Source organism: Natronorubrum sediminis (genome assembly GCF_900108095.1).
Classification (GTDB): Archaea; Halobacteriota; Halobacteria; order Halobacteriales; family Natrialbaceae; genus Natronorubrum; species Natronorubrum sediminis.
In genome coordinates this window covers 1017209-1073360 of record NZ_FNWL01000002.1, presented here as the reverse complement: position 1 = coordinate 1073360, position 56152 = coordinate 1017209, and the positions used below count along the sequence as shown (strand labels likewise).

The 56152-nt window shown below is 62.0% G+C and carries 54 protein-coding genes and 2 tRNA genes (2 of these 56 cut by a window edge); 40 read left to right on the top strand and 16 right to left on the bottom strand.

Annotated features, from left to right (window positions below; genetic code table 11):
* The 8 genes from BLW62_RS12505 to BLW62_RS12470 all read left to right on the top strand — a co-directional run.
* On the top strand, positions 1-442 hold the 3' portion of the coding sequence (locus BLW62_RS12505; RefSeq protein ID WP_090507345.1) for an LVIVD repeat-containing protein. Its footprint begins 974 nt before the window's first position; 442 of the gene's 1416 nt are visible here — the last part of the coding sequence; the start codon falls outside the window, past its left edge; it ends in the stop codon at positions 440-442.
* A 75-nt stretch (positions 443-517) separates the two neighbouring features.
* Complete coding sequence (locus tag BLW62_RS12500) at positions 518-922, top strand: NifU family protein (RefSeq protein WP_090507344.1); 405 nt, start codon at positions 518-520, stop codon at positions 920-922.
* A 132-nt stretch (positions 923-1054) separates the two neighbouring features.
* Entirely contained in the window at positions 1055-1645 is a 591-nt protein-coding gene (locus BLW62_RS12495; RefSeq protein ID WP_090507343.1) for an amino acid-binding protein, read from the top strand.
* Positions 1642-2589 (top strand): homoserine dehydrogenase, encoded by a 948-nt coding sequence (locus tag BLW62_RS12490; RefSeq protein WP_090507342.1) that lies wholly within the window; start codon positions 1642-1644, stop codon positions 2587-2589. Before BLW62_RS12495 ends, BLW62_RS12490 begins: the two co-directional genes overlap by 4 nt.
* Positions 2590-2883: 294 nt before the next feature.
* Positions 2884-4146, top strand: a complete 1263-nt coding sequence (tuf, locus tag BLW62_RS12485) for a translation elongation factor EF-1 subunit alpha (RefSeq protein WP_076581154.1) — start codon at positions 2884-2886, stop codon at positions 4144-4146.
* Entirely contained in the window at positions 4147-4455 is a 309-nt protein-coding gene (gene rpsJ / locus BLW62_RS12480; RefSeq protein ID WP_076581152.1) for a 30S ribosomal protein S10, read from the top strand.
* Between the two features lie 262 nt (positions 4456-4717).
* On the top strand, positions 4718-5416 hold the full coding sequence (locus BLW62_RS12475; protein ID WP_090507341.1) for a rhomboid family intramembrane serine protease: 699 nt from the start codon (positions 4718-4720) through the stop codon (positions 5414-5416).
* Positions 5417-5529: 113 nt separating this feature from the next.
* Positions 5530-5601: transfer RNA gene (locus tag BLW62_RS12470), tRNA-Ala, on the top strand.
* A gap of 782 nt (positions 5602-6383) precedes the next feature.
* Here the strand turns inward: BLW62_RS12470 and BLW62_RS12465 are convergent.
* On the bottom strand, positions 6384-6695 hold the full coding sequence (locus BLW62_RS12465) for a hypothetical protein (RefSeq protein WP_090507340.1): 312 nt from the start codon (positions 6693-6695) through the stop codon (positions 6384-6386).
* Between the two features lie 232 nt (positions 6696-6927).
* On the opposite strand from BLW62_RS12465, the gene BLW62_RS12460 reads away from it, so the two are divergent.
* The 5 genes from BLW62_RS12460 to BLW62_RS12440 all read left to right on the top strand — a co-directional run bounded on the left by BLW62_RS12460 (position 6928) and on the right by BLW62_RS12440 (position 11073).
* Positions 6928-7656, top strand: coding sequence for a helix-turn-helix domain-containing protein (locus BLW62_RS12460; RefSeq protein ID WP_090507339.1), 729 nt, complete (start codon positions 6928-6930; stop codon positions 7654-7656).
* A 47-nt stretch (positions 7657-7703) separates the two neighbouring features.
* The gene (locus BLW62_RS12455) at positions 7704-8723 is read left to right on the top strand and encodes a WD40/YVTN/BNR-like repeat-containing protein (RefSeq protein ID WP_090507338.1); all 1020 of its coding nucleotides are present in this window, start codon (positions 7704-7706) and stop codon (positions 8721-8723) included.
* 149 nt (positions 8724-8872) lie between these two features.
* Positions 8873-9208, top strand: a complete 336-nt coding sequence (locus tag BLW62_RS12450; RefSeq protein ID WP_090507337.1) for a 30S ribosomal protein S24e — start codon at positions 8873-8875, stop codon at positions 9206-9208.
* A gap of 1 nt (position 9209) precedes the next feature.
* Positions 9210-9344, top strand: a complete 135-nt coding sequence (locus BLW62_RS12445) for a 30S ribosomal protein S27ae (protein WP_090507336.1) — start codon at positions 9210-9212, stop codon at positions 9342-9344.
* Positions 9345-9399: 55 nt separating this feature from the next.
* Positions 9400-11073 carry a bifunctional N(6)-L-threonylcarbamoyladenine synthase/serine/threonine protein kinase gene (locus BLW62_RS12440; protein WP_090507335.1) on the top strand — a complete coding sequence of 558 codons (1674 nt, stop codon included), beginning with the start codon at positions 9400-9402 and terminating at the stop codon, positions 11071-11073.
* A gap of 3 nt (positions 11074-11076) precedes the next feature.
* Here the strand turns inward: BLW62_RS12440 and BLW62_RS12435 are convergent, their stop codons facing one another.
* The gene (locus tag BLW62_RS12435; protein ID WP_090507334.1) at positions 11077-11289 is read right to left on the bottom strand and encodes a YgaP family membrane protein; all 213 of its coding nucleotides are present in this window, start codon (positions 11287-11289) and stop codon (positions 11077-11079) included.
* Positions 11290-11452: 163 nt separating this feature from the next.
* Between BLW62_RS12435 and BLW62_RS12430 the strand changes: the two genes are divergently transcribed.
* Entirely contained in the window at positions 11453-11737 is a 285-nt protein-coding gene (locus tag BLW62_RS12430; RefSeq protein WP_090507333.1) for a DUF5808 domain-containing protein, read from the top strand.
* A 139-nt stretch (positions 11738-11876) separates the two neighbouring features.
* Positions 11877-12428: an XTP/dITP diphosphatase gene (locus tag BLW62_RS12425; protein WP_090507332.1), complete on the top strand. Its 552-nt coding sequence runs from the start codon at positions 11877-11879 to the stop codon at positions 12426-12428.
* A 43-nt stretch (positions 12429-12471) separates the two neighbouring features.
* Here BLW62_RS12425 and BLW62_RS12420 read toward each other — a convergent pair whose 3' ends face one another.
* The 3 genes from BLW62_RS12420 to BLW62_RS12415 all read right to left on the bottom strand — a co-directional run bounded on the left by BLW62_RS12420 (position 12472) and on the right by BLW62_RS12415 (position 14558).
* Positions 12472-12945, bottom strand: coding sequence for a DUF7384 family protein (locus tag BLW62_RS12420; protein ID WP_090507331.1), 474 nt, complete (start codon positions 12943-12945; stop codon positions 12472-12474).
* Positions 12938-13060 carry a hypothetical protein gene (locus BLW62_RS19120; RefSeq protein ID WP_281246652.1) on the bottom strand — a complete coding sequence of 41 codons (123 nt, stop codon included), beginning with the start codon at positions 13058-13060 and terminating at the stop codon, positions 12938-12940. Before BLW62_RS19120 ends, BLW62_RS12420 begins: the two co-directional genes overlap by 8 nt.
* A 397-nt stretch (positions 13061-13457) precedes the next feature.
* Entirely contained in the window at positions 13458-14558 is a 1101-nt protein-coding gene (locus BLW62_RS12415) for a putative sulfate/molybdate transporter (protein ID WP_090507330.1), read from the bottom strand.
* Positions 14559-14953: 395 nt separating this feature from the next.
* Here BLW62_RS12415 and BLW62_RS12410 point away from each other — a divergent pair, with 395 nt between their 5' ends.
* The 5 genes from BLW62_RS12410 (at position 14954) to mutS (ending at position 22484) form a co-directional block, all read left to right on the top strand.
* Entirely contained in the window at positions 14954-16006 is a 1053-nt protein-coding gene (locus tag BLW62_RS12410; RefSeq protein ID WP_090507329.1) for a HypE family hydrogenase expression/formation protein, read from the top strand.
* An 844-nt stretch (positions 16007-16850) separates the two neighbouring features.
* The gene (thiD, locus tag BLW62_RS12405) at positions 16851-18215 is read left to right on the top strand and encodes a bifunctional hydroxymethylpyrimidine kinase/phosphomethylpyrimidine kinase (RefSeq protein ID WP_090507328.1); all 1365 of its coding nucleotides are present in this window, start codon (positions 16851-16853) and stop codon (positions 18213-18215) included.
* Positions 18212-19183, top strand: coding sequence for a TIGR03560 family F420-dependent LLM class oxidoreductase (locus tag BLW62_RS12400; RefSeq protein ID WP_090507327.1), 972 nt, complete (start codon positions 18212-18214; stop codon positions 19181-19183). The genes thiD and BLW62_RS12400 overlap by 4 nt, the downstream gene beginning before the upstream one ends.
* 118 nt (positions 19184-19301) lie before the next feature.
* Positions 19302-19637: a tRNA-binding protein gene (locus BLW62_RS12395; RefSeq protein ID WP_090507326.1), complete on the top strand. Its 336-nt coding sequence runs from the start codon at positions 19302-19304 to the stop codon at positions 19635-19637.
* Between the two features lie 123 nt (positions 19638-19760).
* Positions 19761-22484 carry a DNA mismatch repair protein MutS gene (mutS, locus tag BLW62_RS12390; protein ID WP_090507325.1) on the top strand — a complete coding sequence of 908 codons (2724 nt, stop codon included), beginning with the start codon at positions 19761-19763 and terminating at the stop codon, positions 22482-22484.
* A gap of 73 nt (positions 22485-22557) precedes the next feature.
* Here mutS and BLW62_RS12385 read toward each other — a convergent pair whose 3' ends face one another.
* Complete coding sequence (locus BLW62_RS12385; protein WP_090507324.1) at positions 22558-23046, bottom strand: MOSC domain-containing protein; 489 nt, start codon at positions 23044-23046, stop codon at positions 22558-22560.
* Positions 23047-23170: 124 nt separating this feature from the next.
* Between BLW62_RS12385 and BLW62_RS12380 the strand changes: the two genes are divergently transcribed.
* The 4 genes from BLW62_RS12380 (at position 23171) to BLW62_RS12365 (ending at position 27783) form a co-directional block, all read left to right on the top strand.
* Positions 23171-23968: an SDR family NAD(P)-dependent oxidoreductase gene (locus BLW62_RS12380; RefSeq protein WP_090507323.1), complete on the top strand. Its 798-nt coding sequence runs from the start codon at positions 23171-23173 to the stop codon at positions 23966-23968.
* Between the two features lie 202 nt (positions 23969-24170).
* Complete coding sequence (locus BLW62_RS12375) at positions 24171-25067, top strand: dihydrodipicolinate synthase family protein (RefSeq protein ID WP_090507322.1); 897 nt, start codon at positions 24171-24173, stop codon at positions 25065-25067.
* Positions 25068-25266: 199 nt separating this feature from the next.
* A complete protein-coding gene (mutL, locus tag BLW62_RS12370; RefSeq protein WP_090507321.1) occupies positions 25267-27477 on the top strand; it encodes a DNA mismatch repair endonuclease MutL in 2211 nt (736 codons plus the stop codon).
* A gap of 96 nt (positions 27478-27573) precedes the next feature.
* Positions 27574-27783 carry a hypothetical protein gene (locus BLW62_RS12365; RefSeq protein ID WP_090507320.1) on the top strand — a complete coding sequence of 70 codons (210 nt, stop codon included), beginning with the start codon at positions 27574-27576 and terminating at the stop codon, positions 27781-27783.
* A gap of 20 nt (positions 27784-27803) precedes the next feature.
* Here BLW62_RS12365 and BLW62_RS12360 read toward each other — a convergent pair whose 3' ends face one another.
* On the bottom strand, positions 27804-29120 hold the full coding sequence (locus tag BLW62_RS12360; RefSeq protein ID WP_090507319.1) for an MFS transporter: 1317 nt from the start codon (positions 29118-29120) through the stop codon (positions 27804-27806).
* Between the two features lie 123 nt (positions 29121-29243).
* Here BLW62_RS12360 and rtcA point away from each other — a divergent pair, with 123 nt between their 5' ends.
* The 3 genes from rtcA (at position 29244) to BLW62_RS12345 (ending at position 32273) form a co-directional block, all read left to right on the top strand.
* Positions 29244-30419, top strand: a complete 1176-nt coding sequence (gene rtcA, locus BLW62_RS12355) for an RNA 3'-terminal phosphate cyclase (protein WP_090507318.1) — start codon at positions 29244-29246, stop codon at positions 30417-30419.
* 231 nt (positions 30420-30650) lie between these two features.
* Positions 30651-31604: a bifunctional 2-dehydro-3-deoxygluconokinase/2-dehydro-3-deoxygalactonokinase gene (gene kdgK1, locus BLW62_RS12350; protein WP_090507317.1), complete on the top strand. Its 954-nt coding sequence runs from the start codon at positions 30651-30653 to the stop codon at positions 31602-31604.
* Positions 31605-31721: 117 nt separating this feature from the next.
* A complete protein-coding gene (locus tag BLW62_RS12345) occupies positions 31722-32273 on the top strand; it encodes a GNAT family N-acetyltransferase (protein WP_090507316.1) in 552 nt (183 codons plus the stop codon).
* 19 nt (positions 32274-32292) lie between these two features.
* Here BLW62_RS12345 and BLW62_RS12340 read toward each other — a convergent pair whose 3' ends face one another.
* Both BLW62_RS12340 and BLW62_RS12335 read right to left on the bottom strand, forming a co-directional pair.
* Complete coding sequence (locus BLW62_RS12340) at positions 32293-33591, bottom strand: ribonuclease catalytic domain-containing protein (RefSeq protein WP_090507315.1); 1299 nt, start codon at positions 33589-33591, stop codon at positions 32293-32295.
* A gap of 167 nt (positions 33592-33758) precedes the next feature.
* A complete protein-coding gene (locus BLW62_RS12335; RefSeq protein WP_090507314.1) occupies positions 33759-34052 on the bottom strand; it encodes a DUF7562 family protein in 294 nt (97 codons plus the stop codon).
* Positions 34053-34223: 171 nt separating this feature from the next.
* On the opposite strand from BLW62_RS12335, the gene BLW62_RS12330 reads away from it, so the two are divergent.
* Positions 34224-34703 (top strand): RNA-binding protein, encoded by a 480-nt coding sequence (locus tag BLW62_RS12330; protein ID WP_090507596.1) that lies wholly within the window; start codon positions 34224-34226, stop codon positions 34701-34703.
* A 30-nt stretch (positions 34704-34733) separates the two neighbouring features.
* On the opposite strand, the gene BLW62_RS12325 is transcribed toward BLW62_RS12330, so the two are convergent.
* Complete coding sequence (locus tag BLW62_RS12325; protein WP_090507313.1) at positions 34734-35498, bottom strand: DUF1028 domain-containing protein; 765 nt, start codon at positions 35496-35498, stop codon at positions 34734-34736.
* A 240-nt stretch (positions 35499-35738) separates the two neighbouring features.
* Here BLW62_RS12325 and BLW62_RS12320 point away from each other — a divergent pair, with 240 nt between their 5' ends.
* Together BLW62_RS12320 and citZ are read left to right on the top strand one after the other, a co-directional pair.
* The gene (locus BLW62_RS12320) at positions 35739-36101 is read left to right on the top strand and encodes a cell division protein SepF (RefSeq protein WP_076581093.1); all 363 of its coding nucleotides are present in this window, start codon (positions 35739-35741) and stop codon (positions 36099-36101) included.
* Positions 36102-36415: 314 nt separating this feature from the next.
* The gene (gene citZ / locus BLW62_RS12315; RefSeq protein WP_090507312.1) at positions 36416-37564 is read left to right on the top strand and encodes a citrate synthase; all 1149 of its coding nucleotides are present in this window, start codon (positions 36416-36418) and stop codon (positions 37562-37564) included.
* A gap of 126 nt (positions 37565-37690) precedes the next feature.
* Here the strand turns inward: citZ and BLW62_RS12310 are convergent, their stop codons facing one another.
* Together BLW62_RS12310 and BLW62_RS12305 are read right to left on the bottom strand one after the other, a co-directional pair.
* Positions 37691-39193, bottom strand: coding sequence for a sodium:solute symporter family protein (locus BLW62_RS12310; RefSeq protein ID WP_090507311.1), 1503 nt, complete (start codon positions 39191-39193; stop codon positions 37691-37693).
* Positions 39190-39477: a hypothetical protein gene (locus BLW62_RS12305; protein WP_139305412.1), complete on the bottom strand. Its 288-nt coding sequence runs from the start codon at positions 39475-39477 to the stop codon at positions 39190-39192. The genes BLW62_RS12310 and BLW62_RS12305 overlap by 4 nt, the downstream gene beginning before the upstream one ends.
* Before the next feature lie 428 nt (positions 39478-39905).
* Between BLW62_RS12305 and ilvA the strand changes: the two genes are divergently transcribed.
* Positions 39906-41117, top strand: coding sequence for a threonine ammonia-lyase (gene ilvA / locus BLW62_RS12300; RefSeq protein WP_090507309.1), 1212 nt, complete (start codon positions 39906-39908; stop codon positions 41115-41117).
* Between the two features lie 123 nt (positions 41118-41240).
* On the opposite strand, the gene BLW62_RS12295 is transcribed toward ilvA, so the two are convergent.
* Complete coding sequence (locus BLW62_RS12295) at positions 41241-44279, bottom strand: PAS domain-containing sensor histidine kinase (protein ID WP_090507308.1); 3039 nt, start codon at positions 44277-44279, stop codon at positions 41241-41243.
* Between the two features lie 232 nt (positions 44280-44511).
* Here BLW62_RS12295 and BLW62_RS12290 point away from each other — a divergent pair, with 232 nt between their 5' ends.
* The 6 genes from BLW62_RS12290 (at position 44512) to BLW62_RS18720 (ending at position 49076) form a co-directional block, all read left to right on the top strand.
* Complete coding sequence (locus tag BLW62_RS12290) at positions 44512-44892, top strand: Rid family detoxifying hydrolase (protein WP_090507307.1); 381 nt, start codon at positions 44512-44514, stop codon at positions 44890-44892.
* Between the two features lie 49 nt (positions 44893-44941).
* Positions 44942-45148 (top strand): DUF7981 family protein, encoded by a 207-nt coding sequence (locus BLW62_RS12285; protein ID WP_090507595.1) that lies wholly within the window; start codon positions 44942-44944, stop codon positions 45146-45148.
* A gap of 60 nt (positions 45149-45208) precedes the next feature.
* Positions 45209-45289: transfer RNA gene (locus BLW62_RS12280), tRNA-Ser, on the top strand.
* A gap of 592 nt (positions 45290-45881) precedes the next feature.
* Positions 45882-46646, top strand: a complete 765-nt coding sequence (locus BLW62_RS12275; protein WP_090507306.1) for an SOS response-associated peptidase — start codon at positions 45882-45884, stop codon at positions 46644-46646.
* A gap of 246 nt (positions 46647-46892) precedes the next feature.
* The gene (gene thsB / locus BLW62_RS12270) at positions 46893-48554 is read left to right on the top strand and encodes a thermosome subunit beta (protein WP_090507594.1); all 1662 of its coding nucleotides are present in this window, start codon (positions 46893-46895) and stop codon (positions 48552-48554) included.
* 381 nt (positions 48555-48935) lie between these two features.
* A complete protein-coding gene (locus BLW62_RS18720) occupies positions 48936-49076 on the top strand; it encodes a hypothetical protein (RefSeq protein ID WP_175459735.1) in 141 nt (46 codons plus the stop codon).
* Positions 49077-49222: 146 nt separating this feature from the next.
* Here the strand turns inward: BLW62_RS18720 and lrp are convergent, their stop codons facing one another.
* A complete protein-coding gene (lrp, locus tag BLW62_RS12265; RefSeq protein ID WP_076581086.1) occupies positions 49223-49684 on the bottom strand; it encodes an HTH-type transcriptional regulator Lrp in 462 nt (153 codons plus the stop codon).
* A gap of 125 nt (positions 49685-49809) precedes the next feature.
* Here lrp and glnA point away from each other — a divergent pair, with 125 nt between their 5' ends.
* Positions 49810-51165 (top strand): type I glutamate--ammonia ligase, encoded by a 1356-nt coding sequence (glnA, locus tag BLW62_RS12260; protein ID WP_090507305.1) that lies wholly within the window; start codon positions 49810-49812, stop codon positions 51163-51165.
* 401 nt (positions 51166-51566) lie between these two features.
* Complete coding sequence (locus BLW62_RS12255) at positions 51567-52532, top strand: TIGR03885 family FMN-dependent LLM class oxidoreductase (RefSeq protein WP_090507304.1); 966 nt, start codon at positions 51567-51569, stop codon at positions 52530-52532.
* A 130-nt stretch (positions 52533-52662) separates the two neighbouring features.
* Here the strand turns inward: BLW62_RS12255 and BLW62_RS12250 are convergent, their stop codons facing one another.
* Entirely contained in the window at positions 52663-54306 is a 1644-nt protein-coding gene (locus BLW62_RS12250; RefSeq protein WP_090507303.1) for a long-chain fatty acid--CoA ligase, read from the bottom strand.
* 385 nt (positions 54307-54691) lie between these two features.
* Here BLW62_RS12250 and BLW62_RS12245 point away from each other — a divergent pair, with 385 nt between their 5' ends.
* Positions 54692-55453, top strand: a complete 762-nt coding sequence (locus tag BLW62_RS12245) for a DUF6517 family protein (protein WP_342706863.1) — start codon at positions 54692-54694, stop codon at positions 55451-55453.
* 42 nt (positions 55454-55495) lie between these two features.
* On the opposite strand, the gene BLW62_RS12240 is transcribed toward BLW62_RS12245, so the two are convergent.
* Positions 55496-56152, bottom strand: the 3' portion of a protein-coding gene (locus BLW62_RS12240) for a ferritin family protein (protein WP_090507302.1). It continues 279 nt past the right edge of the window; 657 of the gene's 936 nt are visible here — the last part of the coding sequence; its start codon lies beyond the right edge, outside the window — the gene reads right to left on this strand; its stop codon occupies positions 55496-55498.

Here is a 56152-nt window from a genome sequence, read left to right as displayed (position 1 = left end):
CGACGCGACCTATTACGGCGGAGAGTGGACGACCGCACACAATTTCGAACTCCGAGATGGCCGCCTCTACTCTTCGTGGTACCAGGGTGGTGTCAAGATACACGATGTGAGCGACCCCGCCGACCCCGAGGAACTCGCCCACTGGCGTGACACCGATACGGCTGGATTCTGGACCGCTCGAGTGGCCGACCCCGGCGAGACGTTCGTCGCGAGCAGCACGCAACTGATCCTGAACGCGGACACCGAGGGCGCACTTTACACCTTCTCGATCGACATCGATGCGGGCACCTCCGAAAGCCTGCTCGAGTCGGTTCCGGGTGGTGGTGTCACTGCCGGCGCTGCTGGCCTTACCGGTGGGATCGTCGCCCTCGAGTGGCTGCGCCGACGTAACTGGCGCAACGAGGGCGAGTCCGCTGGCGACCCCGTCGGCGAGAGCGAGTAAACCATCAGGATCGATCCTGATGGATGGTAGCGAGTGTCAAAACCTTATTCATCACTCGAGCGCGTACGTCGAACCATGACACCTCCCGACGCCGCATCCGACGCGTCTGGCGACACCGACGCCGCAGACGGCGAGCGGTCGCTCAAAGAGCGCGTCGAAGCCTGGCTCAGTCGCGAGATGCCGATCATCCAGATGCACGGCGGGACGAGCGCCGTCCGCGAGGCCGACCCCGAAACAGGCGAAGTCATCGTCGAACTCGGCGGCGGCTGTAAGGGCTGTTCAGTCAGCGGTATCACGACGAACAATATCGAAGCCGAACTCATCACGTGGCCCGAAATCGACGAGGTTACCGTCCGCGTTCCCGACGCTCGAGAGAGCCTCGGCGGCCCCGATCAGGCCGAATCGATCATGGGCGTCGACCGGACGGAAGGTGGTCGCGGCGACTGGGGTTCGTCGAACCCGGGAAAAGATCACCTCTGACGACGGGACCTCGAACGGTACTGCCGGCCGCTGCTCGCCTCGAGTGTGGTTCACGGTAACAGGGGCGGAGAGTTTTGGGAAGTCCTATATCCTTTTACGCGCCCATTACGGACTCGTACACCATGACGACGTGTGGACGCTTGCGACACGGAGGTGACGGCAGTGAGTAACGACCCCGCTGACGACGAGAAAGCGGAGACAGACGGCGGCGTTCGTGCCTACACCGTCCGCCTCGAACTCGTCGACGAACCCGGCGAGTTACTTCGCGCGCTCGCACCGATCGCCGATAACGGTGGGAACTTGTTGAGCATTCACCACGAACGCGGAAGTATCACCCCACGGGGACACATTCCCGTCGAGGTCGACCTGGAAAGTCCGCCGGACAGATTCGACGGCATCGTCGACGCGCTTCGCGACGCCGGTGTCAACGTTATTCAAGCCGGTGCCGAACACTACGGCGAGGAGATCAGCGTCGTGTTGGTCGGCAATATCGTCGAAACCGACCTCTCGGATACGCTCTCGAACATCGAATCCAACGCGAACGCCGTCGTTCGCGACCTCTCGCTGACGGCCCCCGATGGAACGGAAGCCGTCTCGAGCGCTCGCATTCGACTAGCGATCGACTCCGGCCAATCCGACGCCGCGCTGTCGGCGATTCGATCGATCGGTTCGGACAAAGAGCTCACTGTCGTCGAACCGCTTCTCGGAGGTGATGGCGCATGAAACTCGCAATCCTCGGTGCCGGTGACGTCGGCCGCTCGGTCGCCGACCTCGCCGGTGACTACGGCCACGACGTCGTCGCGCTCGCCGATTCGACCACCGCAACGGTCGACGACGCTGGAATCGACATCGACGGCGCACTCGAGCGCAAACTCGCCGGAGACGCCCTCGGCTCCAGCGACCTCGAGACAGTCTTCGAGACCGACTACGACGTCCTCGTCGAGGCGACGCCGACGACCCTCGGTGACGCCCAGCCCGGCTTCTCGCACACCAAACGCGCACTCGAAGACGACCGCCACGTCGTGTTAGCGAATAAAGGTCCCGTCGCAGAACGCTACGAAGAACTCCGCGCACTCGAGGCAGCTAGCGCCGGATCGATCCGATTCGAAGCGACCGTCGGCGGTGCAATACCGATCCTTTCGACGGTCGAAGACTCCACGCCACAGGCCGTGACGGCCGTCCGCGGCGTGCTCAACGGTACCGCGAACTTCATCCTCACCCGAATGGCTGCCGAGGGACTCGACTACGAACACGTTCTCGCCGAAGCGCAGGACCTCGGCGTCGCCGAGGCCGATCCGACGTTCGACGTCGACGGCACCGACGCCGCGCTCAAGTTCGTCATCCTCGCGAACGTTCTCGCGGACGGCGGCTTCGCTCTCGATGACGCGACCGTCGACGGCATTCAGAACATCCCCGGCAGCGCACTCGACCTCGCCGCCGAGGACGGCCGAACGATTCGCCTCATCGGTGAAGCGACTCGCGACGGTGTCCGCGTCGGACCACGACTCGTCCCCGAAAACGGCCCGCTCGCCGTCACTGGCACACGAAACATCGTTCAGATCGAAACCCGAAACGCCGGGTCGTTACACTCGAGCGGTCGTGGTGCAGGTGGCCCGGAGACGGCGACGGCCGTACTCTCCGATGTCGGCAGGCTCCCACCGCTGTAGGCTCGCGATGTCGGTCTGGAAACTGCATCGGTCGTAACTGCTCGAGTGCTGTTCGTGTCGACGAATCGTGAGTACGTCGACACGGGTGACTTTCGGTCTCTTCTCACGATTGAAATCGTAACGAAGGTCCCTCCGTCGGCCAAACAAACCAGTTGTAGTGCGCCACGTCCATCGTGTGAATGCTAGTCAAACCGCACGAAAGCGTCGGGTTCGGGAGAATTCGCTTTCGAAATGGTTTTAACCGCAACGGGCAAACTACACCGATATAAGCGCCTCTGCGCGTGAGCTACAACAATGAGCGAACAACATCAAAACTTGGCCATCATCGGCCACGTCGACCACGGGAAAAGTACGCTCGTGGGACGCCTCCTCTACGAGACGGGGAGCGTACCAGAGCACGTCATCGAACAGCACCGCGAAGAAGCAGAAGAGAAGGGCAAAGGCGGCTTCGAGTTCGCCTACGTCATGGACAACCTCGCCGAAGAGCGAGAGCGTGGTGTCACCATCGACATCGCCCACCAGGAGTTCTCGACGGACGCCTACGATTTCACCATCGTCGACTGTCCTGGTCACCGCGACTTCGTCAAGAACATGATCACGGGCGCATCCCAGGCGGACAACGCCGTCCTCGTCGTTGCCGCTGACGACGGTGTCGCGCCCCAGACCCAGGAGCACGTCTTCCTGGCTCGGACCCTCGGTATCGACGAACTCATCATCGGCGTCAACAAGATGGACGTCGTCGACTACAAGGAGGACACCTTCGACGAGGTCGTCGAGGAAGTCAACCAGCTGCTCAAGCAGGTTCAGTTCCAGACCGACGGTGCCTCGTTCATCCCAATCTCGGCATTCGAAGGCGACAACATCGCCGACGAATCCGGCGAGACGCCGTGGTACGACGGACGTACCCTCCTCGAGGCACTCAACGACCTGCCAGCACCGGAGCCACCAACGGACGCGCCACTTCGGCTCCCAATTCAGGACGTGTACACGATTTCGGGTATCGGGACCGTCCCAGTCGGCCGAATCGAGACCGGTATCATGAACATCGGCGACAATGTCTCCTTCCAGCCCAGCGACGTCGGTGGCGAAGTGAAGACGATCGAGATGCACCACGAAGAGGTGCCAAAAGCAGAGCCCGGTGACAACGTTGGATTCAACGTTCGTGGCATCGGCAAGGACGACATCCGCCGCGGTGACGTCTGTGGCCCAGCCGACGAGCCACCAAGCGTCGCCGAGACGTTCCAGGCCCAGGTCGTCGTCATGCAACACCCATCCGTGATCACGGCTGGCTACACCCCGGTCTTCCACGCCCACACGGCACAGGTCGCGTGTACGATCGAATCCATCGACAAGAAGATGGACCCAGCAAGCGGTGAAGTCGCCGAGGAGAACCCCGACTTCATCCAGTCTGGTGACGCTGCTGTGGTCACCATCCGACCACAAAAGCCACTCAGCATCGAGCCATCGAGCGAGATCCCAGAACTCGGGAGCTTCGCCATCCGTGACATGGGTCAGACCATCGCGGCCGGCAAGGTCCTCGACGTCGACGGCAAATAAATGCAGCAGGCACGCGTTCGACTCGCAGGCACGAGTCCAGACGACCTCGACGATATCTGTGACGACGTCCGCGAGATTGCGAACAACACCGGCGTCAACCTCAGCGGTCCGATCCCACTGCCGACGAAGACCCTCGAGGTGCCGGCCCGAAAGTCGCCTGACGGCGAAGGCACTGCAACGTGGGAGCACTGGGAGATGCGCGTCCACAAGCGCCTGATCGATCTGGACGCCGACGAACGCGCACTCCGCCAGCTCATGCGCATTCAGGTGCCAAACGACGTCTCGATCGAGATCGTCCTCGAAGACTAACGGCCGATCGCGGTCAGATTCGTTTTCACCTTTCGTACCCAACCCAGCGGTAGCGCTATCATTGCAACTTTGCCCATCTGAAGCAACCGATCCGACGATACTGAATCGCTCCTTGGTCCTCCACTCTTAGTGACCCACTCACCCCGTACTGAACCGCTCACTCGAGGATCTCGAGGAGTAGATTTCCGACGCTTACCGGACGACACCCGAAAAACAGCGACTATTGCAGAGACTTTTGGTTCGTGGCGTTGCACGTACGAGTATGGCTGGTCGCTCGCACTCACGAGTGAAACCCTCTCCAGACCCGTTCCCAGAGTCGAGTCCCGACGATGGATCCACAGCTACCGGCTCGAGTGGCGCTATCGTCGATCTCTTGGTCGTGTTCGCCGTCGTCTTCTTCGTTTACCACCTCGCGTTAATCGTCGGGCTTGGACTCGTGGCCGGACTGTTCATCCTGTCGCCGCCCGTGACCGATAACCTCCTGTCGGTCGTCGCGAGCGTCTACGCTCATCAGGGGCTCGGACATCTGCTGTCGAACAGTATCGCGCTCGTCGTCTTCGGATGGCCCGTCGCTCGAGCGACCACTCGAGTTCGATTTCACGTATTCTTCCTCCTAACGGGGGCGATTGCCGGCCTCTCACAGATCGTTTTAACGAACGCCGCAGCGGCGGCACCGATCCTTGGCGTCCCCGGAACCGGAGGCGTCATCGGCGCCAGCGGCGGCGTCTTCGCGTTGTTCGGCTACCTGATCGCGTCGAACCGACTGTCGGCCGGACTCGCGTCGTTCGTCGAGGTCCCACAGTGGCTGACGGCCGTCGTCTTCGTCGGTCTCGCAGCCGCCATAACGCTGGCGACTGCTGGCCCCGGAATCGCACTTCTCGCCCACTTCACCGGCTTCTTAGTCGGGATGCTCGCCGGGCGCGCTCGCATCTTGCACGTTGGAGCTTCCTCGAGCCGGTGAGCACCGACTCGAGTCACGACGGCCGGTTGGATCGCTTTGCGTCTGAACTTGACGGCCGTCGTCCAATCTCGAAGCACAAGCTACAAATAGACCTCGCGGGTAGAAACGGTCGCGGGCTCGTAGATCAGTGGTAGATCGCTTCCTTCGCAAGGAAGAGGCCTCGGGTTCAAATCCCGACGAGTCCACTTCTTTACGTCGCTTCGCTCGTTTAGTCGTGGACTCGTCGAACATCGCAACGAGTTCATCGGAACGGGTTCTACGAACGAGAAGGGTCGAGGCCGGAATTCAAAGCCCTGGACGTCGCAGTGCTAGCGTCTCGAGCACTCGTCTTTCCTCGAGGTCACATCCCGGCGTCTGTGAGGGGGACCGAGCAACTGCTCGGAAAACTGTCTCTTCTCGAGTCTACTCTTTCGCGTCGCTTCGCTCGTTTAGTCGTGGACTCGTCGAAGCGTCATACTCGAGACACGATATCTGTTGAAAACACGCTTCAGAACGGATAATACAACCGAATTCCGGTTTTTCTGCCAGTAAGTATATTTTGCCTTGCTCGAATTCCCTTATTGGCGGGGATTGGGATACTGTCGTCGATGACAGGTTCCGTCCGATATGAGACAATTACAACGTCCCCGTCACCGATCACCCACAACCCAACGTCACCACCCCATCGCACCTACCGATAACGATTCCGTGCGGCTGAAACGCTCGGAAAGGGGGAAGGGGAGGCAGTGACGTCGGCTCACCACCGACGTCTATCGTAGATTTTTGTCCCGAAACGTGAGTGTGTCTCGCCACACGACCAGCGTCGTCTATGCTGTCGTTTCACTCGCTACTCACTGATCCACGGACGGAGATGTTCGGTTTGTCGTGGGGTGCGTCTACGACTCACGGTTCGATCGACATCACTTACGACGACTCTGTCGCTATTCTTCGGCGTCTCTGTTCTCGAGACAACCGTCGTCACGGGTCCTCAGTCCGTTCCCTCGAGCCAATCGACGACCCAGTCGACGACACGAGTCGCGATGGTCGTCGCAATTCGGTCGGCCGAATTGGTTAAATCCCAGACGTACTCTCCGTCGCGGCTGAGTCGCACCCATTCGACGTAGCCACTCCGATCTAATTCGAGCAAGATCTCTTCGAGAAACGCGTCCTCGAGTCGACAACCGAGGGTGGTTTCGATGCGATTGGCGAGTTGGGACGTCGTAACGACGGTGCGCGATTTTTCGACACTCTTCGTACTGGAAAGGGTCGGCGATGGAGGGGAGGGCGGCCGATCGGTCATCGTCGAAAACCGATTGGCCGCTGTGACCTAATAGTTCTGGTGAACCAGTGTTGACTTCAGAACCTAGAGGCCCCGCCTCTTCCGCGCCAGACGATTACACCGTTCGATGTTACTTAGTGAATCGCTACCTGCGTTCGCTGCTATCGGAATCTTCACCATCTTCTGTTAAACTATTTATTCAATTAATTTAAAACCGTAATTATTATTTACCGTCACGCCTGAGATAGATGACATGCGATATGTGACATACGTACTCACACCTCAGCAAGGGTATTTCGATCCGGGTGAACGGGTGTTGAGCGAGTACGGCGTCACCCTTCGAACGATCCAGGATACTGATTTCCTCAGTGACGGTACGATCGTGACGCGCCGAGAGATCGTTGGGGATCGGGAGGACGCGATCCGCGCGCTCGAGCATCCGTCGTCGAACGTCTTCGAATACATGCTCAGTGACGTCGACGAGAGCAAAATCTTGCAGATGCACTACCAGCCAAGCGAGTTGACGACGAACCTCCTCGAGATCCATCAGCGACACGCGGTGTTGCTCGATTATCCGATGGAATACACCGGTCCGAACAGTGCACACCTCCGCGTTTCACAGATCGGCAGCGAGAGCGAACTTCGGTCGTTGATCTCCGAAACGCGGGCCCTCACCAACCTGGATATCGAACGACTTGGTCGGTACGACCCGTCTGACGGCCAACCGTTGATCGACCTGACGAACCGCCAGCGAGAAGTGCTGTCCGTCGCGATCGAGGAAGGATACTATCAGGAACCACGGGAAGTCACGTACCAAGAGATAGCGGACGAACTGGGTTGTTCGGCGGGGACTGTCGGCCAGCACCTTCGTCGAATCGAGTCCCAGCTCATGTCGACGATCGTCCTGGGCGGCACCTCGAGGACGGATCATGGGGCGCCGTCGACACCCGACCGAAGCGCTGAAACGAAACCCTCGAGGTAGTGAACCCACCCCAACAGCGTTAGTAGCTGGCTGCCGTCTGTTGACGTATGTCAACGCTCTTCGTCGCGTTAGGAGATCGGCTCCTCGTGTGCCAGACAGACGCCCAACAGGGCGGCGACTGGCGTGTCCTGAGCACCCTCGAGAGTCACGAACTCGAGTGCGTAGTCGCCTCACCAGAACGGCCGGATCGCGCGTTCGCCGGGACGTTCGAGAACGGACTCGTTCGAGTCCACGCACCGACGGACGGCGACGATATCTCGATCGAGCACCTCGAGACGTCGTTCGTCAGCGACGCCGTGATGTCGCTCGCGATTAGCCCCCACGATCCGGACGTTCTCTATGCAGGGACGGAGCCGAGTCGAATCTACCGCTCCACCGACGGCGGCCCTTCCTGGACGCATCTCTCGGACGTGACGGACCTGCCCTCGTCGGACGAGTGGTACTTTCCGCCCCGACCACACACTCACCACGTTCGGTGGCTCGAGGTCGATCCGTTCGATCCGGATCGACTCTACGTCGGTATCGAGGCCGGCGCGTTCGTCTTGAGCACTGACGGTGGTGAGACGTGGGAGGAGCGTCCAGCAGGTTCCCGGCGCGACAACCACACGCTTGCAGTACACCCTGATCGAGAGGGTCGGGTGTATACCGCCGCGGGCGACGGCTACGCGGAGAGCGACGACGGCGGCGAGTCCTGGCACCAGCCACAGGATGGGCTTGAACACACCTACTGCTGGGGTCTCGCCGTCAATCCGTCTGACCCGGACGCCGTGATCGTCTCGAGTGCGAGCGGTGCCTCGAGCGCGCACCGCATCGATACCGCCGAATCGTACGTCTACCGCAAAACCGACGGCGAGGCGTGGACCCGACTGGACGACCGCGGATTACCTATGGGGGCGGGTGTCGTCAGAGCCGTCTTCGACACGACCACCGGGGGGAGCGTCTACGCGTTGAACAACCGCGGACTCTTCCGCAGCGACGATTTCGGCGACCACTGGGAACGACTGCAACTCGAGTGGACAGACGGCTACGAGTCCCAGACGCCGCGCGGACTGGTCGTTCTCGAGTAAGGCCTCCGATCCGGTGTCGGTCGAGCCTGAATTTGGTGTCGGTTGCGCTCGATTCGGTGTCGATTCCATCGTTCTCCGGTCGAAGTCGGTGAGTGCTTCGAAATCCTTTTAGGCGCTACACGGGGATAGTAGTGTAACTGAGTGATATCATGGACGTCGACATCGTTTCCGAAACGGAAAACCCCATGTTGCATCGTACCGACGTAACCTTCGAACTCGTCCACGAGGACGCGACACCGTCGCGACTGCAGGTTCGCGACAGCCTCGCGGCGAAACTGAACAAGGACGCCGACGAGGTCGTCGTCCGTAAACTCGATACCAAATTCGGCATGCGAAAGACGGTCGGGCAGGCGAAAGTTTACGAGACGGCCGACAACGCCCGAGACGTCGAGCAAAACCACATGCTCGAGCGAAACAAGATCGGTGACGAAGAAGCCGACGCAGAGGCTGAGGCTGACGCGGAAGCCGAAGCGGAGGAGGCCTAAGATGGCTCGACACGAACTCTACGGAGACGACGGAACTACGGAGCGAGAACAGTGTCCACGATGCGGAGACGCGTTCCTCGCAGACCACGGTGACCGCACACACTGCGGCAAGTGTGGCTACACCGAGTGGGAGTAACGGAGCCAACCACTGCGTTCGGTCGGTTTCGACCTCGAGCGCGTAGACACGATACGTGAGTTCTACTACCAGAATTCTCGGGATCGAAGGCACCGCCTGGGCGGCCAGCGCGGCGCTGTATGATTCTGAGTCCGACGACGTATACATCCAGAGCGACGCGTACGAACCCGACAGTGGCGGCATCCATCCGCGCGAGGCCGCAGAACACATGCACGAGGCGATCCCGCGGGTCGTGGCGGACGTCCTCGAACACGCCCGAGAAACGGCTGACAGCGCGAGTGAGCCCCGCGTAACAGACGGCAGCGACCGCTCTTCTTCGAGGCAGCGGGATTCGCCAATCGACGCCGTCGCCTTCTCACAGGGCCCCGGACTCGGCCCCTGCTTGCGAATCGTCGGAACCGCCGCACGCACGCTGAGCCAGACGCTCTCGGTGCCCCTCGTCGGCGTCAATCACATGGTCGCCCACCTCGAGATCGGCCGCCACACGGCCGAGTTCGACTCGCCGGTTTGTTTGAACGCGAGCGGGGCGAACGCCCACCTGCTGGCGTATCGAAACGGTCGCTACCGCGTCCTCGGCGAAACGATGGATACGGGCGTCGGGAACGCGATCGACAAGTTCACGCGCCACGTCGGCTGGTCTCACCCCGGCGGCCCGAAAGTCGAGCAGGCCGCAACAGACGGCGAGTACGTCGACCTTCCCTACGTCGTCAAGGGAATGGACTTCTCGTTTTCGGGAATTATGAGCGCGGCGAAGCAGGCGTCCGACGATGGAACGCCTCTCGAGGACGTCTGTTTCTCACTCCAGGAGAACGTCTTCGCTATGCTCACCGAAGTCTCTGAGCGCGCGCTCTCGTTGACCGGCAGCGACGAACTCGTCCTGGGCGGCGGCGTCGGCCAGAACGCCCGACTGCGGGAGATGCTCGAGGACATGTGCGACCAACGCGGGGCCGACTTTCACGCACCCAAGCCTCGATTCCTCCGGGACAACGCCGGGATGATCGCTGTCCTCGGTGCGAAGATGTACAACGCCGGCGAGACGATCGCGCTCGAGGACTCGCGCGTCGATCCGAACTACCGACCCGATCAGGTCCCAGTCACGTGGCGCAGCGCCGAATCCGAACTGGTGGTCGGCCGTGGCGACGACGACACCGAGGTTCGAGGCGCGGAGGCGCTCGTCGACCTCGATCCGACGGCGGGACGCGTCCGTAAGCGGCGGGTCGCCAAAACGTACCGTCACCCCGACCTCGACGACCGCCTCAGACGCGAACGGACGACGCTCGAGGCCCGACTCACCAGCCTCGCCCGCCGCGCGGGGGTTCCGACGCCCGTGCTCTCCGACGTCGATCCACTCGAGGCGACCATCGAACTCGAGTACGTCGGCGACGCGGACCTCCGCGACGGGTTAACCCGCGAGCGGGTTCGCGCCGTGGGTCGTCACCTCGCGACGCTCCACGAAGCCGGGTTCGTCCACGGCGATCCGACGACGCGAAACGTTCGCGTGAGTTCCGAACGGACGTACCTCATCGATTTCGGCCTCGGCTATCACACCGACCACGTCGAAGACTACGCGATGGACCTCCACGTCTTCGACCAGAGTCTGGTCGGCACCGCGGACGATCCCGAACCGCTTCGCGAGGCTGTCCAGGCGGGGTATCGTGAGGTGGGCCGAGAGCGCGTGCTCGAGCGCCTGCGAGATGTCGAAGGCCGCGGTCGGTACGTCGACGAGTGAGGATTATTCGGCGTCGCTCGTCGTGTCGATGCCAAACAGGAAATTCCCGCCACAGAAACAGGTCAGTGCATTCTGGAGGAGTCCGAGTCCGGCAATCGCAGCGATCGCGGCCCGGTCGTGCTTGTCCTCGGAGAACGCTGCGCTCGCGACGACGAGGAGCCAAATACCGACGACAGCTCTTACGATACGGTCCCTGCGGCCGACGTTACGTTTCATAGCCAATTCTCGACGAACGCGAACAAAACAGTTCGGGCCACGCCAACAACGACAATTGACGACAGGTTTCCACCATCGCCACTCCCTCGAGCACAATCGCTCCTGTTGCGACCATGGAGACGAGCACCCAATACTCATATTAGGGGACGCCGTACATTCGCCCATGGCAGACAAACCGACGTCCGGAGAAATTCTCGGGGTACCGTACAACTTCGAACGACCAAGCATGAGCCGCATGCTCTCGTCGTACTGGAAACCGGGCAAGGGCATGCTCGTCGAGAAACCGTTCGGCGTCGGCTACACGCTGAACCTCGCGAACTGGCGCTCGTGGGTCGTCGTCCTCGTCGCCGGTGTCCTCCTCTGGCATCAAGAACAGAGTTCCTCGAGTCAAGAACAAGAGAGCCAGGACGAACCCGTCGAAGTCATCGTCGACGACGACGAGAACTGAGACGCGGGAACGAAGCCACGTCATTGCCGCCGCACACACTTTTTCCGCTCGTAGCCAGCCGTGGGCTAGCTTTCTCTCGATCTTCGGTTGCTCGCGTGCAACCGACGACGCTTTGGCGTCACCGAGACGTTGCTCGCACATGACCATCCGATTCGTGACGGGAAACGACGGCAAGGTCCGCGAAGCGCGCGAGTACTTCGAGGGAATCGACACCATCGAACAGATCGACTACGACTACACCGAAATCCAGAGCGACTCGCTCGAGGAGATCGCGAGACACGGCGCTCGAGAGACGTTCGAGGCGCGCGAGGGTGACGACCCGGTTATCGTCGACGACACGGGACTGTTCGTCGACGCACTGGGTGGGTTTCCGGGTCCCTACTCCGCGTACGTCGAGGACACCGTCGGCATCGAACGCTTTTGGCGGCTCGCACGTGAGGAAGAAAACCGCCGGGCACGGTTTCGAACGGTGCTCGCCTACGCGGACGCAGACGGGACAGAGACGTTCACGGGTTCGGTCGCCGGAACGCTCGTTGCGCCACGCGGTGACGGCGGGTTCGGCTACGATCCGCTCTTCGAGTACAACGGACAGACGCTCTCGGAGATGAGCACCGAGGAGAAAAACGCTATTTCACACCGCGGCCGTGCCTTTGGCGAGTTTGCGGAGTGGTACGCGTCGAACGAGGATTGACTCCGACAGTTTCGGGACGACTCGAGTGACGCGTTCGACCGGGTCAGTCTCGAGGATCTCGATCGGGTCCCGGATACGCTCCGTCTTCGACTTCGTTGTAAATGCTCTCGGGATCGAACAACCGCGCGAAGGCGTCTGGTGGGCGGACGCTTACCGACATTCGCGATTGAAGTGACAGCCCTGCCTGTGGCGAGCGCAGCGTCTCATCGGTGGACAACAGGTGCGCTGCTTCGCCGTGATACGCTGAGGCCAGCGCCGGGTGGTCCTCTCGTGGGTGCTCGACGGCGATCCGCTCGGCCTCGAGTCGCTCGCGATGATCGCTCGCCAACTCTGCGTTGGCCAGTTCCGTCACGAGTCGTTCGGTTTGCTCGAGCAACGCATCGCTCGCGACGAGTTCGACCCACGAGTGACGGCGAACGTGATCCAGCGCGTCTCGAGCGTCGCCGCCCACTAACAGGTCGGCTGCGAGCACGTCCACGTCCGCGACGACGCGCTCGAGACGTGGGGTGTCAGGCATCGTCCTCCTCTGTTCCGGACCTCTCGGATAGCTCCCCAGCCGTTTCTCGTAACTCCTCGAGCGTCACGCTCGATTCGCTGGCCCGATCGAAGAGATCGCCCCAACTCGTGGTCATTGTTGGACGTTGACCCTCGAGCGAGAAAAACGGCGTGTCTCCCGTGTCGAGATGATTTGATATAGCGCTCGATAGTATACGACCTGTCCGAAACCATTTCTGCGTCGAATTAGCCGACCGCTCTCGAGTTCGCGATAGTCGTGTAACTGCCCGTACAGGCGTATATCCGCCTGTCAAGGGCGATTTTTGATATCGCTGACACTCTCAGAACGAGATGGCACACGGATTCAGCACGTACGCGAATGGACTTCGTCTCTCGAGGCCGCCATCAGTGGTTTGTCATTCGCCCGTGTCACTCTCGAGACCGGTTCTCGTCGTCTGCCTGGGTTCAAAATCTCCTGAAGGGCGCGTTGCTGACGACGTACACCCTTCTCCTCGAGAACGAAGCGCCGCCGTCTCACTCGCGAGCGAGTACCCAGAACACGACGGCACCGAGGACGAACGCGACCCCGACGTTGATCGCTAATCCGAGAATCCCCACGCCGAGGACGATCGCCAGCGATTGCCGGCCGTCAACGGGGGCGAACGATGCTCGAGCGAGTTCGATGGAAACGACGACGAGCAAGGCCCCGAGGACGGCGACGGGGAACGCGGCGAGTAAGGCCCCGGTCGCGACGAGCGCGAGGGACAGGTAGCCGACCCCGAGGATGACGTTCGCACCCCCGGTGCGAGCGCCGAAGGCGTACTTCCCCGCGAGGCCGCCGCTGCCGTGACACATCGGAACGCCGCCGATCGGAACCGCGGCGAGACACGTTACGCCCATGCTTTTCGACAGCGAATCCGCCGAAACGTTCCGATCGTAGAGGTCACTACAGAGCAACGCGGTTGCGATAGCCGCGTTGCCGACCGTCATCCCCAGTTGAGCGACGGTGCCCTCGAGTGCTGCGCTCGATACCGTCGGCGTGCCCGCGGGAAAGAGGGTCAGGTCGGGGAGACGCGGCGTCGGAACGCCGGCCGTCGCGACCGCGGCGAGCCCACCGAGGCCGAGGACGAGCAAGATGCTCGTTCCCTGGTGGCCAGCGAGCGCGAAGAGCCCGACGATTGTCAGGCCCGCGAGCGCGAGCGGGATGCTCTCGACGGTGAGATCCAGCGCTGCCTCGAGCAAGAGCAAGGCGACGGCGAACTGGACGCCGCGGATGACGGGTTCGCCGACGAGCCGTTGGACCTCGCCAACGAGTCCGAGTTTCCCGACGAGTACCAAGACGCCCCCTGCGAGCAACCCGGCTGCGGCGAGTTCGGGGTAGGAAAGCGAGCCGACGATGGCCAATCCGATCAGTGCTTTCATCGGTTCGACGGATAACGGCATCCCGTAGTAGAGTCCCCAGACGATCTGGAAGATGCCGAAGCCAACCAAGACGTGTGGGAGGGAGACGCTCGTCGTCGCCGCGAGGGCAATGAGCAACGGGAGAACCGTAACTGAATCTCCTAGCGCACCCGTCAGTTCGGACATCGAGAACTCGAGATCGGAGTCAGTCGACGAACCGAGTGAATGCGCCATCTACAGCCGGTAAGACTGTGACGTACTTTACTATTTTCTGTAACTTTTCGTCGTTTCGATACTCTCTCAGCGTAATGGAATTTGGTTTCGGAATTGGGGGGCGAGTAAAGCGAGCCGACTGATCGAGAAGGTCTCGACTTAGGAGGGAGGGAACCCGCAGGCGGCAACGAGATTTCTTTGAAGTGGGGCAAACAGTCGAATAAGGCCTCGCCGACCCAGATTTTGTGCTCCGCCCTCGCCCCTCCTCACCGAAGCCATGAACTGAAAATCGCTATATCGAATCGAATTCGAGCGCCTCGAGTCGACCCAATCGATTCGTCGGGAGAGTCAGCCGACAGACGGTCTCGAGGCGAGAATCAGCAATCGCTAAGGTAATTCGTGGGAAGGACTCGAGCGTGAGCGATCTCGGCAAAATCGATCGGCAGTTCTTCGACCGTCGCGTCGCCCCGAATCTGGGCGCAGCGCGCGACGACGTCGCCATCGGCCCGACTCACGGCGTCGATTTCGGTGTCCTCGATATCGACGGACGGGCGCTGGTAACGGCGACGGACCCACTCTCTATCGCCCCGCCGCTTGGCTTCGAGCGCGCGGCGCGCTTCGCGCTCGACCTCGTGCTCGCCGATGTAGCGGTGAGTGGTATCGCGCCGTCACATCTCTCGATTTGTTTTACGCTCCCGGAGACGATGACCGACGAGCAGTTCGCCACCGTCTGGGAGACGATCCACGCGGAGTGTGTGGATCTCGGGGTTGCCGTCGTAACCGGACACACGGCCCGATACTCGGACCCGTCCCACCCCTGGGTTGGCGCGGCGACCGCGATGGGCGTCGGCGAGCACGACGACATCGTCCGACCCGATGGGGCTACCGACGGTGATCGGCTCCTGTTGACCACGGGCCCGGCCGCGGAGACGGTCGGCCTCCTGAGTACCCTCTTCCCGGCGGAGTTGGGGCTCCCCAACGATATCGTCGACGCCGCACAGGATCGACTCGAGGACGTTTACTGCGTCCGAGATGTGTTGACAGCAGCGACGGCGGGGCCGGTGACGGCGATGCACGACGTCACGGAGGGCGGACTGGCGGGCGCGCTCAACGAGATGGCCGACGGCGCGGGCGTTCGCTTCGCGATCGACCACGATGCCGTCCCGATGCAACCCGGCGTCGAAGCGGTGTGCGAACACCTCGAGATCGATCCGTGGGCGGCAACGAGCAGTGGCTCGCTGGTGATCGCGGTCGATCCTGCGGGTGTCGACGACGTTCGCGAGGCCCTCGAGGAGCGAGGGACGGCCGTCGCCGAAATCGGCCGCGTCGTGGACACTGGTGACGGCCAGAGCGGCGATAGTGACGACCAGGACGGTGAGGTGCTGGTCGACGGTGACCGACTCGAGCATCCTCGTGTCGACCCCTCCTGGCGGGCGTACGCCGAACTGGCTGAGGCTGCGGACGAGTAGTCGGCCCCTCAAGTCGAATGTGCTTGGTCGAATTGGCTTGGCTGATCGATCCGACACTCGTTTGCTACGGGTTCACTCGAGTAGGATGGGAGGCACCTCGAGATGCGCGTTCGCTACGCCGCCGGCAGCACTCGCGGTTCGCAGTGGCGTGTGCGGAGTCGCGATGAGCTGCCGTAGCGAATCGCGACTCGAATCCGCGCGAGGGATGAGCGAGTGAGTTTTGCGAACGAGCGAATCGGCTGGGGAGGATGTGGAAACCCTCGTAGCCAGCGTGTGCAGAAAGCGATTCGGTGAACTGGCGTAGCGATAGAACTGGCGTCACGTTGGGCCTGGCGTGACGATAATCGTGGTGTCGCGATTGAAATTTGTACGGCGCAACTGACGACGAGGGTGACGCCGACGGGAGAGAACCCAATGAGGGAGAAAACGCCGGAGAGATGCTGTTGTGCGAGGGGACGGCCGGGGATCACTTCGTGCAGAATCGATATGCTGGTGGAAATCGGAACCTCGAGAAGCAACCCACCGCACCAATCGTGGCAACGATGATTTCCACGTCCTCCCCAGCCGATTCACTCACTCCGACTGTCGTTCGTTCATCCCTCGCGCGGATTCGAGCCGTGATTCGTCGACACTCATCACGGCTCCGCACGCGCCACCGTCGTGGTTCTGGTCCCTGCTGATTGGTCCCTGCTGATTAGTGCTTGCTGACTATTGCCTGCTGACGGGTCTCTGCTGACGGGTTTCTGTTGACTCCGGAAGGAGTGTATCTTGATTGCGTCGGAAGGCCGACCATTCAGGATCGACGACCATTACCGCTTAGTATAACCGGAAAATACACACTCGCATGAGAACGCCCGCACCCGACGCTCGCCCCGTCGCGTTGACGATCGCTGGCAGCGACTCCGGCGGTGGAGCCGGCATTCAGGCTGACCTCGCGACGATGGCGGCCCACGGCGTCTTCGGAACCTCGGCGATCACCGCCGTCACCGCCCAGCACACCCGCGGCGTCGAATCCTCCTACGCGCTCCCTCGAGAAGAGGTCGTGGCCCAACTCGAGGCCGTGACCGGCGACTTCGCCGTCGGTGCGGCGAAGACGGGGATGCTCGCGACGACGGAGATCGTCCAGACCGTCGCCGATCGCGCTGAGTCGTTCGCGTTCCCGCTCGTGGTCGATCCGGTGATGGTCGCCACTTCGGGCGATCGGTTGCTCGAGCCCGAAGCCGAGCGCGCCTACGAGGACCTGCTCGGAACGGCGACGCTCGCGACGCCGAACGCGGACGAGGCCGAAGTGCTGACGGGAATCGCGGTGACGGACGAGGAGTCCGCACGCGAAGCCGGTGAGGAAATCCTCGAGACGGGCGTCGACGCGGCGCTCGTCAAAGGGGGACACGTTCCCGGCGATCAGATTCGGGACGTGCTCGTCACGAGCGAGGGCGTTCGAACGTTCGAACATCCGCGAGTCGACACCGAGGCGACCCACGGCTCTGGCTGTACGCTCGCCGCGTCGATCGCGTCGCGTCTCGCCAGCGGTGACTCGCTCGAGGCGGCGGTCGAGGGTGCGACGGCGTTCCTCGAGCGCGCCGTGCGTTACTCGACCGACGTCGGAGGTGGTCCCGGCGCGGTCAACCACCTCGTCGACCTGCGAAACGCGGCCGCTCGAGAGCCGACCGCCGAAGCGGTGCAAAGAGTCGTCGATCGGTTCGTCGAACGCGACGTGTCCCGTCTCGTGCCGGAGGTCGGGACGAACGTTGTCGGGGCGACCCCCTATGCCGAAACGGTCGACGAGACGGCGGCCGTCGAAGGACGAATCACGCGCACGCTCTCGGGCGTCCGGCCGAATCGGGGCGTTCGCTTCGGTGCCTCGAGTCACGTCGCCCGATTCTTGCTCTCGGCTCGGGAGTTCTTCCCCGCGCTCCGATTCGCCGTCAACTGCCGGTTCGGCCCGGACGTCGACGACGCACTCGAGGCCCTCGAGTGGTCGATTGCGGCGTACGACCGAGCGGACGAGCCTGCAGTGCGTGCGGACGAAGAGGGGCACACGATGGGGTGGGGTGCCCGGCAGGCGTTCGGCGGGCGCGAGGAACCCCCGGTAGCCGTGATCGACCGCGGTGAGGTCGGCAAGGAAGCGATGACGAAACTCGTCGCGAGCGATCCGGAGACGCTCGTCGACCGCGTACTCGAACTCGAGGAGGCGGTGGTGCAGCGATGACGGGACTGTCTGAGGTGGGCGTCGTCCTGCCCCAGTACGGCACCGACGTCGACGCGGTTCGCGAGACGGCACTCGAGGCCGAGCGACTCGCGTACGACGCGGTCTGGCTCGAGGATCACTTCCAGTCGTGGATCGGCGATCCGCGGCGGGATACCCACGAGTGCTGGACGACGCTGAGTGCAATCGCCGAGGCGACCAATCGAATTCGTCTCGGGACGCTCGTCACGAGCCAATCGTATCGCCACCCGGCGCTGTTAGCGAAGATGGCGACGACGGTCGACCACCTCAGTGACGGCCGCCTCGAACTTGGACTCGGTGCCGGCTGGTACGAAGACGAGTACGACCGGTTCGGCTACGAGTTCCGGACGCCACCGGCCGAACGAATCCGCCGTCTCGCCGAGACGGTCGAGATCCTCCGCGGCCTCTGGACGAACGAGACGTACACGCATACGGGAGAGCACCTCAACGTCGATCTCGAGGACGCCATCTGTGAACCGAAGCCGGTACAGGATCCCTACCCACCGATCTGGATCGGCGGCGGTGGCGAGCGGTTCACGCTCCGCTACGTCGCCGAACTGGCCGACGGCTGGAACTACGGCACGCTGACGCCGTCGGGGTTCGCCGACAAACTCGCGGTTCTGCGAGATCACTGCGCGGACGACGAGCGCTTCGAGGAGATCCGGACCTCCGCCGAACTGTTCGTCTTCGTCGCTGAAACCGCCGACGCCGCCGAAGACAAACGGGAGCAGTTCAGGAGCGAATTCCTCCCCGATGGCCCGACGACGCCTCGAGAGCACTTCCTCGCGGGCTACCTCGAGTCGGCACCGACTGGAACGCCGAATGACGTTTCGACGCGACTCGAGGAGTACGCTGACGTCGGTATCGAGACGGCAATGCTCGTGATTCCGAACGCGGTTGATCCGGACGACGAGAGCCTCTCGATGCTGTCGGAGGCGCTTCGCGAGTGACGACGCTCGCCGCGAGTACTGACGGTCGCCACGGATCCCCGTGAGCGACGGCGCTCGCCGGGGAATCGGAGCACGGAAACAGAAAGGCTCTTTCTGGAGGCGGATGATATCGCGACGCATGGTCGAGAGCCCGTTCGATGTCGAGATTCGCGTCGGAAAGATACTCGAGGCGGAATCGTTTCCGGAGGCGAACAAGCCGAAGATGACCAAGTTGTGGATCGACCTCGGCGAGGACCACGGCGAGATCCAATCCGCGGGGCAACTGGATCGTCACTACGACCCCGAAGAACTCGAGGGGCGGCAGGTGCTCTGTGCGACGAACCTCGGCTCGGTTCGCATCGCGGGGTTCAAATCCGAGGCCCTGACGGTTGGCGTGCCCGACGAGGAAGAGTTCCCGATCCTCGTAGAACCGGATACGGACAAGGACGTTCCACTCGGCGGCCTGTTGTTCTGAGGGGAACTGCGGAGTCTGTGGAATGGACCGCCGCGGAACCTGTTGGGTCGTTATCACGGGGCCTGTCAGATGGACCACCGCGGAACCCGCAGGATTTTAGCGGTGGCCGAACAGTCACCGTACATGACCGAGGCGACGGGGATCGTCGGTGAGTTCTTCTCGCTCAAAGAGGGCACCGACGCCGATTTGCTGGCGATGCAGTGTGGCGATTTCTACGAGTTCTTCGGCGAGGACGCCGAGACCGTCAGCGACGAACTCGATCTCAAAGTCTCCCAGAAGTCTTCGCACGGCTCGTCGTATCCGATGGCCGGCGTGCCAGTTAACGACCTGACGCCCTATCTGAAGGCACTCGTCGAACGCGGCTATCGGGTCGCTGTCGCGGACCAGTACGAGACGGACTCCGGACACGCGCGCGAGGTCGTTCGCGTCGTCACGCCGGGAACGCTCCTCGAGACGACCGACGCGGACGCCCAGTATTTGGCGGCCATCGTCGACGCCTCGAGTTCGTCTTCCGCCGGCTCTGCCGCGGGCTACGGGCTCGCGTTCGCCGACGTGACGACCGGTCGCTTTCTCGTCGCGGAGGGCGAGGACGTCGACGACGCCCTGACGGAGCTGTACCGATTCGATCCCGTCGAGGTGTTGCCGGGGCCAGAGACGCGAACCGACGACGAGTTGTTGACGCACGTTCGCGAACGCGTCGACGCCACGTTGAGCCTCCACGAGACGGAGTCGTTCGCCCCGAAGCGGGCGACCCACGCAGTTCGCGAGCACTTCGGGTCGGAGACGGTCGACCGACTGGCCGTCGGCGAGGCTGCACTCGCGGCTGCGGGGGCGATTCTCGCGTACGTCGAGGAGACCGGTGCGGGCGTGCTCGCGTCGATGACGCGCATTCAGAGCCACCAGGGCGACGATCACGTCACGCTCGATGCGACCACGCAGCGCAACCTCGAGTTGACCGAGACGATGCAAGGCGACACCGACGGCTCGCTCTTCACGACGATCGATCACACCGAGACCAGTGCCGGCGGCCGGCTCCTGAAAGAGTGGCTCCAGCGCCCGAGACGCTCCCTCGAGACGCTCGAGCGCAGACAGGAGAGCGTCGCTGCGCTTTCGTCGGCAGCGTTAGCACGTGATCAGATTCAGGACACGCTCGACGACGCGTACGATCTGGCGCGATTGGCGTCGAAGGCGACCCACGGCAGTGCGGACGCACGAGACTTGCAGGCCGTCCAGGAGACGCTGGCGGTGTTGCCAGCACTGGCGGACACCATTGCGTCGACGCCGGAACTGGCCGATGCGCCGCTGTCGGACATCGTCGATCAGCCGGACCGCGAGGCCGCTCGGGAACTCCACGCAACGCTCGAGGAGGCCATCGCCGAGGATCCGCCCTCGACCGTCACGCAGGGGGAACTCCTCCAGCGAGGTTACGACGAGGAACTCGACGAGGTGATCGACCGACACGAGGAGGTAAAGCGGTGGCTCGAGACGCTTGCGGATCGCGAAAAGCAGGCCCACGGCCTCTCGCACGTGAGCGTCGACCGGAACAAGACTGACGGCTACTACATCCAGGTCGGCAAGTCCGCGGCCGACGGCGTCCCCGACCACTACGAGGAGATCAAGACGCTCAAGAACTCGAAGCGGTTCACGATCGACGAACTCGAGGAGCGAGAACGCGAGATCCTTCGTCTCGAGGAACAACGGGGCGAACTCGAGTACGAACTCTTCGAAGAACTCCGCGAGGAGGTCGCCAGCCGGGCCGAAACCCTCCAGGACGTCGGGCGAACGCTCGCGACCGTCGACGCGCTCTCGAGTCTGGCGACCCACGCGGCGGAGAACCGTTGGATCAAGCCCGACCTCCATGCTGGCAACGTGCTCGACATCGAGCAGGGCCGCCACCCTGTCGTCGAGCAAACGACGGAGTTCGTTCCGAACGACGTTCGGATGGACGGGGCGGCTACCGCCGCCAGCCAGGAACGCGCTGACGGACGCGCGAGCGACGGGCGCGGCTTTCTGGTCGTCACCGGTCCCAACATGTCCGGCAAGTCGACGTACATGCGCCAGGTCGCCTGCATCGTGCTCTTGGCGCAAATCGGTAGTTTCGTCCCGGCGAAAGCGGCCGAGATCGGGTTGGTCGACGGCATCTTCACCCGCGTGGGCGCGCTCGACGAACTCGCACAGGGTCGCTCGACGTTCATGGTCGAGATGAGCGAACTCTCGAACATTCTCCACACCGCGACCGAGGAGTCGCTCGTGATTCTGGACGAAGTCGGCCGCGGTACGGCGACGTACGACGGCATCTCCATCGCGTGGGCGGCAACCGAGTATCTGCACAACGAAATCCAGGCGAAGACGCTCTTTGCGACCCACTACCACGAATTGACTGGGCTCGCCTCGAGGCTTCCACGCGTCGCGAACGTCCACATCGCGGCGGACGAACGCGACGGCGACGTCACCTTCCTGCGGAGCGTCCGCGACGGGCCGACCGATCGATCCTACGGGATCCACGTCGCCGACCTCGCTGGCGTCCCCGACCCCGTCGTCGACCGCTCGAGAGACGTTCTCGAGCGGTTGCGTGAGGAGAAGGCGATCGAAGCGAAGGGTGGTTCTTCGAGCGAGCCCGTTCAAACGGTGTTCGACGTCTCGAGCGGCCAGTTCCGTGGGCCAGCCAACGCCGACGGCGGTGAACCAGATCGACAGCAGGCGGATAAGGACGAGCGAGACGAACCGATCGATCCGGACGCGAAAGCCGTCCTCGAGGATCTCGAGTCACTCGACGTGAACACGACGCCACCGATCGAACTCATGTCGAAGGTCCAGGACTTACAGCGACGACTCGAGGATTCATAGGTCGACGCGTCAGGCAACCGGTGCGATGGTCGTGAACTGCAGCTGTTGTAACGGATTCGACCCTCGACCTGGCTTACAGCACGGTGATGGGATCGTCGACCGAAATTTCGCCGGAGTCGACGATTCGAACGTTCAGCCCACCTCGATGGACGAGTGCGCCGAGTACGCCCTCCTCCGTGAGGGACTCGAGGTACGCACACGGTTCACAGATTTCGACGCCCTCACAGACGACATTCCCGATCCGGAATCGCTCGTCGAGTAAGTGATCGACGGCGACGTCTCTGGTGGTGACGTTTCGTCGGTGATCGGCTGGCTCGAGTTCGATGCCGGCGTCGCGCTCGACGATCTCGAGCGTCTCCGCTTCGAAGAGCGTGAGCGCCCGGTCTTCCGGTGGGAGGTCTCGACCCTCCTCCCCTGACCACGAGCCTGCCTGGTCGAAATACCGGTCGCCCTCGAGTCCCTTTCCGGCGACTGCTCGGACGTCGGAAACCGAGTGCATCGCTGCGCCCGCTTCCGGCGCGATATGAATCGCCGAGACGCTACCATTGTTGCTGGAACCCATGATGGTTGGTATCGATGTGCACACTCAAAGCGTTTCTCGTTGGTCTAACGCGGGCATATTGTCAATCGAACTCGACTAGCCGGGAACGGTATTGTTATCACGTGCCAGATAGCCAGCTAACACGATGCACGAACCGGACTACGACGTCGCGGGGAAGACCGCGATCGTCACGGGTGCAAGTCAGGGAATCGGAGAAGCCATCGCCAAGACACTCGCCGCCAGCGGCGCGAACGTCTCGATCTGTTCGCGCTCGATGGATCGCGTCGGCCCGGTCGCAGACGAGATCAACGACGCGGACGACGCTGGTGAGGCCCTCGCCCTCGAGTGTAACGTCCGCGAGCGCGAGCAGGTCCAGAATCTCGTCGACGAAACGGTCGAAACGTTCGGCGATATCGACGTCCTCGTCAACAACGCGGGAGGCGAGTTCGTTGCCCCCTTCGAGGACATCTCGGCCAACGGCTGGCAGACTATCGTCGACCTCAACCTCAACAGTACCGTCCACTGCACGCAACTCGCCGGCGAAGTGATGCGCGAGGGCTCTGGCGGTGCCATCATCAACCTCTCGTCGGTCAACGGCCAACACGCAGCCCCCGGAGAGAGCCACTACGGGGCCTCGAAAGCCGCGATTATCCGCCTGACCGAGACGCTGGCAACTGAGTGGGCCGACGACGGCATCCGCGTCAACTGTATCGCGCCCGGTCTGATCCAGACCCCCGGCGTCGCCGAGACGCTCGGTATCGACAGCGAGGACATGCCGCCCCGCGAGAAGACCGACCGTCGCATCGGCCACCCCGAAGAGATCGCCGACGTCGCCCAGTTCCTCTCGAGTCCCGCCGCCTCGTTCATGAACGGCGAAACGGTGACCGTAAAGGGCGTTCCACGCGCCGGAAACTCGATGTCGCAGGATCTGGGTCTCGAGTAACGCGACCGACCCGGTTTCCGCGATTTCAGCACCGTTCAGCCGACGGCTCAGTCAGCAGTGGCGCGCGCTGAACCGCGGTGCGCGGTTGAGCGCGAACGCAATGAGCGTGAGCGAGACTCGCTCGCTGTCACTCGGTCGTCGGTGACTCGAGGCGTTCGCGAGAGCAGATACGTTTTTGCGCTCGCCAACACATTCTCTGTGCATGACGCTCACCGAGGCACTTTCCGGAATCACCTGCCCAGTCGTCACGCCCTTCGAAGACGATACTGGGACGCCCGAAGTCGACGACGCGGCATTTACTGACGTACTCGAGCACCTCCTCGATGGTGGCATCGACGGCGTCTTTCCGTGTGGGACCACGGGCGAATTCGCCAGTCTCACGCCTGCAGAGCGCAAGCGAGTTCACGAACGAACGGTCGAGACGGTCGATGGCGAGGTGCCAGTGCTCGCTGGTGCGGCCGCACCGAGCGTCGACGAGGTCGTCGACTACGCCACCCACGCCGCCGACATCGGTGCCGACGCGGCCGTCGTCACGGAACCGTACTTCCACGGAGCGAACGACTCGAGTGGCACCCACCGCTTTTTCGAGGCCGTCGCCGACCGCTCGCCGTTGCCACTCTTGCTCTACAATATCCCGCCGTGTACCGGCGGCTCGATCCCCGTCGAGACGATTCGGGCACTTGCCGACCACGAGAACGTCCTCGGGATCAAGGACTCGAGTGGCGACCTCGAGTACTTCTGTTCCGTGATGCGCCAGACGCCCGAAGATTTCCTCGCGCTACAGGGTTACGACGCGCTGCTCGTTCCCGCGCTTCGGATGGGGGCCGACGGCGGGTTGAACGCGCTCTCGAACGTCGCTCCGGCGCAGTATGCCGAACTCTACGAAACGGCCGCCGACGCGCGTGGTGAGGAGATTCAGGACGCCATCGTCCCACTGTTCGACGCCTGTGCGGACCACGGCTTCGCCCCGGCGACGAAGACGGCCCTCGAGTACGACGGCGTGATTCCCACGGACGCGGTTCGGCCGCCGCTCGTCGAGGTCCCTGCGGATGGTCGAGACGCCATCGAGGTCGCCGTCGACGACTTGCTCGACGGATAGGGCTGCCTGCCCAGCACTCCCCACTTGGTTGCCCGTTCGTCGGTGCGTAGTTCGCTCGGACGGACTCCAACCCACAGTTTAACCACGCTCGAGCGAGAGCGAACGCTATGAACCGAACGGACGGACTCGAGCACGTTCGATCGCGATTTCACACGCTCGAAGCGCCCCGAAATTCCGCCGTTCGTCCGAAGATCGAGCTATGACAGAGGAGCCACCACAGGACACCGACATCAACCAGTTAGACGAGGACACCGTCGCTCGCATCGCCGCCGGCGAGGTCGTCGAACGGCCCGCCAGCGCGGTCAAGGAACTCGTCGAGAATAGCCTCGACGCCGGAGCAAAAGCCATCGACGTGACGATCGAAGACGGCGGCACGGAGCTGATCCGCGTGGCCGACGACGGTGACGGGATGACCGAAACGGACGTTCGCGCAGCCGTCCGCGAGCACACCACGAGTAAGATCGCTGGACTTGAGGACCTCGAGTCGGGCGTCGCGACGCTCGGCTTCCGCGGCGAAGCGCTCCACACGATCGGGTCGGTGTCTCGAGTGACGATCGAGTCCCGACCGCAGGCTGTCGACGGGGAGAGTCGAGACGCCACTGGCACGAAACTCGTCTACGAGGGAGGGGAGATAACGACCGTCGAACCGACAGGTTGTCCCGCCGGAACCATCGTCGAGGTTGCGGACCTCTTCTACAACACGCCCGCTCGCAAGAAGTTCCTCAAGACGACGGCGACGGAGTTCGCCCACGTCAACCGGATCGTCACGCGCTACGCGCTCGCGAATCCGGACGTCGCCGTCTCGCTCACCCACGACGGCCGCGAGGTGTTCGCGACGACCGGGCAGGGAGACCTGCAGGCGGCCGTGCTGGCCGTCTACGGACGCGAAGTCGCGTCGGCGATGATCCCCGTCGAAATCGACGGCGACGAACTCCCGCCCGGCCCGCTCGAGTCGGTCTCGGGTCTCGTCTCACACCCCGAAACGAATCGCTCGAGTCGGGAGTACCTCGCGACGTATGTCAACGGCCGCGCGGTCACCGCGGACGCGATTCGCGAGGGGATCATGGGTGCCTACGGCACGCAATTGGGTGGCGACCGGTATCCCTTCGCTACGCTCTTCCTCGAGGTGCCCGGCGACGCCGTCGACGTGAACGTTCACCCCCGCAAGCGGGAGGTTCGATTCGACGACGACGATGCGGTCCGCCGGCAGGTCGATACGGCCGTCGAGTCCGCACTGCTCGAGCAGGGCCTCCTTCGCTCGCGTGCGCCGCGGGGTCGCTCGGCACCCGAGGAAGCCCGACTCGAACCCGGGTCCCCCGAGTCGACGGCACGGTCGTCTCTCGAGCACGCGAGCAGCGAAGCGGGGAGCGACGAGTCCGAGGCAGACTCCGACCAGCGGACTCGAGACGAGGAGTCACGTTCCGTCGCGTCCAATGAATCGGAGTCCTCCGCGCAGACGGGTGGTGGATCCGAGACCCACTCGGCAGAGGCGTCCGTTCACTCCGAGTCGCCTGCTCCGCCTCACGACCCACCGGAGGCGGCTACTCGAGCGGAGGCGACTGCCGACTCTCAGCCGAAGGCGACTCGAGCGACGACCGAGACGGAGGAACCTTCCCAACGTAGCGGACACGCTGCAGACGCTTCGCCCACCGATTCGACGCCATCTGATTCGGAAGACGGTGACTCGAGGCCCGCACAGGCCGACTCGAGCGCCGAACCTAACCCAGAACGGACGTTCTCCGTCGCGACCGAACAGCAAACGCTCGGCGGCGAGGCCGCGACCGGCGACGAGGCCCAGTTCGAATCGCTCCCGTCGCTTCGCGTCCTCGGGCAGTTACACGACACGTACCTCGTCTGTGAAACGGCGAACGGGATGGTGCTAATCGATCAGCACGCGGCCGACGAGCGCGTCAACTACGAACGGCTCCAGCGAGCGTTCGCCGACGACTCGGCTGCACAGGCACTGGCGTCCCCCGTCGAACTCGAGTTGACGGCCGTCGAAGCCGAGGCGTTCGAGAGCTACCGCGAGGCGCTCTCACGACTGGGATTCTACGCGGACCGTGTCGACGATCGAACGGTTGCCGTGACGACGGTCCCCGCCGTGCTCGAGGAGACGCTCGAGCCCGAACGGTTGCGAGACGTCCTCACGTCGGTGCTCGAGGGTGATCGCGACGCCGGGTCGGAGACCGTCGACGCGCTGGCGAACGAGTTCCTCGGCGATCTGGCGTGTCACCCCTCGATCACCGGCAACACGTCGCTGACGGAGGGATCGGTGCTCGATTTGCTCGAGGCGCTCGATGGGTGTGCGAATCCCTATTCGTGTCCGCACGGGCGGCCAGTCCTGATCGAACTCGACGAGGCCGAACTCGAGGACCGATTCGAGCGCGATTACCCGGGCCACCAGGGCTAACCTGCTGGCGGTGCGTTCGGCTGTCGCCGCGTCGTGGACGCAGGAGTGGCCAATTCAGGCTGCGGGCTTAACTCGCTCTCGAGTAGAGCGGTTGGCATGAACGTTCCCACGGATCGGCTCTTGCTCATGCTCATCGTCGCGACCGGATTCGCCGTCGCTGGCGGTGGCTGGGCGGCCTCGCTCGTGCACGCCGAGGCGACCGGCGTCGAAGAGATCGGCATTCGGGTCGCAATCGGCGTCGTCTTCTTCCTGATCCTCCTCGCCTTCTGGACCCTGTTTTCGGGGATCGACGACGAAGCCGCGTGAACGGCTCGACCCGTGTCGAATCAGTGTGAGGGCTGTCGTCCGTCTTCGACAGTGGCTGCGGACGTTCGTCGTTCGTGGCGATAGAGCCAGAGAGTACAACACAGGGCGACCAAACCGGCCACCGTCGCGATGGCGAACGCGATCTGGTAGCCGGTCTCCGTGTAGACGCGGGTGCCGCCGACGACGTCACCCGCCCAGTAGTCGTCGAGCGCCCAGCCCATCAGGGTCGGCAAGATCGCCGCGCCGAAGAAGCCCGCGCCGTTGACCGTTCCCGTCGAAATGCCACTCGCGCTGTCGGGATGGCGATCCTTGACGACCGCGTAGCCGAGCAAGAACGACCCGAGCAACAGGCCGCTGAAGAAAAACACGGCGCCAACGACGACCAGCGGCGGGTCGCCCACGAGGGCGATAATCGCGAGACTCGCGACGAAGAGGGCCCCACCGCCGACCATCAACTCGCCCCGTTTCCCGATTCGATCGGAGAGCCAGCCGATAGCGGGCGGGCCGATCATGACGCCGACGCCGCCGAGGAGGGTGAAGAAGGAGGCGTACGTGACCGATACGTCGTACACCTGGACGATGTAGGGAATCCCCCAGAGGCCGAACAGGGTGAGGTTCACGCCGCTCGCACAGAACAGCATGATGGCGACGACCCAGATGAGGGGGTCGCGGAAGATATCGGAGAGGTAGGTCTTGAGTTCGGCGTTCGACAGCGTCGGCTGGTCGGGGACGCCCTCGAGCGAGTCGAAACCGGCCTCACGTGGGCTGTTCCGGACGACGGCGAAGACGACGACAGCGAAGAGGAGACCGAGGACGCCGAGTCCGCCGATGGCCGTTCGCCAGTCAGTAGCGTCGACGGCGAGGGCCAGCGGCGTCGTCGCGACGACGCCACCGATGCCGGAGATCGCGAACGTTGCGCCGCTCATCGTCGCGAACTCGTCGGCGCGGTACCAGTTCGCACAGAATCGGAGGATGCAGACGAAGATCACGCTGCCGCCGAGGCCGACGAGTCCCCGGGCGGCGAGTGCGGCGAGGTAGCTGTCCGTCAGTGCGAACCAGACCACGCCGACGTTCATCACCGCCGCGCCGATCGTCGCCGTCACCCGCGGCCCGACACGATCCGCGAGGATGCCCGTCGGAATCTGCATGAACGCGTACACCCAGAAGAAGACGGCGTGAAGCGTTCCTAACTGGGCTCCCGTCGTCTCGAACGCACCCATGAGATCCTCCGCCAGCACGGCCGAAGAGAGACGATTGACGTTGACGAGTAAGAAGACGACGCCGAGCGTCGCCCAGAGCAGCCAGCGGCGTTTGAGTGGATCGGCCCAGATTCGCATTCGTCCTCACTCGTCGACCCATCACGGAAAAGCTTCAGAAAGCGGCACAGTAGGTACCATTCGTCACACGACTTCGCTGCCGTCACCGGTAGCAATACGCTTCTCGAGAGACGCATTCTCCCCATGCCTCCGGACCACGAGCTCGACGGTTCTGACGCGGGCGGCCAGTTCATCAGGAGCGCGCTCGCCCTCGCCGTCTTGAGAAACGAGTCGATTCGCATCGAGTCAGTTCGCGGCGATCGACCGACACCCGGCCTTCGCCACCAACACCTCGCGGTGCTCGAGACGATGGCCCAACTGTGTGACGCCGACATCTCCGGCGGCGAACTCGGGTCCGAAACCGTCGAATTCGACCCCAGCCTCGAGTCGACCGACGGGGCGACGGACTGGCAGAGCCGCGGTCCCGGCTCCCTCCCCGGCGGGGAGTACGCCGTGGACATCGACACGGCGGGCAGCGTGACGCTCTTATTCGACGCCGTGCTCCCGCTCGCGACAATCCTCGAGTCTCGACTCACCGTGACCGTAACCGGCGGCACCGACGTGAAGTGGTCGCCACCCCTCGAGTACTTCCGACAGGTCAAGCTCCCCTTCCTCCGACGACACAGACTCTCCGCGTCCTGCGAGGTCGAGCGACGCGGGTTCTACCCCGACGGCGGCGGCCGAGTGACGCTACACGTCGATCCCTCGAGCGTCGAGCCGATCGACTCGACCGAACGGGGCGAACTCGAGGGCGTCCGGCTCTACTCGACGGAATCGGAATCGCTCGCGGATCGCGACGTCGCGCACAGACAGGCCGAAGGCGCACTCGAGCGACTGGGGATCGGAACGGAGGTTTCAGTCGGAAACGGTGGACCTGACGGGAGAGCGCTCGAACTGCTCGAGCGACGGGAGGAGGCCGTCGCCAGTCCGTCGCCGGGGTCGGCCATCGTGCTCCGACTCGACCACACGCGAGGCGTCGCGGGGTTCAGTGCACTCGGCGAGCGCGGCAAGCCGGCCGAACGCGTCGGCGAGGACGCGGCCGACGAGTTGCTTCGATTTCTCGAGAGGGGTGCGGCGTCGGACGAGCCAGCCCCACCGATCGACCGACACCTGGCGGACCAGTTGGTCGTCTTCCTCGCACTCGCTGGCGGCCGCCTTCGCGTCCCGAGCGTGAGCGACCACGTGGCCTCGAGTTGTGAGTTGCTCGCCGAATTCGGGGGTTCGGTCGACGTCGACCGTTCAGCGGTGTCCGACGACGGAGCAGAGACGTCAGACACCGCGCCAGCCGTGCTCTCGGTCGACTCGCGACTCGTGGGCTGAACCGATCGAAACGAATTTTCGACGGGAGAGATCCTGCTCCTCGAGCGAACTGCGCCCTGCAGACGAATAATATGCCGTCGACGAACCGCGTGAACCGACGAACCGCGTGAATCCGTCTCGAGTGTGTGAGCACGAGCGGGGCGTGACAACGCCACAACTTATGCCACCGCCGTTCGTTGCTCTCCACATGGCTGTGGAACACACGTGCGGTCCGGTCTGGGGGACCGACCCGTGAGCGATATCGTCACGTTCGGCGAGACGATGCTGCGATTGACGCCGCCGGGAGACGAACGACTCGAGAACGCGGGCGAGTTCGAAGTCCGCGCGGCGGGAGCGGAGAGCAACGCCGCGATCGCGGCCGACCGACTCGGCGCGACGGCGACCTGGCTGTCGAAAGTTCCGGATTCGCCCCTCGGTCGACGCGTCGTCAACGAACTCCGGGGACACGGCATCGAAACCGACGTCGTCTGGAGTCAGCAGGGTCGACAAGGGACCTACTACCACGAGCGAGCGGGCAGCCCGCGAGGGACGAACGTCATCTACGATCGGGGGAATACTGCCATCTCGAGCGCCGAGGCTCGAGAGTTCGACATCGACCAGGTACAAAACGCCCGCGTCTTCTACACGACGGGGATCACGCCCGCGCTCTCCTCGACGTTACGAGAGACGACGGCGAGCATGCTCAAGGCGGCCAGACAGGGCGGAACGACGACGGCGTTCGACTTCAATTACCGGAGGAAGCTCTGGACGCCGGAGGAAGCTCGAGAGACGCTCACCCGGCTGTTCCCCGGAATCGACGTCTTGCTCATCGCGGCTCGAGACGCGCGGACGGTGCTCGACTTCGAGGGCGACCCCCGCCAACTTGCCCACCAGCTCGGGTCGCAGTACGACTTCACGACCGTCGTCGTCACTCGCGGCTCCGAGGGGGCACTCGCCTGGCACGACAACGTCGTCCACGATCAGGCCGCCTACGAGACGGACACCGTCTCGCCAATCGGCACCGGTGATGCCTTCAGCGGCGCGTTCATCGCTCGGCGACTCCACGGCGACGACGTCCCAAAAGCGCTCGAGTACGCCGCGGCGACGGCGGCGCTCAAACGCACGATTCCCGGGGACGTGGCGCTTCTCACCAAAGATGAGGTCGACGCTCTCGTCACAGACGACGGGACCACGATCTCTCGGTGACGCTTCCTCAGCAGAGGAGCGGCGGAGCTCTCGACTTCCCTAACCGCGTCTCAACAGTGAGACGACCACTCACGGGCTGGGTGCGAACTTTTCCCTGCGGACCGAGTATATACATCCATGACTCGAGTCGTTCGGCGCGCGACGAGCGACGACGTGTGGGCCGTCCACGAGACGGCCCGCGAGAGCTGGCACGCCGCCTACGACGAAATTCTCGGGCCAACCCTCGTCGACGAAGTGGTCGACGACTGGTACGCGATCGGTGATCTCGAGTCGGCGATCACCGACGCACTCGAGCGAGAGAACGCGACGTTCCTCGTCGTCGAGCCCGAGGGGACGGAACGACTGGAACCGAGCGACTCCGGCTCCGATTTCGACGGGGACTGTCTGGGCTTCGCTCACGTCGTTCCGTGGCCCGAAGATCGGTCCGTGGCGTACCTCGCTCGCTTGTACATTCGGCCAGACTACTGGCGAGCAGGCGCAGGAAGTTCGCTGCTCGAGCGACTCGAGGCCGACCTCGAGTCGTCGTTCGATCGGATGCGCCTCTCCGTCCTCGCCGACAACGAAATCGGCATTTCGTTCTACGAATCGGCCGGTTTCGAGTGCGTCGACGTGCGCTCGACCGATCTGGCCGACGGACTCGAGGAGTGCGTCTACGAAAAACCGCTGTGAGGTGGGTTACCGTTCCAGCTTAGAGCGTCTTTTCAGCTTTCTCATCATCGACGACCTCGATCCCGCGGTTGTTGACCGCCATCGGATCGAGGCCGACCTCCTGCAGGAAGTTCTTGTACTCGCGTTCGCACTGCTCGGCGTCTTTTTGCTTGTCACTCGCCCGATCACAGAGTTCGATCAGGTTCTCGGGCACGTCGTTCTGGTAGACGATCCAGTGGTTGATCAGATCCGAGAGGCGGCGAATCGGGCTCGTGAAGTGGCCGTAGATCTCGAAGTTCAGGGCGTGGTGGCCGCCGAAGGGATCGTTCATGTACTTCGCGCGGGGCATCACCTTCATCACGGCCCACTGGATCTTGTCGAGTTGGCGACCCGGAGCGTCCTCGAGCGTCGCGTTGACGGCCTTTCGCGGGTCGTCCCAGGTGCTGCCGGGAATCGAAACGCCGTCTAAGTCCTGAATCTCCTGGAGCGCTTTCGACCATTCGTCGGGGCTGGGCTGTGGGTGAACCCGGTACATCGCCTCGACACCGCGATTCCACATCAGTTCGTGCGTAACGGCCTTGTTGGCCTTCAGCATGCACTCCTCGATGATGGTGTGGGCGCGGTCGCGGGCCGGATTGAGCACGAGCGAGCCGTCTTCCTTGCGGATTTCGTGCATTCGGTCGGCGACTTCGTGGACCAGTTTGTTCTCCTCGTGGAGTGGTGCATCGGGGTCCTCGAGTCGATTCTCGGCCTGGGAGTAGGTGAGTCGCTCGTCGGACTCGATGACGGACTTGTAGATCTCGATGTCGTCGTAGCTCAGCGTCTCCTTGTCGAGGTGCATCTCGACCGTGTGAGCCAGTCGGTCCTCGTTGGGAACCAGCGAGCAGACGGTCTCGGCGAGGACGGGCGGTAACATGTGGATCGTGTAGCCCGGCAGGTAGACCGTGTTTCCGCGCTCGACGGCCTCGTCCCACATCGCCGTCTCGGGATTGACGTAGTGGGTCACGTCGGCGATGTGAACCCAGAGGACGTACTCGTCCTCGCGCTCTTCGATCGAGAGTGCGTCGTCGAAGTCCTGTGCGTCGATGGGGTCCGTCGTCCACGTTGTCAGATCCCGGAGATCCTCGCGCTCGTCGATTTCGTCTTCGATCTCCGCCTGAACGCCGTCGGTTCGTTCTTCGGCCTCCTCGATCACGTTCGGGGGGAACTCGTCGCGAATTTCGAGTTTCTCGAAGAGTTCGTCGCGTTTGTTCTCGAGGTGGCGTGCGACTTCTTCGCTGACCTCGACGGGGCCCTGCCCTTCGGCCGTACCGGCTTCGGCCTGTGCGTCGTCACTCATAGCGTGGCCTACGGACGAAAGGGTGAAAGTCGTGTCGGGACGCCGGGACGGGAACTCGACCCGTTGCCGTCTTCTCTCTCGACCAGCGACGGGGTAGTGCAGGGTCGAATTGGGATTCGTGAAGCCTGGGTATCAACTGCCGAACGTTCGATCCGGCTAGCGACCGCTCAGGACTCTTCCTCGAGTCTGCCGTATCGCTCTTCGACGGTGTGGAGATACCGCGAGAGAAAGCGTGCCTGCTCGATTTCACCGGCGCGCGTCTCGATGAGCAGATCCTCGAGGTCCTCGCGGGGCTGTCGACAGAGGTCGTCGTCACAGGACTTACAGAGGTACTCGAACGCCTTCTCTTCACGATTCCACCGATCACCGTACTTGTCGTACTCACGGGCCATCGATCGCGTCACCTGATCGCCGCAGGCGAGACACGTAACTGTCTCAGTCTGCGTTCGGGAAGGCCACATACTAGAGAGAACGCTATGCTATTATTTAGCAACTAGCACACTCCTTGGCGGCGGTGAGTATTCGAGCGACCGGTCTTTCGATTTCGGTGACCTGCCAGTGGCTGCGTGACGACCGCTGTCGGTCTCGAGACGAATCTAATCTGTTAAATGCACACGGGCGATACTACGGGTATGCAGGTCAAATCTCGACATCACCTCCGAAGTGATGCCGTTTCGGACGTAGAGGACACGCTCGAGGACCAACTCGGCGTCTCCCCCGACGGTGATACCTACGAGCGCGTCGAGTTCGAAGACACCGACTGGGAGGTCGTCCTCATCGACGGCGAGCCACAGGTCGCCTACTTCGACGAGGAGCCGTTCGTGACCGTGCGAGGGGCGAACGCGTACGGTCCGAACCGACGCGTCGTGACCGTCGACGCCGGCGCGATCTCGTTCGTCAGCGACGGCGCGGACGTGATGCGACCGGGCATCACCGAGGCGACCGAGGACATCTCTCCCGACGATCTGGTCGTCATCGCCGAAGAATCACACGGCAAGGTCCTCGCCGTCGGCCGCGCTCGAGTCGACGGCGCGGACATGGCCGGTAAAGAAGGAAAGGTAGTCGACTCGCTTCACCACGTCGGCGACGACCTCTACGAATTTAGTGGCTAACTCGGCGAATCAGCGTTTTTGACCCGTATTTCAGTCGGTCGCTTCGGCTAACGAATCCTCCTCGAAGGCGTCGCTGTAGCGTTCGAGCGTCGCCTCGTAGCCCGTCATCGCGAGATCGTACGTCTCTCGGAGCGACTCGATTGGTGTCTCGGTCGCGTCGACTCGCAGGTCGTTGTACGGCGGCTCCCACTCGTGGGATTCCGTCGACTCGACGACCACGGCTGCACTCTGAATCATCAACTCTTCGCGTTTGTCGCCGCCTTCCTGATGGCCTGCAGCGAGCGCGTCGATCAGTCGCTCCGCCAGCGGTTCGCTCTCGGTGTCGGCGACTACGGCACCCGGGCCGGTCGACCGGTCCGTCGCCTCGTGAACCGCTTGGTCCTCGTACGTCGTCGCGACCGACTCGAGGACGTCCTCGCCGGTCAGCATGTTCCCGGCGACGGTCGCGTGGTCTCGCTCGAGGTGACCGAACCAGTCGACGCACTCCTCGCCGGAGAATGCAAACGAATCGTCGCGGTCGACGCCGTGAACTTGTCGCTGTGGCGCGCCGTCGTCCGTATTGAGCAGTGCTTCGATCGAATCGTCGACGGCGAGTCCCTCGTCGACGTACTCGATTCCCCGCTCGCCGAGTTCGACGTTGACGAGACTCTGTGTCGCGACGGCTCCGTGTTCGCTGACGAACGGACAGAGCGCGCCGACGCCGGGGAGTCGCGTCGTTACGGCGACGCCGAATCGGTGGTGGCTCTCCCCGTCGTCTGTCTCGTAGCGCTCGCGGACGCAGATGCTGAACGTCATCGCGTCACTATACTTCCGTTTCGGATAAATACGTGCTGGCGACACCCCTCGTTGGACGCGTGCGCTCGATAGACCACATACCAGACGCGTGTGCTCGACAGCCCTCTCGCTGAATACGTGTCCCTGATGCTCTCTCGAGGACAGTGGCTGTCGTCGTCCGCTGCGTGCGCACCGACCGTGGTCGGTGGGCGGGACCGTCTGACGTAAGAACTATACTGGCGGCGGCGGTGGGTTACGCCAATGGGATTTATGAGTAAAATTCTCGGCGGGGGCGACTCGCGGGCTGCCGAGGATTACGTCGAATTGGACCTCGACGACGTGTCGTCGGAATCGGCTGAGGCAGCCATGCAGGTACACATCGCAGAGGTCAGCGGACAGGCCGACGCGATCGATATCAAAGACGCCGTCTACGACGGTGACATCGTCATCGCCGATATCACGCGACTGCGGACGAAAGACGCCACCGTCGAACACATCGTCGACGAACTCCGCCAAGTCGCGCACGAAGTCGACGGCGATATCGTTCGAAAAGGCGACGATCAGATGATCATCACGCCGACCGGCGTCCGGATCAGCCGAGAAAAACTGGGCAAGCGATCCTAACGCGACCGTCTCAGCGCTCGGAGCGCGACTCTTCTCGTCCCGGAATACGACGTCTCCCGTCGTGGTGAACGATCGTTCCGTCTCTCACCGCCGCAGTGTGGCGATTTCTGTCACTATCCGTGATGGTGTACTCCCCGAAAAATAATGAAAATAATCCATTCCCTCTTCTAATGGGTGTACGGGTGTCTACTTCCAAACCCGAATGGACTGCTCAATTGTTCGAATATCCTGAACGAAACGGAAACATCGCCCGTGATAGGCGGTCACGGCGACCAAACGACAATACTTTTCCACCGGGGTGCGAAACTCCCACTATGGCTGACGATCTCAAGAAAGGACTGGAGGGAGTCCTTGTTGCAGAGTCCGGGCTCAGCTCGATCGATGGTGACGCCGGTCGGCTGATCTATCGAGGGTATTCGATCGAGGAACTCGCTCGCGGCGCGAGCTACGAGGAAGTCCTCTATCTCCTCTGGCACGGCGAACTCCCAGGCGCAGATGAACTCGAGTCGTTCACCGCCGCGATCAACGAAGAACGCGACGTTTCCGAGGATGTCCTCGAGACGATGGAACGTCTCGCGGCAGCCGACGAACAACCGATGGCCGCACTCCGGACTGCGGTCTCGATGTTCTCGGCGTCCGAACCCGAGACCGACGCCGATCCCGAAGATCTCGAGGCGACGCTTCGAAAGGGTCGTCGGATCACCGCAAAGATTCCGACGGCGCTCGCGGCCTTCGAGCGCTACCGACTCGACGAGGAGCCCGTCGACCCCCACCCAGAGTTGGGGCTCGCGGCGAATTTCCTCTACATGCTCACCGGCGAGGAGCCGAGTGACATCCACGCCGAAACGTTCGATCAGGCGCTCATCTTGCACGCAGACCACGGCCTGAACGCCTCGACGTTCACGTCGATGGTGATCGGTTCGACGATGGCCGACATCTACAGCGCCGTCACCGGCGGCGTGAGCGCTCTTTCCGGTCCACTCCACGGCGGAGCGAATCAGGACGTGATGGAGGTCCTCTTCGAAATCGACGAGAGCGACCTCGATCACCGCGAGTGGGTCGAGCAAGCCAACGAAGCGGGACGACGGATTCCCGGCTTCGGCCACCGCGTCTACAACGTCAAGGACCCGCGTGCGGAGATCCTGCAGGAACGAAGCAAGGAACTCGCCGACGAAGGCGACAGCAAGTGGTACGATTACACCACTACCATCGAACAGTACCTCTCTGAGGAGCAGGGACTCGCCGAGAAAGGAATCGCCCCGAACGTCGACTTCTACTCCGGCTCGGTCTACTACCAACTCGGCATTCCGATCGATATGTACACGCCGATCTTCGCGATGAGCCGCGTCGGCGGCTGGGTCGGTCACGTCCTCGAGTATCAAGAGGATAACCGGCTCATTCGCCCGCTTTCGCGATACACCGGACCGCAGGACCAGGAGTTCGTCTCGCTCGACGACCGATAACGGCACACCGTCGGTCAATTCGATTTTGGCACTCGATATCGGTAGATGACGCCATTCTCGATGAGAGGCCGAACGAGGCGGCCAATACTGTTCCTACGATCGGGACTCAGACGGTTATCGGCCGGATTAGTCATCGTCCGGGACTGCGTCCGGCTGGGCCTCCCGCTCGTGGAACGCTTGGAACCCCGTCAGCTCCTCGACAGTCGGACGGTCGGTCGCGAGGCTGACACCGACGAGGACGGCGATACCTAGCGGAACGGTAATCAGTGCTTCTGTAAAGTCATACGGCATTACGCCAGCGGCCAACAAGACGCCGTACGCGCCAAAGCCGATGATCATCGAGGCGAGCGCACCCTGTCGGTTGGCGCGCTTCCACCAGGTTCCGAGGAACATCGCCGGGAAGAGGCCGCTTGCGACGCCGCCAGCGATAAAGGTGATCATGGCTCCGATGATCGCTGGCGGGTCAAACGCGACGACCGCCGCAGTGAGCGCGCTGAGCCAGACTGTTAGCGCCCCGAGACGCATCTCTAGTTGCTCGGATAAATCCATTCCCAGCGATTGGGGGATATCGCGACTGAGTGCGGCACTCAGCGCAATGAGCAGCGCATCGGTCGAGGACATGACGGCAGCCAAGAGCGCAGCTGCTCCCAGACCCTGAACGACGGGCCCTGTGAACTCGGCCAGTACCGCGTAGTAGTAATAGTCCCCCGTCGCGAGGTCCGGTTCGATAGCCATGGCGGCGCCAACGACAAAGGTGATGTTCAACACGAAGATGGTCATGTAGATCAGGTTCATCCACATTAGCCCGCGTCTGGCGGTCCGATCACTGTCGCTGGCCATGATGCGCTGGCCCACATGGGGAAGGGCACCAGAGGCGCAGATCCACACGACGGCGAGGCCGAGAAGCAACAACCAGGGCGCCTCGGTGCCGGCGACCGCTGGGGAGTTGGCTGTCGCCTCGCTCATAACCGCACCCGGACTTCCGAACTCGAGAAGGATATACGGCACCGGAAGAACCGCCAGCACGGTAATCAGTATCCCCTGAATGAAATCTGTCCACGTTACCGCCCACATTCCTCCGAGCGAGACGTATAGCGCGAACACAATAGTAGCAGCGAGCACACCGACGCTGTAGCTCAACTCGGGGAAGATGAAGTCCATGGTGATCCCGGCTGCCGTCAGCTGCGGGATGAGGTAGGCCCAAGCCGCGATGACGAAGATCAGTGCCCCGAGTAGGCGAACGGTGTCGCTTTGGTAGCGTACCCTGAGATAGTCTGGAACGGTGTACACGCCACTTCGACGAATCGGTGCTGCGACGAACATCAGCGTCAACAATACCCCGGCGCCTACCGACGCTGCAAAGACAATCCCCGCCGCGATTCCCAACTCGTAACCTAATCCACCGAATCCGAAGAACGACCCCGCGGTAACCGCCACCGCGAGCATTGCGAACACCTGAATCGGAAGCGTAATCTCTCCACCAGCGATCCAGAAGTCCCCGGTCGACTCGCGGGACTTTCGATAGAAGAAGACACCGATCGCCAGCACCACTACGAAGTACAGCAAGATGACAGTGTAAGTTTCGATCGTGCTTTCGATCTCCGGAGTCACTTGCAGGAGCTCGATCATTGTCCGTTACCTTCGTCGGTCTCGCTCTTCGTCATGGCGTACTCGTAGATGAATCCGAACAGTACGGTGGAATAGGTCCAGAGGATAATTGCGTACGTGTATGCGAGTTGCGTACTCTCTACTAGCCAGTATGCAAGGAGCACGAATCCAACGAACGAAGCAATCGCCGCAGCCGAAATTCCGAGAAGCGGTCTGTATCCAGCGCTGGTCGTTGCGGTTATCTGTTCGTATCGAACGTGAGTCGACCCGTTCGGGTCAGACGCCGCCTCTTCTCCCGAAGCCATGTTAACGTCGAACATAATCTTTTATTTAAATCCTCGGCCAACATACTCTCAGTATTTACTAACTACGCATCATCTTCTCAATGTGATAGTCACCGATGCTCGATCCGATCCGGATTCGCTTTGCGACGCCGTTCTATCATATTTTGTGTCAAAAAGTGCCGTGGTACAAAATCACGAATGACGACCGGCAGACGAACGTCAGACATTGGCGTTTCCGCGGCTCCCTCTATCGATTTCACTTTCACCGTGGAGCCATGACCTTTATATGCACCGGGTACCCTTCTTCACCTGCACGTCACACGCCGTGCATTTCCTGTATTCCCTGTCGTGTTGCCTTTGGCAACACAATTCTGTCGGGGTCGGAACGGTGGGGCGACCGACCGGCCGATCCCCGACAGTCTTACACTACGTCCCGAGTAGTCAGGTGTATGCTCACACTCGCCGATATTCTCGAGGCACGCGAACGGGTCCGCGAAACGTCCAGACATACTCCGCTCGAGCACTCACACACGTATTCATCGATGACCGATGCCGACGTTCGACTGAAACTCGAGAACTTTCAGCGAACCGGCGCGTTCAAAATCCGCGGCGCGACGAACCGGATCGCGACGCTCTCGAGGGCAGAAAAGGACGCCGGCGTCGTCACCGCGAGTGCGGGGAATCACGCCCAGGGTGTCGCACTCGCGGCCACGCGCTCTGGCGTCGACTCGAAGATCGTCATGCCCGAACACGCTCCGATCTCGAAGGTGAAGGCGACGAAGAACTACGGCGCGGAGGTCGTCCTCTCCGGGCGCGACTACAACGAAGCCGCCGACCGCGCACACGAGATCGAACGCGAGGAAGACCGAACGTACGTCCACGCCTTCGACGACGAAGACATCATGGCCGGACAGGGTACCATCGGTCTCGAGATTCTCGAGGACTGTCCCGACGTGGAGACGGTCGTCGTCCCGATTGGTGGCGGCGGCCTCATCAGCGGCATCGCAACGGCGATCAAAGAACGCCGCCCCGAGACTCGCGTCATCGGGGTGCAAGCCGAGGGCGCCTCGAGCGCCGCGTCGTCACTCGAGAAGGGCGAGCGAATCTCCCTCGACGGCGTCGACACCATCGCAGACGGAATCGCAACGCGGCGCGTCGGCGAACACACGTTTCCGTACATACAGGAGTACGTCGACGAGGTCGTCACGGTCTCGGATTCGGAAATCGCCGTCACGCTCGTTTACCTCCTCGAGCGCTCGAAGACACTTGTCGAAGGTGCAGGGGCGGTTCCGCTGGCCGCAGTACTCTCCGAGTCCTTCGAGTACGACGCGGGCGAGACGATCGTGCCCGTCCTCTCGGGGGGCAACATCGACCTCAACCAGTTGACGAACGTCGTGGTCCGTGGCCTCGTCGAGACGGGTCGATATCTGAAGATCCGAACGGTGCTCAAAGACCGTCCCGGCGCGCTCGAGGACCTACTCGACATCTTCACCGCACATCGAGCGAATATCTATGCGATTCATCACGACCGTACGTCCCGCGAGGTCGAGATGAGCGATACGGAAGTCGAGATCGAACTCGAGATGCGCGGGCCAGATCACGTCGATGCGTTTCTCTCGGATCTGCGGGAAGCGGGGTACGACGTCGACATACTGGCGTGAACGTACAGCGGCGAGTTGTCGTCACTCTTCTCTGCCCGTGGCTATCTATTTCTCGAGTCTCCCCCGTCTCGTATCTCTCTCGTCTCGTGTCTCCCCCATTTCCCCGTCTCGAGTCGATTTCCGTTACGAGTCGACGGGAATCGTGAACACGAACGTCGTTTCCTCGCCGGGTGTCGACTCGGCCCAGATTTCGCCGCCGTGGCGTTCGACGATACGTCGACAGAGCGCGAGGCCAATGCCGGTCCCGGAGTGCTCCTCGTTCGTATACAGCCGCTGGAAGACCTCGAAAATACGATCCGTATCCGTCGAGTCGATTCCAACACCCTCGTCGCGAACGGCGAAGACCCAGTCCCTCCCGTCTCGCTCGACGGAGATATCGATTTGTGGCGGTTCGTCACCGCTGTACTCGATCGCGTTTTCCAACAGATTCTGAAAGAGTTGGCGCAACTGGCTATCGTCGCCGTTCACGCGCGGAAGCTCCTCGCTCGTGATCTCCGCATCGCTCTCCTCGATTCGCATCTGCAGGTCCTCGCGAACATTGTCGAGGACGGCGTTCAAATCGACCGGTTCGAACGCACCTCCTTGCGTGTCGACGCGCGAGTACGCGAGCAGTCCGTTGATCATCTCGCGCATCCGTTCGGCTCCGTCGACGGCGAACTCGAGGAACTCCTGGCCGTCCTCGTCGAAGCTATCGCCGTATCTGTCCTCGAGAAGTTGGAGATAACTCGTGATCATGCGAAGCGGTTCCTGTAAGTCGTGTGAGGCGGCGTACGCAAACTGCTCGAGTCGTTCGTTGGACGCTTCGAGCTTTGCGACCGTCTCCTCGAGTTTTCGCTGGGACTCTCTGCGTTCGGTGATATCGGTGAGCGTAACGACGGCGCGGCTCACGTTCCCGTCCTCGTCTCGAACCGGTTTTCCGTGCTCCATGATGATTCGGCGCTGCCCGTCGAACGTCTCGATTTCGAAGATGTTTGGCTCCGTAACTTCTTCACCCTGAACGACCTGATACATCGTCCAGTCTTTCGGGCCTACTGGCTCACCGGAATCGGCCCATACCGCGGAAAACTTCTCGTACTCCCCGACCGATTCCGAATCGAAAACGTCCCCACCCCAGATTTCCTGCGCCGTTTCGTTTGCTCTGCGCAGCGATCCGTCCCCGTTCGCGACCACGACACCCACGGGCAAGACGCGAAACAGCGTCTCGAGTTGCCGCGATTGCTTCTCGGCCTCGAGTTCTGCTCGCTTGCGCTCCGTGATGTCGGTGATCGCACCGGGGAACCTGACGGCGTCACCTGCCTCGTCGCATTCGACCTGACCACGAGCGACGACCCATCGAAGGTCGTCGTCTGCGTTCCAGACGCGATACTCAGACACAAATTCATCGCAGTGTTCGATGGTCTCATCGATTTGTTCAGCGACGCGGTCGCGGTCGTCCTCGTGGATCGACGACAAGAATCGATCGATCGGGACGCCTTCGCGAGCGGCTTCGGGATCGACGCCGAACGTGTTGGCAAACGAGACACCCGTGACGAACTGGTCTTCCGGAATGTGCCACTCCCAGGTCCCGACAGCACCGGCTTCGGTCGCGGCCTCGAGTTGTGTCTTGGCCTCTTCCAGATACTGCTCGCGGTTTTTCTGCTCAGTGATATCCTGTGCCATCGTCATTCCGGCAAAGACGTTGCCCTGTTCGTCGGTGATCGGCACCGCGTGAAGCACCCACTCCCGACCTGCGTACTCGAGTTCGATCCGTGCTTCCTCCCCGTCGAGTGTCGACTGAAGCGCTGGTTCGAGTTCGGCGACTGTCTCGTCCGGCCAAACGTCGTGGAACTGGTGGCCCTCGAGATCGTCGGGATCGACGGGAATTCGGTCGAATCCCTGCCCCGCCGCTAACGTGTACTCGAGTCCGTGATCGAACAACGTGACGAGACCGTTCGGAAAGTACTCCGCGAGCGTGCGATAGCGCCGTTCGGATTCCTCGAGCGCCTGTTCGCGTTCCTTCCGTTCGGTGATATCTTGGACAACTCCCACTGCGCGGATCGGTGTTCCGTCGTCGTCGAAGTCGAACTCCCCTTGTGCCGTGATCCACCGCTGTTCGCCGTCGACTCGGTGTATCCGACACTCGAACTCCCACGAACCGGTTTCGTAGGCGTCTTCGAAGCGCTGTCTCACGTCCGCACGGTCGTCGGGGTGAACGTGATCGAGGAAGATTTCCAATCCCCACTCTTCGACTGGGGACTCGTACCCGAAAACCCGATCGTGCTGGGGTGAGCGCACGGCGGACTCTTCGGTCTGCAAGTCGAGTTCCCACGTCCCCATCTCGCCGGCCTCGAGTGCGAGTTGTAATCGCTCTTCGCTGTCCCGTACTTCACCCATCATCCGCTCTCGCTCGGATTCTCGCTCCTTGCGCTCGGTAATATCTTGGAAGTATACCGACAGGCCGGTCGACGACGGGTAGGCGTTGATCTCGTACCAGGCGTCGAGGGGGTCAGGATACAAAACCTCGAACGAGGTAGCCTCCTGTGTTTCCATCGCCCGTTCGTACTCTTCTTGGATTTTCGAGGTAGCTGCCCACTCGAACGTCTCCCACACGTGCTCCCCAACCAACCCCGTATCATCGAAGTCGATCATTTCCTCGGCACGTTCGTTGACGTGTGTAAATCGAAAGTTTTCGTCGAGCGCGTAGAAGCCGTCGGTCACTCGGCCGTGAATCTCCTCGAGTTCGCTTTCCGCGTCACGTTGGTCGGTGATCTCTTCGAACGTGAAGACGGCACCGTCGAACGCATCGTCCTCGCTCCACTGTGGTGCTCCGTTGACCGACAGCCAGACGCGCCCTCCTGTTGGGCGTCGAATCCCCATAATTCGATTGGAGAGGGGCTCACCTTGCTCACGAACCCGATCGAACGGAAACGTACCCGTCTCGAGTGGGTTTCCGTCCTCGTCGGCAGGGTCCAAGCGGGAGTCGTCGTAGGAGAATTCAGTGAGTTCGTCGGAGGACCGACCGAGAATTTCCACCGCACGTTCGTTTGCAAACGCCAGTTCGCCGTCGGCGTCGACGGTTACAATCCCGTCTCCCACCGCGTTTATCAATGCACGACAACGCTCGTGGGTTCCGGAATCGTCTTCACAGAACGTCCGGTTGACCTCGCCGACTTGCTCGCTCATACGGGCAAACAAGCCATCGAGTTGTATAAGCGCCCCGGCGATTGTCCCTGAATACCGATACTCAGAGCGAATCCCAGCGATGGGAACCGTCGTCCGCTCGGTGAATTTATAGTAGCCGCTGTACGTCGGTGTCCACCTGATCGACAGACCGCTCGGTGGTCAGTGTATAATTCGTTTCAGTTGTCACGGTATTCCGCGTTCTTTTAAGCCAACTCGCCGAGAGGGGTACCGTATGAAACGCATCATCGAGACCGACGACGCACCCGCTGCGGTCGGCGCGTACAGCCAGGCAACCACCGACGGGTCACTCCTGTTCACCGCCGGACAGATTCCCCTGACGACAGACGGCGAACTCCTCGCGGACGAACCGATCGAAGCCCAGACCGAGCAGGCACTGGACAACCTCACGTCGGTGCTCGAGGCCGACGGCGCGACGGCCGAGGACGTCCTCAAGGTCACCGTCTTCCTCGACGATATCGACGATTTCGAGGCGATGAACGAGACCTACGCCGAGTACTTCGACGACGAACCACCGGCGCGTAGCGCACTCGAGGTCGCGGCCCTACCGAAGGGCGTCGGCGTCGAAATCGAAGCCGTCGCGACGCTCGAGTAGGCGCTCGAGCGTGTTCGCTCCAAACACTCCGACCGACCGCTCGCGTGTGATGTCGGCAATCTTGTGGGGTGCCGTCGGCTTCATGGCGTTTCTGACCCTCGTGCAAGGGTACGCCCTCGTCGTCGAGCCACTGGTGTCGATCACGCAGGGAGCGTTCGTCGCGATGTGCGTCGGTGTGGTCACTGCAGTCGGTGCGTACGCACTCGAGTATCGAATCCTCGCGTGGACGGCCGGCCGCGTGTCGGATGACCCCTAATCACACGGCGGCGACAGTAAAAGTAAGAGTTAAACGACGGACGCGGTTACGTTCACTTGAGCCAGGATGGCCGAACGGTAAGGCGCACGCCTGGAAAGCGTGTTCCCTTTGGGATTCAGGGTTCAAATCCCTGTCCTGGCGTTTTCGTGATTTCACTACCAACGAGCGGCGCATCGCGACGCGAGTTATTCGAAATTGCGAAACGCAACAAAGCGGGATTTGAATGAGAGAAGTCGCAGCCCCGGAACGGAGTGAGGCCGCAGGCCCGGAACGTCTTCGCGTCGTTCAAATCCCTGTCCTGGCGTCTTCTGTCGCGAACAAACTCGTGAGCAACGGCTACCCGACGACGGGATTTGGATTCGAGAAGTCATCGTTCACGGAGTGAACGAAATCGAGCACATCCGAGCGTAACGACGTCACTGTCGGCCGATATCCATCGTCCGGTCAGCGTCTGATCTCGATGGGCGAATCGGTCGTGATCCAGCGACAAGGGTCGTCCGGGTCGCGGATCTCGAGTTGGCCGTCCTCACACACCAGGAGTTCGTATCGATCCGTCATGGGAGTCTCGTCGACAGATCCGTCGTGATCGGGTATCGTAACACGGGACCTACCGACGCCGTTCGAGTCGGTACGAGGCCCATACCGGCCGAGTTGTGCGTGGTGCAACGGATCGACGCGAGTACCTGAGTGAGAAGCGACCAACGCTATACGCGTCGCGAGCGAAGACTCGGATATGTGCGGGCGCTACACGCTATTCGTCGAGCAAACTGAACTCGAGGACCGATTCGACGCGCGGTTTGTGGACTCGAGTGGCGGATTCAGTCCCCGCTACAACATGGCACCGGGCCAGCACCTGCCAGTGATCACGAACGACGCACCCGAGACGATTCGGCGACTCGAGTGGGGGCTGATTCCGTCCTGGGCCGACGACGACAGCGACGGGATCATCAACGCACGTGCGGAGACCGTCGCCGAAAAACCGAGTTTTCGAGATGCGTACGAACGCCGCCCGAGCGCTTCGGAGCAACGCGACGGCGAGCACGACACGCCGTCGGCGGGTCGGTGTCTGGTTCCCGCGGATGGGTTCTACGAGTGGGTCGAGACCGACGACGGAAAACAGCCCTACAGAGTCTGTTACGAGGACAATCGGGTGTTCGCGCTGGCAGGTCTCTGGACGCGCTGGGAACCGGACGACGAGACGACACAAGCCGGTCTCGACAGCTTCGGTGGCGGTGTCGAAACCGAGGTAGACGACGACGGTCCACTCGAGACCTTTACTATCATCACAACGGAGCCGAACGCGGTCGTCGAGGACGTGCACCATCGAATGGCCGTTATTCTCGAGCCAACGGCCGAACGGGAGTGGCTGACGGCCGACGATCCGTCGGATTTGCTCGAGCCGATTTCCGCAACCGACATGCGCGCGTATCCCGTCTCCACGGCGGTCAACAACCCGACAGTCGACGATCGTTCCTTAGTCGAACCGCTCGAGTCCTGACGTCGGGGGGCGTCTCCGTGTCGTGCTGTTCGTTCCGGTGTGACCGCAATCTAACTTGTATTTAAATATACGGGATGGTCCCGTTTCGTCACGGGTTTTGTGAACTGGTTTCACTGAGCACGTGATGACGGCGGTCGGCGTCCATTACGGGGGTTCTCCGGCAGTACCGGCCTTTGAATGGTATCGTGTAGCAGTATCGAATAGCGAAGAACATATATAGAAGGGCAATCAATGAATCAGCTGACTATGAGCCAGCGAATGCAGCAGGGACAGCCGATGATCGTGATGAGCGAAGACTCCCAGCGCGTCAAGGACAAAGACGCGCAGGATTACAACATCAGCGCGGCCCGTGCAGTCGCCGAGGCCGTCCGCTCGACACTCGGCCCGAAAGGGATGGACAAGATGCTCGTCGACTCGATGGGATCGGTAACGATCACCAACGACGGCGTCACCATCCTCCAGGAGATGGACATCGACAATCCGACGGCCGAGATGATCATCGAAGTCGCCGAAACGCAAGAAGACGAAGCCGGTGACGGGACCACGACGGCCGTCGCAATCGCCGGAGAGCTCCTCAAGAACGCGGAGGACCTCCTCGAGCAGGACATTCACCCGACGGCGATCATCAAAGGCTTCCACATGGCCGCAGAGCAGGCTCGCGAGGAAGTAGACGATATCGCAACCGACATCGACACGACGGATGAGGAACTCATCCGGAAGACCGCCGAAACGTCGATGACCGGCAAGGGCACCGAGGTCAACAAGGAACACCTCGCCCAACTCATCGTCGACGCTGTCAGTCAGGTCACCGTCGAAACCGAGGATGGCGACAACGTCGTCGACCTCGAGTTCCTCAACATCGAGACCCAGACCGGCCGCGCAACCGGCGAATCCGACCTCCTCGAGGGCGGCATCGTCGACAAGGACCCCGTCCACGACAACATGCCGACCGAGGCGACGGACGCCGACATCCTGTTGCTCAACCAGTCCATCGAGGTCGAAGAGGCTGACGTCGATACGGAAGTCTCCGTCACCGACCCCGACCAACTCCAGCAGTTCCTCGACCGCGAGGAGAAACAGCTCAAAGAGAAGGTTCAGCAGATCGTCGACCTCGACGCCGACATCGTCTTCTGTCAGAAGGGGATCGACGACCTCGCACAGCACTACCTCGCGAAGGAAGGCATCCTCGCCATCCGCCGCGCGAAGAAGAGCGACCTCGAGTTCCTCTCGGAAGTCGTCGGTGCGAGCATCGTCTCCGACCTCACGAGCGCGAGCGAGGACGACCTCGGCTACGGCGACGTTACTCGTGACGACGAGGACGAACTGTTCTACGTCGAAGGCGAGGACGCCCACGGCGTGACACTCCTCCTCCGTGGCTCGACCGACCACGTCGTCGACGAACTCGAGCGCGGCGTCACCGACGCCCTCGACGTCGTCGCACAGACGGTCTCCGACGGCCGCGTGCTCGCAGGCGGCGGTGCAACCGAAGTCGAACTGGCGTCCCGACTGCGTGACTTCGCCGACTCCGTCTCCGGTCGTGAGCAACTCGCCGTCGAGGCCTTCGCGGACTCGCTCGAACTCGTCCCCCGCGTGCTCGCCGAGAACGCCGGCCTCGACTCCATCGACACGCTCGTCGACCTGCGTGCAGCACACGACGACGGCGACGTGCAGGCCGGATTGAACGTCTTCTCGAGCGATATCGAGGATACGTACGAAGCAGGCGTCGTCGAGCCGGCACACGCCAAAGAGCAGGCCGTTACCTCCGCGTCCGAAGCGGCCAACCTCGTGCTCAAAATCGACGACATCATCTCCGCCGGCGACCTCTCCACCGACAAGGGTGGCGACGAAGAAGGCGCACCCGGCGGCGGCATGGGCGGCATGGGCGGCGGCATGGGCGGCATGATGTAGGAGCGATTCGGAGCGACCGCGATGAACGAGAATCGCTGAGAGCGAGCGGGGAGCGCAGTGACCCGCGAGCAAAATTCAGTGCAAAAGCTTCTTTCTTCCGTTAGGGGACGCGGAACGTTCTCAGTTTACGGCTGCGCCGTTCGCTTGGTCGTAGCGGCTCGTAGCGCCGCGCATTCCACATCAGTCGTCGGTCCAGGCCGAAGCGCTCGGCGAACAGCACTGATTGAGGTTTGCCGAACGCTCACTCGCCGATAACAGCATAGCGATTACGACCGCTCGAGCAACCGTTCACTGACTCGAGTCCTCCCGAATCTGCTTGCTGTCACACCGTACTTGCGTTGCAAGCCGGTGGTTGTTTGTACTCGCTCGCGTACGCCGCCTATGGCGTATCAAACTACCATCGGCTGGTCGTTGTTTTCATCGGGTATCGTCACGCTGGTCCTGATCGTTCTTCCCGGTGATTCGCTGTGGTGGGGACTCATGCTTCTCGCACTCGGCCTCCTAATCTTGTATCTCCGGTAGCGTCGAGTTCTCTCGTAACTATTCGAACGCTCGCGATTGACCGACGTGTCGTATCGAGAACGGACTCGAGGCCGAAGTTTTCGAGTAGCAGTCGCTCCGTGGTCGGAACGTACGGTAAAACCGCCCTTCGATCGGTTGCCGGTCGATTAGGTATCGGTAACGTCGAGTTCGAACTGCTCGTTTTCGCTGACGGCGTTGAGGACGACGCTTGTGTTCGATGCTTTGATATCCGGGTCGGTGAGCAACGCCTTGATCTGATCGTTCATCCCGTCGGTGTCTTTGAACTTGCCGATGGCGATCACGTCGTAGTCGCCGGTCACTTCGTAGACACTGGTCATCTGGCGGTGATCGCGAAGCGTTTCGGTGATGTCTGGAAGCGCGTTCCCTTCGACTTGAAGCTGGATAACGGCGGTGACGTCATATCCGACCGCATCGTAATCGACACGCGGTGTATAGCCCTCGATTACGCCATCCTCCTCGAGATCCGAGAGATGATTCGAAACCGTGGTGACAGAAACGTCGAGCTCTTCGGCGAGGCTACGGAGGCTCGCGCGACCGTCACCCAAGAGTGCATTCACTAGTTTTGCATCGAGATTTTCGTACGTCATCACATCTACCCTCTCACTCGACCCTTTAGAACTTTACGAATATACAATTCCAGAGGGGAGAGAGAAGATTTGCTTGGAGCAGTAGGGTTTTAGTAGCAGAGTTACTTGGGTAGGACGACGAGAAGATGACAAGCGGAAACATCACTGAGGCCGAACAGGCCGTACTCGACGAAATTGAGGAGAACGATATCGACTTCCTGCGACTGCAATTTACCGATATTCTTGGCACTGTAAAAAACGTCTCAGTGCCAGCCCGACAGGCCGAAAAAGCGTTCGCCGAGGGAATTTACTTCGACGGATCGTCGATCGAAGGCTTCGTTCGCATTCAGGAATCGGACATGCGATTAGTTCCGGATCCGAACACCTTTGCTATCCTTCCATGGCGAAACCGCGAGGATGGTGCATCCGCTCGAATGATCTGTGACGTCTACAACACGACCTCGGGCGAGCCATTCGAGGGCGACCCGCGTCGCGTGCTCAGGAACGCACTCGACCGTGCTCACGAGATGGGCTACAAAGTCAACGCCGCCCCAGAGCCCGAATTCTTCCTCTTCGAGGAAGACGAAGAGGGCCGTGCGACGACGACGACCAACGACGCAGGCGGGTACTTCGACCTCGCACCGAAAGACCTCGCGAGCGACGTCCGACGTGACATCATCTACGGCCTCGAGAACATGGGCTTCGAAGTGGAAGCGAGCCACCACGAAGTCGCCGAAGGTCAACACGAGATCAACTTCGAGTACGACGACGCGCTCACCACAGCCGACAACGTCGCCACCTTCCGCACCGTCGTTCGGGCCATCGCCGCCCAACACGACTACCACGCGACGTTCATGCCAAAGCCGATTCCGGAGATTAACGGCTCGGGTATGCACACGCACATCTCGCTGTTCACCGAAGACGGCGAGAACGCGTTCCACGAGGAGGACGACGAGTTCAACCTCAGCGAGGAAGCCCGCGCCTTTACCGCCGGTATCCTCGAGCACGCACCGGCGATTACGGCGGTCGCGAACCCGACGGTCAACAGCTACAAGCGACTCGTCCCCGGCTACGAGGCGCCCGTCTACGTCGCCTGGTCCGACCGCAACCGTTCGTCGCTGATCCGCAAACCGGCTGCTCGCGTCCCTGCAGCCTCCCGCGTCGAACTTCGCTCGCCCGACCCCTCGTGTAATCCCTACCTCGCCATCGCCGTCATGATCCACGCGGGTCTCGACGGCATCGAACAGGACCTCGAGTGTCCGGATCCGGTTCGAGAGAACATCTACGAGTTCGACGAGGAAAAACGCGAAGAGTACGGCATCGACACGCTGCCGGCGAACCTCGGCGAGGCAGTCGACGCCTTGGAGGAAGACGACGCGATGTTCGACGCACTCGGCGAGCACATCGGCGAGAAGTTCGTCGAAGCCAAGCGCCAGGAGTTCGAAGAGTACCTCATCGACGTCTCCGAGTGGGAACTCGATCGCTACCTCGAGACGTTCTGAGTTCCGATACTGTCGCTCTCGACGATTCTCGACTGGGTGGGTTTTCTTGCTGATTGGGCTTTCAATCGGTTCTTGGCTCCTTGGTCACCGATTGTACGCCAGTCTCGAATACCGACTGATTGGACACGATATCGCGTTTCTGTGTGGCTCCCTCTTGGAGTGAATACGTACCGCCGAGGGACCCGAGTGACCGACGAGTCGGGGGTAGCAACGTATCGAGTCGCCGAGAATGCCGACGAGCGCCCAGCAACGGTGTCCTCGCGTCGATTCCGCCGGAGCAGAGACTGAAACGGACCGATCGACGAACGGTCGGGCCGTGGCGCTGCTTACACGTTCCGGGCGAGCGTCGAAGTGTCTCGGTCTGGAACTGACGGTCGTCACACTCGCCGCGACTGTCAGCTATGAGTTTCATCGGATACCACGCCTCCCACGAACAGTTTTCACCCTCGACGCTGCTCGAGTACGTCGAACAGGCCGACGAACACGGCTTCGAGGCTGCACTCGCCTCGGATCACTTCCACCCCTGGAGCGAACGACAGGGTGAGTCCGGCTTCGTCTGGTCCTGGCTCGGATCGGCACTCGAGCGGACGTCGATGACATTCGGGACCGTCAACGCGCCGGGGTACCGGTATCACCCGGCAATCATCGCACAAGCAGCGGCGACGCTTCGGGAAACGTATCCCGAGCGATTTTGGCTCGCCGTGGGTAGCGGCCAGTTGCTCAACGAGGGGATCACGGGCACCAACTGGCCGATCAAGGACGACCGCAATGCCCGTCTCGAGGAATCCGCACGGATCATGCGGCGGCTCTGGGATGGCGAGGAACTGACCCACGACGGTCAGATTACGGTCGAACGGGCAAAACTGTACTCGCGCCCGGAGACGCCGCCGCCGGTAATCGGTGCGGCCCTCTCCGAAGAGACTGCTCGCTGGCTCGGAACGTGTGAGTGGGTCGACGGCCTGATTACCATCGCGACGCCGGATCACGAGGGCGTCGAAAACCGCGTCGAAGCCTTCCGCGAGCACGCGCCCGACAAATCGGTCTTTCTCAAGGTGCAACTGTCCTACGACACGGACGACGACGCGGCACTCGAGGGCGCGTACGATCAGTGGCGGACGAACTGCGTTCCGGGGCCCGTCACGCAGGAGCTTCGAACACCGGAGGAGTACGACGAACTCGGCGAGTCGATCACTCGCGAGGAGGTCGAAGCGAACGTTCGCGTCTCGAGCGATCTCGAGGACCACATCGAGTGGCTCGAGCGCGACCGCGCGCTCAATGTCGACGGAATCTACCTGCACAACGTCGCTCGCTCGCAATCGCGCTTCATCGCGGACTTCGGAGAAGAAGTACTTCCCAAACTCACGTAACTCGAGAGATCGTTGCGTGTACTCGCCTGTGTTCGGAACGCGTCGGTAACGTACTCACTCGCCTTTTCGAGCACGAACTCACTGTAGCTGGTCGTCGTAATGGCCTGTATCGCGGCCTCGGTCGAACGCCTTACAGTTCCGCTTCTTCCTCGTCGGGTGCCTCGAGCACGATATCGAAGCGGTCGCGGAGGCGTTTCTTGTCGAATTTCCCGGTCGAGGTCTTCGGAATTTCGTCGATGAACTCGTAGGCGTCCGGCAGCCACCAGTCCGGGAACGTCTCCCCGAGGTGGTCCGCGAGGTCGTCCGCCGCGAGATCCGCATCAGCCGTCGGAACGACGATCGCGAGGGGCCGTTCCTGCCAACGTTCGTGTTCGACGCCGACGACCGTCGCCTCGGCGACATCCTCGTGGGCGATGAGGTCGTTCTCGAGTTGGACCGACGAGATCCACTCGCCGCCCGATTTGATCACGTCCTTGTCGCGGTCGACGACGTCGACGTAGCCCAGTTCGTCGCGTACGGCGATATCACCGGTTCTGAGGTACCCGTCGTCGGTGAACGCCTGCTCGTTCTCCTCCGGACGGTTGTGGTAGTGGTCTGTCACCCAGGGGCTGCGAACCTCGAGTTCGCCCATCGTCTCGCCGTCTCGGGGGACTTCCTCGCCGTCGTCGTCGATGACACGGACCTGCATTCCCGGCACGGGGAAGCCGGCCATCGTCCGGTACTCGTACTGTTCTTCGGGTGAGAGCGCTTCGACTTCCGTTCGGAGCGTGCTGAGCGTGCCGAGTGGCGACGTTTCGGTCATTCCCCAGCCCTGGATAATCGGCGCGTCGTACTCCTCGTCGTACTTGCGGATGAGCGACTCCGGCGGCGCGGAGCCCCCGACCGTCAGGCGGTCGATGTTGGAGATGTCGACTTCCGGGTTCTCATCGAGGTAGTTCGCCATCTCGAGCCAGATGGTCGGGACGGCCGCCGAGACGGTGACATCCTCGTCGGCGATCAGGTGCGCGAGCGACTCGGGGTCAGTGTGAACGGACGGGAAGACCTGTTTTGCGCCGGCGAACGTCGCGGCGTAGGGGATTCCCCAGCCGTTTGCGTGGAACATCGGCACGACCGGCAAGGCGACGTCGCCCTCGCTCACTTGGTTGGCGTCGACGTGCCCACACATGATGCTGTGGAGGTACATCGCCCGGTGGGTGTAGGGGACGCCCTTTGGGAGCCCCGTCGTCCCCGAGGTGTGACACATGCCGTACTCTCGGTCCTCGTCGATGTCGGGCCACTCGTACTCGGTCGGGTGGCCGGCGAGCAGCGACTCGTAGGCGACCACCGGTTCGAGGTCGGTTTCGGGAAGTTCGTCCTCGCTACACAGGACGACGTACTGTTCGACCGTCTCGAGTTCGTCCGCGTTCGCCTCCACCTTCTCGACGAGCGCCGGATCGACGAAGATCACCTCGTCCTCGGCGTCTTCGACCGTGTGGACGAAGTGGTGGTCTGGCAGTCGCATGTTGCACATGTGAATCGACCGCGCCGAGCACGCCGGGCCGAAGTAGAGTTCGAAGTGTCGGTAGTGGTTCGTCGCGACTACGCCGACGCGAGCGCCGTCCTCGAGTCCCAACTCGTCGAGTCCGTGAGCGAGTTGGCAGATTCGCTCGTACGCGTCGCTGTAGGTGTAGCGGTGCGTGCTCCCATCTGGCAGTTTCGTCACGAGTTCTCGCTCCGGAAAGAGGTCGACCGCTCGCTCGATAATCTTGTCAAGTGTTAACTGAACACCCATCATGGCTGTGGCAAACATTGGCGGACAGGGATTTGAACGTTTGGACCGACGAACCCAGGTGAGAACGAACTCGAGTGGATATCTCTCCTGAAATACGCTGTATCTGACCGTCAGACGGTGATCGCTGTTTCGAGTGTCACGTCGGGTACGGACGCCTTAGCGACCTCGAAACCCACCCGACCGACCGGTACTCGGAGAGTGCGGGTATTCGTCGCAGCTCTCGTATGGGTGTTGCTGTTGCATTCACGCGTTGCGGACGCGAATCGTCCGACGGATCAACTGCCAGGGCGTATGAAAGCGAGTTGTGAGTAGTCCGACGGTCGTTCGTCTCGGAGTGTCTACAATACCGAACCTATAAACTAAAGTAAACTTGAAAGCAATTCTGAACATGATGAACAGAAGAACCGTCCTCGCCGGTGCTGGAACGGTCGGCCTCGTAGGCCTTTCCGGCTGTTTAGGTGTGATTGGACTCGACGAACACGCCTCCTCGCCTGCTGGTGTCGAGGAAGCTGTCCGCGATGACACGGGATACGAGTACAGTGACGTCGAGGAAATCGGAATCGACGAGGGCGTCGATCTCCTGTTGTACGAGGAGAGCGTCACCGTGTTGAACCACCTTACCGAACACGAGAAGACAGTCGACATGGGGCCAGCAGGCCGCCAGCAGGGTGCCGTGTTCTTGCTGTTGACAACGCCGCAGGTGAGCGTCGCTGGTCAGGAATTCAACCCCGTTGAAGAGATGGATACCGAAGAACTGGTCGAACTCGTCGAAGACAACTACGACGACATCAGCAACATCACTCACGAAGAAGACGACGACATCTCCTTGCTCGAGCAAGACACGACTCAATCTCGATTCAGTGCAGAAGCGACGTTCGACGGTACCGACGTCGACGTCTATCTACACGTCACTGAGGCCGTCGAGAGCAACGACGATCTGTTGATTGCAATCGGCGTCTACCCCGAGTACGTGCAAGCGGAGGAAGAAGCAAACGTCCGCTCGCTGATCGACGGTGTCATCGAAGACGTCGACGAGATGGATGGTGATGGTGGCAACGGTGATAGTGACGATGATGATGCTGGATCGGACGACGACTCAGATGGCGACGACCAGGAAGACGACGAAGACGCTGACGCCATCGATATCTAACGCGCAGAAAATTCCACCCCGTGTATCGAGGTGTCCGTCCGGTCAGTCGTCGCCCTCGAGTCGAACCAGTTCATCGACGTCGGGGATCTCGGCCGCAGCGTCGGTGATCTGTTGCATTCGATCGGTGTGCTTGTCGACGGCGTAGGCGGCCAGTTCGCCGTCTTGCAGGCCGACGCGCTCTTCGTCCTCGTCGGGCTGGTATCGGTTGTCCTCGGTGATTCCCTGGACGAGCGGCAAGAGTTCGTTGACGGTGTTCTCGATCAACTCGGGTTCGACACCCTCCTCTTTGATGAGCGTCTTCAGCTGGTTCATGCCGAAGCCGACGTGTCGGCCCTCGTCGCTTCTGATCTTCGTAAAGCCCTCGACGAGCCCCGGCAAGTGCGGTAACTCCTCGAACTCGCCGCCGTAGGAGGTCTGCATGCCGTAGTAGCCCGTCTGGGCAAGGATGCCCTCCACCGTCAGGTGGTAGTGACAGTACGCCTTCGCGCGGTTTTCGGGAGTGTCGTCCTCGAGCAGGCGATACTGGGCCTTCTTGTTCCGATCGAAGAGTTCGACGTAGGGCTCGTTGAACCACTTGTCGTCTCGCGGGTTTGAGCGCTCCCAGCCGAGTTCGTCCTCGACCGCCCAGACGACTTCGCGCCAGTAGCGATCGAAGAAGTCGGCGTGTTTGGCCTCCTCGTAAAGTTGGGTCGTCAAGAA

Excerpts from the sequence above, each read along its gene's own strand:
- BLW62_RS12445 (WP_090507336.1), top strand. The coding sequence starts at position 9,210 with ATGGCTCGACACGAACTCTACGGAGACGACGGAACTACGGAGCGAGAA.
- BLW62_RS12335 (WP_090507314.1), bottom strand. The coding sequence starts at position 34,052 with ATGTGGCCTTCCCGAACGCAGACTGAGACAGTTACGTGTCTCGCCTGC.
- BLW62_RS19120 (WP_281246652.1), bottom strand. The coding sequence starts at position 13,060 with ATGACCACGAGTTGGGGCGATCTCTTCGATCGGGCCAGCGAATCGAGC.
- BLW62_RS12460 (WP_090507339.1), top strand. The coding sequence starts at position 6,928 with ATGCGATATGTGACATACGTACTCACACCTCAGCAAGGGTATTTCGAT.
- BLW62_RS12465 (WP_090507340.1), bottom strand. The coding sequence starts at position 6,695 with ATGACCGATCGGCCGCCCTCCCCTCCATCGCCGACCCTTTCCAGTACG.
- lrp (WP_076581086.1), bottom strand. The coding sequence starts at position 49,684 with ATGACGTACGAAAATCTCGATGCAAAACTAGTGAATGCACTCTTGGGT.
- BLW62_RS12415 (WP_090507330.1), bottom strand. The coding sequence starts at position 14,558 with ATGGCGCATTCACTCGGTTCGTCGACTGACTCCGATCTCGAGTTCTCG.
- BLW62_RS12310 (WP_090507311.1), bottom strand. The coding sequence starts at position 39,193 with ATGATCGAGCTCCTGCAAGTGACTCCGGAGATCGAAAGCACGATCGAA.
- tuf (WP_076581154.1), top strand. The coding sequence starts at position 2,884 with ATGAGCGAACAACATCAAAACTTGGCCATCATCGGCCACGTCGACCAC.
- BLW62_RS12275 (WP_090507306.1), top strand. The coding sequence starts at position 45,882 with ATGTGCGGGCGCTACACGCTATTCGTCGAGCAAACTGAACTCGAGGAC.
- BLW62_RS12325 (WP_090507313.1), bottom strand. The coding sequence starts at position 35,498 with ATGACGTTCAGCATCTGCGTCCGCGAGCGCTACGAGACAGACGACGGG.
- rpsJ (WP_076581152.1), top strand. The coding sequence starts at position 4,147 with ATGCAGCAGGCACGCGTTCGACTCGCAGGCACGAGTCCAGACGACCTC.
- mutS (WP_090507325.1), top strand. The coding sequence starts at position 19,761 with ATGACCGAGGCGACGGGGATCGTCGGTGAGTTCTTCTCGCTCAAAGAG.
- BLW62_RS12490 (WP_090507342.1), top strand. The coding sequence starts at position 1,642 with ATGAAACTCGCAATCCTCGGTGCCGGTGACGTCGGCCGCTCGGTCGCC.
- BLW62_RS12360 (WP_090507319.1), bottom strand. The coding sequence starts at position 29,120 with ATGCGAATCTGGGCCGATCCACTCAAACGCCGCTGGCTGCTCTGGGCG.
- BLW62_RS12250 (WP_090507303.1), bottom strand. The coding sequence starts at position 54,306 with ATGATGGGTGTTCAGTTAACACTTGACAAGATTATCGAGCGAGCGGTC.
- mutL (WP_090507321.1), top strand. The coding sequence starts at position 25,267 with ATGACAGAGGAGCCACCACAGGACACCGACATCAACCAGTTAGACGAG.
- BLW62_RS12305 (WP_139305412.1), bottom strand. The coding sequence starts at position 39,477 with ATGGCTTCGGGAGAAGAGGCGGCGTCTGACCCGAACGGGTCGACTCAC.
- BLW62_RS12385 (WP_090507324.1), bottom strand. The coding sequence starts at position 23,046 with ATGGGTTCCAGCAACAATGGTAGCGTCTCGGCGATTCATATCGCGCCG.
- thsB (WP_090507594.1), top strand. The coding sequence starts at position 46,893 with ATGAGCCAGCGAATGCAGCAGGGACAGCCGATGATCGTGATGAGCGAA.
- BLW62_RS12455 (WP_090507338.1), top strand. The coding sequence starts at position 7,704 with ATGTCAACGCTCTTCGTCGCGTTAGGAGATCGGCTCCTCGTGTGCCAG.
- BLW62_RS12365 (WP_090507320.1), top strand. The coding sequence starts at position 27,574 with ATGAACGTTCCCACGGATCGGCTCTTGCTCATGCTCATCGTCGCGACC.
- BLW62_RS12345 (WP_090507316.1), top strand. The coding sequence starts at position 31,722 with ATGACTCGAGTCGTTCGGCGCGCGACGAGCGACGACGTGTGGGCCGTC.
- ilvA (WP_090507309.1), top strand. The coding sequence starts at position 39,906 with ATGCTCACACTCGCCGATATTCTCGAGGCACGCGAACGGGTCCGCGAA.
- BLW62_RS12450 (WP_090507337.1), top strand. The coding sequence starts at position 8,873 with ATGGACGTCGACATCGTTTCCGAAACGGAAAACCCCATGTTGCATCGT.
- BLW62_RS12430 (WP_090507333.1), top strand. The coding sequence starts at position 11,453 with ATGGCAGACAAACCGACGTCCGGAGAAATTCTCGGGGTACCGTACAAC.
- BLW62_RS12400 (WP_090507327.1), top strand. The coding sequence starts at position 18,212 with ATGACGGGACTGTCTGAGGTGGGCGTCGTCCTGCCCCAGTACGGCACC.
- BLW62_RS12425 (WP_090507332.1), top strand. The coding sequence starts at position 11,877 with ATGACCATCCGATTCGTGACGGGAAACGACGGCAAGGTCCGCGAAGCG.
- BLW62_RS12375 (WP_090507322.1), top strand. The coding sequence starts at position 24,171 with ATGACGCTCACCGAGGCACTTTCCGGAATCACCTGCCCAGTCGTCACG.
- BLW62_RS12500 (WP_090507344.1), top strand. The coding sequence starts at position 518 with ATGACACCTCCCGACGCCGCATCCGACGCGTCTGGCGACACCGACGCC.
- BLW62_RS12245 (WP_342706863.1), top strand. The coding sequence starts at position 54,692 with ATGATGAACAGAAGAACCGTCCTCGCCGGTGCTGGAACGGTCGGCCTC.
- rtcA (WP_090507318.1), top strand. The coding sequence starts at position 29,244 with ATGCCTCCGGACCACGAGCTCGACGGTTCTGACGCGGGCGGCCAGTTC.
- BLW62_RS18720 (WP_175459735.1), top strand. The coding sequence starts at position 48,936 with ATGGCGTATCAAACTACCATCGGCTGGTCGTTGTTTTCATCGGGTATC.
- BLW62_RS12420 (WP_090507331.1), bottom strand. The coding sequence starts at position 12,945 with ATGCCTGACACCCCACGTCTCGAGCGCGTCGTCGCGGACGTGGACGTG.
- BLW62_RS12475 (WP_090507341.1), top strand. The coding sequence starts at position 4,718 with ATGGCTGGTCGCTCGCACTCACGAGTGAAACCCTCTCCAGACCCGTTC.
- glnA (WP_090507305.1), top strand. The coding sequence starts at position 49,810 with ATGACAAGCGGAAACATCACTGAGGCCGAACAGGCCGTACTCGACGAA.
- BLW62_RS12285 (WP_090507595.1), top strand. The coding sequence starts at position 44,942 with ATGTCGGCAATCTTGTGGGGTGCCGTCGGCTTCATGGCGTTTCTGACC.
- BLW62_RS12255 (WP_090507304.1), top strand. The coding sequence starts at position 51,567 with ATGAGTTTCATCGGATACCACGCCTCCCACGAACAGTTTTCACCCTCG.
- BLW62_RS12320 (WP_076581093.1), top strand. The coding sequence starts at position 35,739 with ATGGGATTTATGAGTAAAATTCTCGGCGGGGGCGACTCGCGGGCTGCC.
- thiD (WP_090507328.1), top strand. The coding sequence starts at position 16,851 with ATGAGAACGCCCGCACCCGACGCTCGCCCCGTCGCGTTGACGATCGCT.
- BLW62_RS12435 (WP_090507334.1), bottom strand. The coding sequence starts at position 11,289 with ATGAAACGTAACGTCGGCCGCAGGGACCGTATCGTAAGAGCTGTCGTC.
- citZ (WP_090507312.1), top strand. The coding sequence starts at position 36,416 with ATGGCTGACGATCTCAAGAAAGGACTGGAGGGAGTCCTTGTTGCAGAG.
- BLW62_RS12395 (WP_090507326.1), top strand. The coding sequence starts at position 19,302 with ATGGTCGAGAGCCCGTTCGATGTCGAGATTCGCGTCGGAAAGATACTC.
- BLW62_RS12340 (WP_090507315.1), bottom strand. The coding sequence starts at position 33,591 with ATGAGTGACGACGCACAGGCCGAAGCCGGTACGGCCGAAGGGCAGGGC.
- BLW62_RS12295 (WP_090507308.1), bottom strand. The coding sequence starts at position 44,279 with ATGAGCGAGCAAGTCGGCGAGGTCAACCGGACGTTCTGTGAAGACGAT.
- BLW62_RS12330 (WP_090507596.1), top strand. The coding sequence starts at position 34,224 with ATGCAGGTCAAATCTCGACATCACCTCCGAAGTGATGCCGTTTCGGAC.
- BLW62_RS12380 (WP_090507323.1), top strand. The coding sequence starts at position 23,171 with ATGCACGAACCGGACTACGACGTCGCGGGGAAGACCGCGATCGTCACG.
- BLW62_RS12290 (WP_090507307.1), top strand. The coding sequence starts at position 44,512 with ATGAAACGCATCATCGAGACCGACGACGCACCCGCTGCGGTCGGCGCG.